Genomic DNA, 50,781 nt, shown 5'->3' with positions numbered 1-50,781 from the left:
GCGGCCATAGCGCCGTGGAACCACCTGATCCCATGCCGAACTCAGAAGTGAAACGCGGTAGCGCCGATGGTAGTGTGGCATTCGCCATGCGAGAGTAGGACACTGCCAGGCTTCAATTAAGCAATCACAGCGATGTGGTTGGTCGCGATACGACGTCAGGTTGTATTGGACAGAAGATTTAGATAACGCACGCAGTGCGGTCTTTACCGGTTAGTGTGCTGATATGGCTCAGTTGGTAGAGCGCATCCTTGGTAAGGATGAGGTCCCCAGTTCGACTCTGGGTATCAGCACCATGAAAACGAAAGCCTCCCTGAAAAGGGAGGCTTTTTTGTTTTTCCCATTCAGTTCATCGAGATCTGTCTGGCATCGAGATAGAAGCGGGCCCGCCCGGATGCCTCTATCTGAATGGCTGCGACCAGCTGTTCATTCCGCCTGTACTCCCACTTTTCGTCGAACGCTGTCAATGGGGGCTTGTTGATGCCCAGCGTCTGCAGATATTCGTGAAACAAGCCTGCGCTGCCGATCTCGGTCAATCCTGCTTTCATTCCTATCCACTCCCTTTATCGGTGCTGTTCTTCAATGATGTCAGCCTCATCTGCATTCTGTGTGAACGCTTTTCTATTAAATTGATCCGAGCTAAGTTGTGGATTGGCAAAGGCAACCAGCGTCTCGAAGGGGAAAGGAACATGTTGATAAAGAATGTGCGTCTGAGTGGCAGGGAGGGGTTGTGGCAGATCCTGTGTCAGGATGGCCTGATCAGGACCATAGCCCCCATGAGCCAGGTCCTCCTCTCCACCCGAGAACTGGATGGGGAGGAGGGGATGGCGATGGCCCCCTTTATCGAGCCCCATATTCACCTCGATACTACCCAGACCGCAGGGGAGCCGAGCTGGAACCTCTCCGGCACCCTGTTCGAGGGGATAGAGCGCTGGGCCGAACGCAAGGCGCTACTGAGCCATGAGGATGTGAAGCACCGGGCTATCCAGACGCTGAAGTGGCAGATCGCCAACGGCATCCAGTTTGTGCGCACTCACGTCGATGTCTCTGACCCCAACCTGGTGGCCCTGAAAGCCATGCTGGAGGTACGGGAGGAGATGAAGGCGTGGGTCGATCTGCAGATCGTCGCCTTCCCGCAGGAGGGGATCCTCTCCTATCCCAACGGCAAGGCTTTGCTGGAAGAGGCGATCAGGCTGGGAGCCGACGTGATAGGCGCCATCCCCCATTTCGAGTTCACCCGGGAATATGGGGTCGAAAGTCTGCATTACATCTTCGATCTTGCAGAGAAGTATCAGGTTCTGGTGGATGTGCACTGCGACGAGATCGATGATGAGCAGTCCCGCTTTATCGAGACCCTGGCGACCCTCGCCTACGAGCGCGGCATGGGCCATAGAGTCACCGCCAGCCACACCACCGCCATGCACTCTTATAACGGCGCTTATGCGTCCCGCCTGTTCCGTCTGCTCAAGATGGCGGACATCAACTTCGTCGCCAATCCGCTGGTGAACATTCACCTGCAGGGACGTTTCGATACCTACCCCAAGCGCCGTGGCATCACCCGGGTCAAGGAGATGCTGGAAGCGAACATCAACGTCTGCTTCGGTCACGACGATGTGTTCGATCCCTGGTATCCCATGGGAACGGCCAACATGTTGCAGGTGCTGCACATGGGGCTGCATGTCTGCCAGATCATGGGCTACGAGCAGATCAACGACGGCTTGAAGCTGATCAGCAGCCACAGTGCCCGCACCCTGAACGTGCAGGATCGCTATGGCGTCGAGGTGGGAAAACCGGCCAACCTGCTGATCCTGCCCGCCGAGAACGGCTTCGATGCGGTGCGTCGTCAGGTGCCGGTGCGCTATTCAATCCGTCACGGCAAGGTGATTGCCGAGACCCGGCCAGCGCAGACCTCCCTGCATCTGGATCAGATTGAGCCGGTGGATTTTCGTCGATGAGGCAACTCACCCCTGTAGATTAATTGCCCCGCTATCGCCGCTTGCCGGCATTTTGCATAATGTCGGCCTGACACTTATGGAGCCTCCCTATGCAAACCTGGTTATTTGTCGCGGCAGGCGGTGCCATCGGCGCCTGCCTTCGTTTTGGTATCGCCGAGTTGATGGCGCTGCTGCTGGGACGCCACTTCCCCTATGGCACTCTGGTGGTCAACGTGGTGGGTTCCTTCATCATGGGCATCGCCTTTGCCCTCATCAGCCATGGCCATGTGGTGGAACACCCCATGAAGCCGCTGCTGATGGTGGGTATCCTCGGTGCCCTGACCACCTTCTCCTCTTTCGCCCTGGATACAGTGGTGCTGGCACAGCAAGGTGCCTATCTGAAGGCACTGCTCAATATGGGTCTCAATCTGTTCCTCTGTCTGGCCATGGTCATGCTGGGGATGCAGTTGGTTGCCAGCCGGGTTTAAGGTGTCCGCAGGTCATAGGCTCTGGTAAACTGGCGGCCATTCTTTGCTCTATGGGTGTTTGAGGGATGTCGGAACAGACTAATACTACGCATTTTGGCTATAAAACCGTGGCGGCGACCGAGAAGGAAACTCTGGTGGCTGGCGTCTTTCACTCGGTGGCGGCCAAGTATGATCTGATGAACGATCTGATGTCATTCGGCATCCATCGCCTGTGGAAGCGCTTCACCATCGACTGCTCCGGTGTGCGCAAGGGTCAGAAGGTGCTGGATCTGGCCGGTGGCACCGGCGATTTGACCGCCAAGTTCTCCCGCATCGTCGGCGAGACAGGCCAGGTGGTGCTGGCGGACATCAACGACTCCATGCTCAAGGTGGGCCGCGACAAGCTGCGCAACCTGGGCGTGGCGAACAACGTCTCCTACGTGCAGGCCAATGCCGAGGCACTGCCCTTCCCGGATAACCACTTCGACGTCATCACCATAGGCTTCGGCCTGCGCAATGTGACCGACAAGGACAAGGCGCTGGCCTCCATGTTCCGGGTGCTCAAGCCGGGTGGTCGCCTGCTGGTGCTGGAGTTCTCCAAGCCTTCGACCGAGGTGATCGCCAAACTCTACGATCTCTACTCCTTCAAACTGCTGCCGAAAATGGGCGAACTTGTCGCGAACGACGGGGAAAGCTACAAGTACCTGGCGGAATCTATTCGTATGCACCCGGATCAGCAGACCCTGGCTGGCATGATGGAAAATGTCGGTTTCGAGCAGGTGGAGTTCTACAACCTGACCCAGGGTGTGGTCGCCCTGCACCGTGGTTACAAGTTTTAAGGTTGCCTATGCCAATCCCGATACAACTGGATGCCATGGTCACCGCGGTGATCGAAACCAGCCTCAACCAGTTGCTGGCACTGGACAAGCAGAGCCCGGCGCGGCTGCGCAAGCTCGTGGGCAAGGTGCTCAAGCTGGAGCTGCGTGAGCTCAAGCCGCTCTGGTTTGTCTTCTCCGAGCGTCGACTGGACGTGCTGGCCCGCTATGAAGGGGAACCCGACGCCGTGCTGAGCCTGTCGCTGACGGCGATCGGCCTGTTGAAGGATCCTTCCGCCCTGACTCGCTATATCCGCGAGGAGAAGCTGGACTTGAGCGGCGATCCCCAGCTGGTGCAGGCCTTCAGCGCCCTGCTGGGGGAGCTGGACATCGACTGGGAGGAGGAGCTGTCGCGCTATACCGGCGACGTGCTGGCTCATACCCTGTGTGGCGGCGCCCGTCAGGCCCGTCGCGTGGTGGGCCGCGAGCTGTGCCGCTCCCAACGCCAGCTGGTCGAGTACCTCACCGAGGAGGCCCGCCTCGCCCCCGGCCCCCTGGAAGTGGCGAGTTTCAACGACGACGTCGAGGTGCTGGCACAGCACATGAAAGCGGTCGAGTTGCGGCTGGCCCGCCTCGAGCAGCAGGTGAGCTGATGACCCCCAAGGAGTTCAAACGCCTCTATCGCATCGTCAGCATCCTGCTGGAGCAAGGTATCGACGAGCTGGTTCCCGCCCGCTATCAGCCCTGGCCCGGACGCCTGGTGCGCCGCAGCCTGTTCTGGCTCAAGAACAAGCAACCTGAGCTGTGCCGTGGCGCCCGCATTCGCCTCGCCTTCGAGGCCCTGGGCCCCATCTTCATCAAGTTTGGCCAGATGCTGTCGACCCGCCGGGATCTGTTGCCGCCGGACATCGCCGAAGAGCTGGCCCTGCTGCAAGACAGGGTGCCCCCCTTCTGCGGGCAGGAGGCCAGGCGCCAGATAGAGGCGAGCCTGGGTTGCCCCATCGAGACCCTGTTCGATGACTTCGACGAGACGCCGCTGGCGTCCGCCTCCATTGCCCAGGTCCATACCGCCCGCTTGAAGGAGAATGGCCGGGAGATCGTCATCAAGGTGATCCGTCCCGATATAGAACCCGTCATCGAGGCCGATCTGCGCCTGATGCAGGCGCTGGCTCGTCTGGTGGCCCGTTTCGTGCCCCAGAGCGCACGGCTGCGCCCTGTCGAGGTGGTGGAGGAGTACCGCAAGACCATACTCGACGAGCTTAACCTGATGCGGGAGGCAGCCAACGCCATCCAGCTGAGGCGCAACTTCACCGGCTCAGAGGCGCTCTATGTGCCCGAGGTCTACACGGATCACTGCCGCGAGCAGGTACTGGTGATGGAGCGCATCTACGGCATTCCCGTCTCCGACATAGCCGCGTTGGAGGCCAACGGCACCAACATGAAACTGCTGGCGGAGCGCGGGGTCGAGGTCTTCTTCACCCAGGTGTTCCGTGACAGCTTCTTCCATGCGGACATGCACCCGGGCAACATCTTCGTCTCCTACGAGCATCCGGAGAATCCGCTCTGGATTGGCATCGACTGCGGCATAGTCGGCACCCTGAACCGGGAAGACAAGCGCTACCTGGCGGAGAACTTCCTCGCCTTCTTCAACCGCGACTATCAACGGGTGGCGCAGCTGCACGTGGAGTCCGGCTGGGTACCGCCCGACACCAAGGTGGACGAGTTCGAGTTCGCCATCCGTACCGTGCTGGAGCCCATCTTCGAGAAGCCGCTCTCCGAGATCTCGTTCGGCCATGTGCTGCTCAACCTGTTCAACACCGCCCGTCGCTTCAACATGCAGGTGCAGCCCCAGCTAGTGTTGCTGCAGAAGACCCTGCTCTATGTGGAAGGGCTGGGGCGCCAGCTCTACCCGCAGCTGGACCTGTGGCAGACCGCCAAGCCTTACCTGGAAAGCTGGATGCACGAGCAGGTTGGTCCCAAGGCGGTGCTCAATGCGATCCGGGAGAAGGCCCCCTTCTGGGCGGAGAAGTTGCCGGAGCTGCCGGAGCTGGTCTACGAGACCCTGCGCCAGGCGCGGCATCAGCAGCACCACTTCGAGCAGATGTTCGCCGATTTTCGCCTGCACAGCCGTCGTCAGGGACAGGCCCGCTACCTCTTAGGGGTGGGAGCCAGCCTGCTGTTGGTGGGTGTATTCTTGCTGACCCAGAAACAACATATTGAGTGGGGACAAATCAGCCTCGCCGGCGCCGGATTATGCTGGCTGCTGGGCTGGTTGAAGACCCGCATTCATTAATTAAACTGCGCCATCAGGCGCCTATCCTGGAGAGAAAGTCATGGGTGGTATCAGTATTTGGCAATTGTTGATCATCGCAGTCATCGTCGTGCTGCTGTTTGGTACCAAGAAGCTGCGCGGTATCGGCGGCGATCTGGGTGCCGCCGTGAAGGGGTTCAAGAAGGCGCTGTCGGACGATCCGGCCGATGCCAAGCCTGAGCAGAAGGATGCTGAGTTTCCGGCCAAGCAGCTGAACGAGACGGCCAGCAGTGCCGAGACCGCCAAGCAGAAAGACAAAGATCAGGCCTAAGCCATGTTCGACATCGGTTTTTGGGAGCTGGTCGTCATCGGTGTCGTCGCCCTGGTGGTGCTGGGTCCCGAGCGGTTGCCGGTCGCCATCCGTACCGCCAGCCACTGGATCAGGCTGATCCGCAGTACCGCCAACTCGGTCAAGACCGAGCTGGAGCAGGAGCTCAAGTTGCAAGAGCTGCACAATGATCTGAAGAAGGCCGAGCAGCTGCAGATGAACAACCTGAGCCCAGAGCTGCAGGCGTCCATCGAGCAGTTGAAGGCGGCGGCCCAGTCGGTGAACCGTCCCTATCAGCCACAGCAGGAAGCGCAGAACGAGATCCGCCCGCCCGTCGCCCAGGCTGAACCTGCCACGCCGGTGGAGCCTGCGGTGCAGCTGGCCGAGGTACCGCCGGTCAACAGCCAGCGCGAGCCCGTCAGCGAGTCTGCCGGCAAAGGGGAGGTGAAGCCATGAGTCAGGCCGAACAACCCCTTATCAGCCACCTGGTGGAGCTGAGAACCCGTCTGTTGCGATCGATCTCTGCCATCCTGCTGGCGTTTGTCGCGCTCATCTATTTCTCCAACGATATCTACGATTTCGTGGCCCGGCCGCTGCTCAGCCAGCTGCCTGAAGGGACCAGTATGATAGCGACGGACGTGGCGACCCCCTTCATCACGCCCATCAAGCTGACCCTGGTGGTCTCCTTCTTCGTGGCCATCCCCTATCTGCTCTATCAGGCCTGGGCCTTCATCGCCCCTGGCCTGTACCAGCACGAGCGGCGCCTCATCATGCCGTTGGTGGCCTCCAGTGCCGTGCTCTTCTATGCCGGCATGGCGTTCGCCTACTACGTGGTGTTCCCCCTGGTGTTCGGCTTCTTCACCAGCACCGCCCCCGCCGGGGTGACGGTGGCGACCGACATCGCCAGCTATCTGGACTTCGTGCTGACCCTGTTCTTCGCGTTCGGGGTGGCGTTCGAAATTCCGGTGGCCACCATACTGCTCTGCTGGACCGGGGTCACCACCCCCAAGAACCTGAAGGAGAAGCGCCCCTACGTCGTCGTCGGGGTCTTCGTGGTCGGCATGCTGCTGACCCCGCCCGATGTCTTCTCCCAGACCCTGCTGGCGATCCCCATGTGGGCGCTGTGGGAGATAGGTCTCTTCTTCGCTCGCTTCTATGTGAAGAAAGAGGACGAGGAAGAGCAGGAACAACCGGATGTGGAGAGCTGAGGCTCTGTTCGTCATCTGTTTGCCGGACGGCGAGAGGATGACGAAGTCCGCAGGAATAGCAGAACGAGGGGAGCTGAGGCTCCCTTCCTCTTTTCATGCATCCGTTCGAGGCGTATGGTAAGGCCCCATCGAGTAGATGGTTTTCAAATACCTGATATGTATTCCTTTTGTTCGGAACCTCTGATCCCATGATCGACATTGGTCTCAACCTCACCAGCCCCCAGTTTGCCGGCGAACAGCCAGAGCTGGTGGCCCGCGCCCGCGCCGCCGGGGTGGAGGCGCTGATCCTCACCGGTACCGATCTGGCCGGCAGCCGCGAGAGTGCGGCACTGGCCGCCGAGTGGCCCGGTTACTGCTTCTCCACCGCCGGGGTGCATCCCCACGATGCCAAGAGCGTGGATGCGCAGACCCTGCCCGCCCTGCGCGCGCTGGCGGCCCTGCCCCAGGTGGTGGCCATCGGCGAGTGCGGGCTCGACTACAACCGCGACTTCTCTCCCCGTCCGGTGCAGGACGCGGTGTTCGACACCCAGCTGGCGCTGGCCGCCGAGCTCGGGATGCCGGTGTTTCTCCACTGCCGCGATGCCCACCCCCGCTTTGTCGAGATCCTGCGGCCCTGGTTGCCCAGATTGCCGGGGGCCGTGCTGCACTGCTTCACCGGCTCCGACGAGGAGCTGGATGAGTGTCTGGCCCTAGGGCTGCATATCGGGGTGACCGGCTGGCTGTGCGACGAGCGGCGCGGCCAGCTGCTGCGCGAGCAGGTGGCGCGCATCCCCGCAGGTCGCCTGATGATCGAGACCGATGCTCCCTATCTGGTACCGCGGGATCTGAAACCCAGGCCCAAACGCAACGAACCCGCTTTTTTGCCGCACATCGCCCAGGTGGTGGCGGCCTGCCGTGGTGAAGCGCCCGAGGCCTTGCTGGCCCATACCAGGGCCACCTCCGCCGCATTTTTCCAACTTCCTCTTTTGGAGTGATTCATGGCCATAACTCTTCCGGGCGCCTTTCCGGGTCGCCGCCTGCGCCGGGTGCGCAAACATGATTTCAGCCGTCGTCTGGTGCGCGAGAACCAGCTGACCGTCAACGATCTCATCTATCCGGTGTTCGTGCTGGAGGGGGAGGGTCAGCGTGAGGCCGTCGCCTCCATGCCGGGGGTGGACAGGCTCTCCATCGATCTGCTGCTGGCTGAAGCCGAAGAGCTGGTGGCCCTCGGCGTGCCCGCCATCGCCCTGTTCCCGGTGACGCCGCTGGCGCAGAAGAGCCTGCTGGCGGAAGAGGCCTATAACCCGGACGGGCTGGCCCAGCGTGCCACCCGTGCCCTCAAGGCCCGCTTCCCGGAGCTGGGTGTCATCACCGATGTGGCGCTGGATCCCTTCACCACCCATGGTCAGGACGGCATCATAGATGACGAAGGCTATGTGCAAAACGACATCACCACCGAGATCCTGGTGAAGCAGGCGCTCTCCCACGCCGCTGCCGGGGCCGACATAGTGGCGCCGTCCGACATGATGGATGGCCGCATCGGGGCGATCCGTGCCGCACTGGAAGAGAACGGCTTCGTCAACGTCCAGATCATGGCCTACTCCGCCAAGTACGCCTCCAGTTACTATGGTCCGTTCCGCGATGCGGTGGGTTCCGCCGCCAACCTCGGCAAGAGCAACAAGGCCACCTACCAGATGGATCCGGCCAACGGCAACGAGGCGCTGCACGAGGTGGCGCTGGACATCGCCGAAGGGGCCGACAGCGTCATGGTCAAGCCGGGCATGCCCTATCTGGATGTGATCCGTCAGGTGAAGGATCAGTTCGGGGTGCCGACCTTCGCCTATCAGGTGAGCGGCGAGTACGCCATGCACATGGCGGCGATCCAGAACGGCTGGCTGAAGGAGAAGGAGTGCATCATGGAGTCCCTGCTCTGCTTCAAGCGGGCCGGGGCTGACGGCATCCTCACCTACTTCGCCAAGCGGGTCGCGCAGTGGCTGAAGGAAGATGCCCGTTAAGCAGACATGATGGATAAGAAGAGGGGAGCCGATGGCTCCCCTCTTTCGTTACTGATAACTGATTACAGCCTGGTCCAGGCGTCGCTCCAGGCAGTGCCAGTACCCGGCGCGTAGTGGCTGGTCGAGCCGCCACACCAGCCGCTGTAGGGCCAGGGTTTGCACTGGTAGTTGCCACCGGCATTGCTGACCCGATCACCGGCCTGATAGCCGGAGTTGGGGACGTAGGCCGGGTAGTCGCCATCGCTGCCGCCGTTGTCGCCCTCTTCGGCCAGGGTGATAGGGAAGCGCTGCACCACCGGCTGCTGGCCGTCCGCCAGACCGGTGATGACCACTTCGTAGCTGCCATCGGTGACGTTGCTGCCCTGCAGTACCAGGGGGCTGGTGCCGTTCACCTTGCTGCTGGTGGTGCCGTGGCTGCTGCCGCTCTGCTCCAGGGTCGCGGTGATCTGCACCGGGTTGGCGGTGGTCACGTTGAAACGGATGCTGACCTGACCGTTGACTATGGTGTACTCGGATCCCATGGCGCTGACGGTGAAGTCGCTGCTGCCGATCACCGGCGGCTTGCTGCCACCGTCACAGTCGCTGTCGCCCTGCAGGCGCCAGACGCCCCAGTCACCCGTGGTGCCCGGCTCTTCGTTCTGGGTCCACCAGCCAGCCAGCCAGTTCTTGCCGTTGTGGCTGACGATGTCGCCGCCAACGTAGACCTTCTTGGCATCCCAGCTGTTTTCACAGATGGCGCCCTGCTCCTTGACGGTGACATTGCGCTGCTGGGTCACCAGCTGGCCTGCGCTGTCGCTCACCTGATAGGTGAGGATGTAGCGGCCGACCCTGTTGCTGTCGACACTGCCACTGACCTTGATCTGGGCGGTCAGGTCGCCATCTTCTTCGTCATGGGCGCTGACACCTGTCATCGGATCGAAGGGGGTGCCCAGCTCCAGCGTGGTGTCGGAGACGCCGCTGAAGACCGGCTTCATGCTGTAGACCTCGATGCTGCGCACCTGCTCGGTGACGTTGTTGCTGCTGTCGCTCACCTTGTAGGTGAGGGGGTAGAGACCGATGCGCTGGCTGTCTACCGAGCCTTCAACCAGGATCTGACCGGTCAGGTCGCCATCTTCCTTGTCGTTGGCCGTCACTCCGGCCAGGGGATCAAAGGGAGTGCCCTGCTTGATGCGGGTATCGCTCACGCCGCTGAACACCGGCTTGCCGTTATCGACCGGCGGGGTGATCTCCTGCTCGTGGATGAAGGGGCCGTAGCTCTTGATGAAGGATTCATTGTAGGACTGACCGGCGGCGCTGCGACCCATGTCCCAGTTGATGGACCAGGTCATCACGCCACGCAAGGGCTGGCCCTGGTTCTTCAGCTTGTTGAAGGCATCGAACAAATCCTGTGGATTCTTGACGTAGCCGGTGGCGGCGCCATCGATGTTGGCTGGGATGCCGAACACCAGTTTGTCGTGGGGGATCTTGTGGTAGCCACGGGTGCCGTTGCTCAGGGAGTCCGCCATGTAGTAGATGAAGTCTTGCTTCAGGGCATCATTGCTCTGGGCAATCCAGCCGATGTTATCTACCCAGATGCCATCGCCCCCCTGGTTGTAGAACTGCGGGTTGATCCAGTCGTAGTAGCCTTCCAGGGCGCGAATATAGGGGGTGTAGGCCCCGTTTTCCCTCAGGTAGGGGAACTCGGGTGCCATGGTGATGAGGAAGTTTTTCCCTTGGGCGCGGTAGTGATCCTTGACCAGACGCAGGGCGGCCGGGATCACGGTCTGGTTGTTGGCGGCGGTGACGGCAGCCTGCTCCAGATCGATATCCAGACCGTCGAAACCATAGGTCTCGACCAGACGGATGATCTCGTCTGCGAAGGCCTGCTCCTGACCGGTGCGCATTTCGATGTGCGCATCGGCACCACCCAGCGCCAGCAGCACGGCACGGCCCTGACGGTTCAGCTCGGCGATCTGCTCGATGAACTGGCTTTCGCTCATGCCGGTGGCGGGGTCAAGCTTGAAGGTCGGGATCGGGTCGTTACCATGGACCTTCATGAAGGAGACATCGACCACATTGTATTGCGGGTTGATCTGATCGAGCTTGACGCAGGGGGCGACACCGCCCTTGTAACCTGCGCCGTCGCACCAGTTGTGCCAGTAGCCGACCACGACGCCGGATTGCGGGTTGACCATGCTCTGGCCAGCGGTTGCTGCGTGCAGCATCGGGCTGGTGGCGCCGATCAGGCAGCCCAGCAGGGAGAGTTTGAACTTGCTCATTGTTGCTCCGTACGTTGCAAAAGGAGGCCCATCAAGGGATGGGCTTCGGGGGGCAGCCCCGCTGTCATAGGAAAATCCCTTAGACCGGTGGCTTTGCGTGGTGGTCTTTCGAGCCACTTTGCCTTTTTCACCCGACCTCTGTGTGGCACAGACAATCAAGTGGCCCCTAAATTAGTCGCATATGGTAGGAGGGGGAAGATAAATTAATCAACGCGCTATCCTGCGTGTCACATTTTGGAAAAAGTTAGTAATTCAACATGTTCCAGAATGTTTTTGCTTAAATAACGCGATACATGAAGGGCGCAAAAGCCAGATGGCCACAGGCTTGGCAAGGTTTTTACAGTGGTGAACCTGTGGGAGTGGATCGCCCCTTGTTGGCACGGGAAGCGGGGGGAATCCGTCCATCGGCCTGTGTCATTTGCTGACGCTGAGGCGTGCCTGAGGGACGGAGGTGAATTCGCCTGTGAGAAGGATGGCAAAAAGGGGGCTGGAGTGTGATTCCAGCTTGATTATTGCATGGGTTGCCCACATGTTAGAAAGCCACACAGAGCTGCTAAAGCGGTCTGTTCAAGACCAAACAAGAGGTAACCGGGATGAATAACCCTTTGCTGACAATGGACTCGCTGCCTCCCTTCAGCCAGATCCAGCCCGATCAGGTACAAGCTGCCGTGACGCAGGCCATCGCCGATTGCAAACAGAAGATTGAGGATGTGCTGGCTCAGCGGGAACCCCACACCTGGGACAGCCTGATAGCCCCGCTGGAGGAGGTCAATGACCGTTTGTCCCGAGTTTGGTCGCCGGTCAGCCACCTCAACGCCGTGCAGAACAGCGAGGCGCTGCGCGCGGCTCACGACGCCTGCCTGCCGCTGCTCTCCGAATTCCAGACCTATGTGGGCCAGCATGAAGGTCTCTATCAGGCCTATCTGGGCCTCTCCGAGAGCGACGACTTCCTCCTGCTGAGCGGTGCCCAGCGCAAGGAGATCCAGAATACCCTGCGCGACTTCCGCCTCTCCGGCATAGGTCTGCCTGCCGAGGCGCAACAGCGCTATGGCGAAATTCAGGCTCGCCTCTCCGAGCTGGCCTCCCGCTTCAGCAACAACGTGCTGGATGCGACTCAGGGCTGGAGCAAGCTGGTGACCGACGAGGCCGAACTGGCCGGTCTGCCAGAGAGCGCGCAGGCGGCCGCCCGCCAGATGGCCGAGCAGAAGGGCAAGGAGGGGTGGTTGTTCACCCTGGATATTCCTTCTTATCTGCCGGTGATGATGTACTCGGACAACCGTGCTCTGCGTGCCGAACTGTACGAGGCCTTCACCACCCGCGCCTCGGATCAGGGGCCCAATGCCGGCAAGTGGGACAACTCCGCCATCATGACCGAGCTGCTCACCCTGCGCCGCGAGCTGGCCCAGCTGCTGGGCTTTGCCAACTATGCCGAGCTCTCCCTTGCCACCAAGATGGCGGACAAGCCGGACCAGGTGGTGAGTTTTCTCACCGATCTGGCGGCCAAGTCCCTGCCGCAAGGCAAGGCCGAGCTGGAGGAGATCCGCGCCTTCGCCGCCGAGCAGCACGGTCAGCGCGAGCTGGCCGCCTGGGATCTCGCCTACTACGCCGAGAAGCTCAAGCAGCACAAGTTCTCCATCTCCGACGAGCAGCTGCGTCCCTACTTCCCCGCCAGCCGGGTGGTGAAGGGGTTGTTCGAGGTGGTCAAGCGGGTGTTCGGCATCAAGGTGTGCGAGCGCCTCGGCATCGACACCTGGCATCCCGACGTGCGCTTCTACGACATCTTCGATGCCGAAGACGAGCTGCGCGGCAGCTTCTACCTCGACCTCTACGCCCGGGAACACAAGCAGGGCGGTGCCTGGATGGATGTCTGCCTCGGCCGTCGCTACCGTCAGGATGGCTCACTGCAAAAGCCGGTGGCCTATCTCACCTGCAACTTCAACGGCCCGGTGGATGGCAAGCCGGCCCTGTTCACCCACAACGAAGTGGTCACCCTGTTCCACGAGTTCGGCCACGGCATTCACCACATGCTGACCCAGATCGACGTGGCCGGTGTGGCCGGCATCAACGGCGTGGCCTGGGATGCGGTGGAGCTGCCGAGCCAGTTCCTCGAGAACTGGTGCTGGGAGTCCGAGGCGCTGGCCTTTATCTCCGGCCATCATGAGACCGGCGAGCCGCTGCCTGCCGATCTGCTGGAGAAGATGCTGACGGCCCGCAACTTCCAGGCGGCGATGCAGATGCTGCGTCAGCTGGAGTTCGCCCTGTTCGACTTCCGCCTGCACCGGGAGTTTGACCCGGCCAATCCGGATCAGATCCCGACCCTGCTGAGTGAAGTGCGCAGCCAGGTGGCGGTGATGACGCCACCGGCGTTCAACCGCTTCCAGCACAGCTTCTCCCACATCTTCGCGGGCGGCTATGCGGCGGGCTACTACAGCTACAAGTGGGCCGAAGTGCTCTCCGCCGATGCCTTCTCCCGCTTCGAGGAGGAAGGGATCTTCAACCCGGCCACCGGCCAATCCTTCCTGAAGCACATTCTGGAGAAGGGGGGCTCGAAAGAGCCGATGGAGCTGTTCCGCGCCTTCCGCGGTCGCGAGCCCAAGGTGGATGCCCTGCTACGTCACAGCGGGATTGCCGCCTGAGGCCCAGCGCCCTTCGCCGCTGTGAGCTTCATGCAGGTACAGATTTGCGACATAGTGGGATCACAGCGTGATTTTTGAGATAAAAAGGGACCTTTTGGTCCCTTTTTCCAAGGCTTTTTAATATCTTGCGGAGTGCATGTTTGCACTGGCCCCGCCTCTTCAGTAGAGTCGGGTTCTACCTTCCAGGGAGAGAAAGAACCTTGCCATGAGGCGAGCACTCGAGTCTGTCTATCAAATCATCTCAAGCCTGTCTCATTCGAGTGGCCGAGGATATTTCGATACCTTTGTGAGTGAAATCGCCAACGCGGTCGGGGCTGACTTCGTCCTGATTTCAGGCAAGGAGCAGGCCGGGCTCTTCTTCACGGTGCATGCCGCCTATCCCGCCTCTCTCGACATCAATTCCTACAGCTTCCCCCTCGCGGATACCCCGGGCGAAATCGTCATGCAGCAGGGAGAAGCCTGGTTCAGCGATCGTACCCGGGAGCTGTTCCCCCATGCGGCCGTGCTGGAGCGCTGCCAGGTCAAGGGCTATGCCGGCGTCGCGTTGAAGAGTGCCGAAGGCGAGACCCTGGGGCTGTGCAGCGTCATGTTCAAACGGGCCACCCCCAGAATGGACAAGATCATGGGACTGCTGCGGCTGCTGGCACCGCTCGCCGGCCGCGAGCTGGCCCTGATGTATCAGCAACAGTTGCTGCTGCCGCCGTCGCCGGCCCAGACGGAATATCCCCATTTTCTGGACACCATGATGTCCCATGCGCCGGTCGGCATCGGCAAACTCGATCTGCACGGCACCATCCTCTGGGCCAATCCGGCCATCGAAAAGATGCTGGGTTACAGCCAGCAGGAGCTGCAGCGGCTCACGGTCGCCGAGATCAACCACCCCGACGACTGGCTGCTCAGCATCCCTCTCTACGACGCGCTCAAGCGAGGAGAGCGCCCCGCCTTCACCCAGGAGAAGCGCTACCTGCACCGGGATGGCTCAGTGCTGTGGGGCCGGGTGACTGTGACCCTGATCCGCAACGAGCAGATGCATCCCGACTACCTCATGGTGGTGCTGGAGAACATAGACCCCATGAAGCGCCATGCGGAGCAGCTCAAGCTCTCCCACCGGGTCTATGACAACCTCTCCGAGGCCATCCTGGTGTGCGATGCCGACAGCCGCATCATCTCGGTGAACCCGGCGTTCGAGAAGATCACCGGCTACAGCGAGGAAGAGGCCCGTGGCCAGCGGCCAAGCATGCTCAAGTCCGGGCTGCACGATCAGACCTTCTACGCCGACATGTATCACGCCCTGGAGCGGGTGGGGATCTGGCGCGGCGAGGTGTGGAACAAGCGCAAGAACGGCAAGCTCTATCCCCAGCAGCTGATGATCAGTGCCCTGCGGGAAGGGGGCCGGATCAGTCAGTACATCGCCATCTTCAGCGATCTATCCCAGACCAAGCTGGCGGAGCAGAAGATCGCGGCCCAGGCCAACTATGACAACCTCACCGGCCTGCCAAACCGCTGGCTGTTCGGCCGCTGCCTCGCCCGCTTCTGCGAGCGGGGGGAGCGCTTCGCGCTGATGGTGCTGGATCTCAACAACTTCAAGGCGGTCAACAACAGCATGGATCACCATGTGGGCGATGCCCTGCTGCGAGAGGTGTCGGATCGGCTGGTGAGCCGGGTGCGCACCGAGGATCTGGTGGCCCGCATCGGCGGCGACGAGTTCGCGTTTCTGGTGCCCGGCATAGTCAACCGGCGCCAGGCCGAGGTGTTCGCCAAGCAGGTGATCGGCGGCTTCGCCCGTCCCTTCATGCTGGCGAACCAGCACCTCTATGTGACGGCGACCATGGGCATCACCCTCTGCCCCTGTGACGGGGCCGACAGTGACGAGCTGCTGCGCAACGCCGAGCAGGCGCTGTTCGTCGCCAAGCGGCAGGGGCGCTCACTTGGTACCTACAGCGCCTCCATGCGCGAAGAGGTGAGTCAGCGCCACCAGATGCAGCAGGATCTGGCGGAGGCCATCAAGCTGGCGCAGCTGACCATGGCCTATCAGCCCATCTGGGACAATCGCAGTGGCCGGGTCGCCAAGCTGGAGGCCCTGGTGCGCTGGTATCACCCCCACTGGGGTCAGGTCTCGCCGGCAGACTTCATCCCGCTGGCGGAAGAGGCGGGGCTCATTCAGGGGTTGGGGGCCCTGGTGCTCTGGCAGTCGTGCCGGGATCTGGCCCGCTTGCAGCGATCCGGCTTCCCGGATCTGCAGATGTCCATCAACCGCTCCACCCTGGAGTTCCAGACCATAGATCCCGAGGCGAACGAGTGGCTCAGGGTGATCCGTCACTTCGGCCTGGACCCCAAGGACATCATCATAGAGATCACCGAGTCCCTGCTGATGGAGAGCAGCGATCAGCACAGGGTGCGGATCGATGCCCTGCGCGAGGCGGGCTGCAAGCTGGCCATCGACGATTTCGGCACCGGCTACTCGGCCCTCAACTACCTGCGCACCTTCCCGGTGGATCTGGTCAAGATAGACAGATCCTTCGTGCGCCACATCCCCTTCAACGAGCAGGACAGGCTGCTGCTGGACGGCATCATCAACATAGTGCACAACCTCGGCATGCAGGTGGTGATCGAGGGGGTGGAGACCCGTGAGCAGCTCAACTTCCTCTGCCAGAAGGGCTGTGCCTTCACCCAGGGCTATCTGCTCAGCCGCCCGCTGCCCTACGACGATCTGGTGGAATACCTGACCCTCAATCGCCAGGGGATGAACCTGGCCAATCTGACCACAGTGAGCTGATCTCCCGCTTCTGCTATCATGCCCGCTTCCGTGCCGCCATGAGTCTTCGTTATGCCCCATATCCAGGTTTTCAGTGAAGTGCCCGCCCGCGACGGCGAGCTGGACGCCCTGCGTCTGCGTCTGGCCGAGGTGGAGTTTCCAGCCCCCTTTGCGCTGGTGCTGACTGACACCAGGCTGGAGCTGCGCAAGCTGGACGAACCCAAGCTCGGCGGCGTCTATGTGGACTTCGTGGAAGGGGCCGTGGCACACAGACGCAAGTTCGGCGGCGGACGCGGCCAGTCCATCGCCAAGGCGGTGGGGCTGAAATCCGGGGCCATGCCGACAGTGGTGGATGCCACCGCCGGGCTGGGGCGCGACGCCTTCGTGCTGGCTTCCCTTGGCTGCAAGGTGACCCTGATCGAGCGCAGCCCCGTGGTGGCGGCCCTGTTGCAGGATGGGTTGGCGCGGGCGGCGCAGGATCCCGAGATAGGCTCCTGGGTCAGCGAACGCATGCATCTCCTGCAGGGGCCTGCGGTGGACAACCTGCTGGCGTTGCCGGAGCGGCCCGATGTCATCTACCTGGACCCCATGTTCCCCCACAAGCAGAAGTCGGCCCTGGTCAAAAAAGAGATGCGGGTGTTCCAGTCCCTGGTGGGGCCGGATCTCGACGCCGATGCCCTGCTGCCGGCGGCGCTCAAGATGGCGGACAAGCGGGTGGTGGTGAAGCGCCCGGACTACGCGGGCTGGCTCAATGAGCACAAACCCAGCATGGCCATCGAGACCAAGAGCAACCGCTTCGACGTCTATGTGATGGCGGCGCTGGCGGGTTAAGGATCAGCGGGGTACAAAAAGGAGGGCCAACATGATGTTGGCCCTCCTTTTTTGCCTTGGGGTCAGCGGGCGGGGGCGAAGCGGATATGCCGCGCTTCCCCCTGCCAGACGAGATCCAGGGTCGCGAGATCGGCGAGGCTGAAGCGCTCGCCGCTCTCCAGCAGCAGATACTCGACGCCGTCGCTGGCTGCTATGGTGCGGATCTTGTCATCCCACCGGCGACCGTCGCGGCTGGCAAGGGTCACCGGCAACTGCCAGCGGGCGGCTATCTCGAGCCAGTCGTAGAGGTCACAGCTGATGGGTTGGTAATCCGGCATGATCGACTCCCAGACAAGCAAGTTTCCGGTTCAGGCTTCCTGCACGCGGGTGGGCCAGCCCATCTTCTGCTGGCGCTCCACCTCGAGCCGCAGCTCGCTGGCGCGCAGGTAGTGTTCGTCCATCCACCCTTTGGGCAGGGTCAGGGTCAGGGACTCCTCCTCGGCCTGCAGGGTGAAGCTGGGCACTGTGCCCTGGGTGCGGCGCATGCAGAGGATCAGCGCGATGCGCAGGATGCGGGCCAGCCGGATCGCCTGGCGACCGGTGACGGCGCCCTGCTTCTCCAGGGTGTCCAGCTTGAATTCGTCCCGCTGGTTGAACAGCAGGGCTGACAACAGCTTCTTCTGCGCAGGGGTAAAGCCCGGCATGTCGATGTTGTCGATGATGTAGGCGGCGTGTTGTGGCGCCTTCTTGTACTCGATGCAGAGGCCGATCTCGTGCAGCAGAGCCGCATAACGCAGGATAGGGCGGCCGTAACGCTTGGAGAGACGCCAGGTCGGCTGCAACTGGTTGAAGGCGTCGACGGCGGTGTCGCGTACCCGCTCGGCGTGCTCTTTATCTAGCTGATAGCGGCTGATCAGGCTGTCGGCGGTTCTGTCCCGGGCATCACAGTCGTGATTGTTGCCCAGCAGACCGTAGATCAGGCCTTCCCGCAGGGCGCCGCCCGCGAGGGTCATGCTCTCTATGTTCAGGGTCTCGAAGATGGCGATCAGGATGGCGAGGCCGGAGGGGAACACGGTCAGCCGCTCGGCGGCCAGCCCCTCCAGCTGCAACCGATCCAGCTTGCCACAGGCGATGGCCTGACCCATCAGCTCCTGCAGCTTGGGCAGGGTGACTCGCTCGCTCTTCCCTTGCGCCAGCATGATCTCCTGCAGCGCCTGGACAGTGCCGGAGGCGCCGACGCAGGTGCGCCAGCCGAGGGCGCGGTAATCTTCCGCCACCTTCTCCAGCACTGCCTTGGCGGCGGCAATCGCCTGCTCGAAACGGGCTTCGCTCAGTTCGCCGTCACCGAAGTGGTTGTTGAGCCAGGTGACGCAGCCCATATGCAGGCTGTTGAGCAGCTTGGCTTCGCTGTGCTCGCCGATCACCAGTTCGGTGCTGGCGCCGCCTATGTCGATTACCAGGCGGTTGCCTTCCCCGGCGGAGGTCCAGGAGACCCCCTCGTAGATGGTCTTGGCCTCTTCCTCGCCCGAGATGATCTCGATGCTGTGGTTGAGCACCCGTTCCGCTTCGCTCAGGAACTCGTCGACGTTGGTGGCGAGGCGCAAGGTGGCGGTACCCACCACCCGGATGTTGTCGGACGGAATGTCCTGCAACTGCTCGGAGAACAGGCGCAGGCAGTCCCAGCCCCGCTCCATGGCGGCACGGCTGAGACGAAATTCCGGATCGAGACCAGCGGCGAGGCGAACCTTGCGCTTGACCTTGGTGACGGTGCGCAGGGCACCGGCGACCTCGCGCACCACCAGCATGTGAAAGCTGTTGGAGCCGAGGTCGATGGCGGCATAGAGCGGCGAGTTGTGCAACTGGGCCAGTCCCTTAGTTCTTGCGTGGCGGACGGCGGCGGTTGTTGCTGTTGCCACCACCCTGGCGATCCCGCATGTTGCGGTTCACCGGCTGACGGTTGCGGAACACCCGTTTCGGGGGGGTCACGTCATCCAGCAGGGAGTCGCGATCGTACTTGCTGACCGGGATGGGGTGATGGATGTACTCCTCGATGGCCGGCAGGTTGAAGGCATAGTCTTCACAGGCCAGGCTGATGGAGTGACCGCTCTTGCCGGCACGACCGGTACGACCGATACGGTGTACATAGTCTTCGGCGTCGTCGGGCAGGTCGTAGTTGAAGACGTGGGTCACGTCGGGGATGTGCAGACCACGGGCGGCCACGTCGGTGGCGACCAGGATGTCCAGCGTGCCCTTGGTGAAGTCTTCCAGGATCTTCATCCGCTTCTTCTGCGGCACGTCACCGGTCAGCAGGCCGACGCGGTGGCCGTCGTTCTCCAGCCACGCATGCACGTCTTCGCAGACATGCTTGGTGTTGGCGAAGACGATGGCTTTTTCCGGCCACTCTTCTTCCATCAGGGAGAGCAGCAGCAGCATCTTGTCTTCGTTGGAGGGGTAGAACAGCTCCTCCTTGATGCGCACGCCGGTCATCTGCTCCGGCTCTACTTGGACGTGTTCCGGGTGGTTCATGTGCTCGTAGGCCAGCTCCTGCACCCGCAGGGAGAGAGTGGCGGAGAACAGCATGCTCAGACGCTCGGTGGCGGGCGGCATGCGGCGGAACAGGAAGCGGATGTCCTTGATGAAGCCGAGATCGAACATGCGATCCGCTTCATCCAGCACCACGACCTGGATGTTGCCCAGATCGATCACGTTGGACTTGAAGTAGTCGATGATGCGGCCAGTGGTGCCGATCAGGATGTCGACGCCCTGTTCCAGCACGGCCAGCTGCTTGTCATAGCCTTCGCCACCATAGGCGAGACCGAGCTTGAGCCCGGTGGAGGCTGACATGCCTTCTGCATCGTTGTAGATCTGGACCGCCAGCTCCCGGGTCGGGGCCATGATGATGGCGCGGGGCTGATTGACGAGGCGCGGCCTGGTCAGCGGATGGGTCAATAAATAGTTGAAGGTCGCGGCCAGGAAGGCAAGGGTCTTGCCGGTCCCCGTCTGGGCCTGACCGGCGAGGTCATGGCCTTCAACCAGCAGGGGCAGAGACAGTGCCTGGATGGGCGTACAATAGTGAAATCCCTTTGATTCCAGACCAGCCAGAACTTCGGGTTCGAGGCCCATTTGGGCGAATTTTTCGGTCGTTAGATGTGTTTTGCTCATGGCGGTAGGTTATCAGGTTAGGCTTGCAATAATAAACAGGATCATTTCAAATAGGGCAACTATTGCCTTTGTTGAACCATCAATAAAGCCTTAATTACTGACTGGAGTTGGAGATGAGTGACAAGATTGTTCAGCTGAGCGATGCCAGCTTCGAGGCCGATGTAATCAAAGCCGACAGCCCCGTTCTGGTCGATTTCTGGGCTGAATGGTGCGGTCCGTGCAAGATGATTGCCCCGATCCTGAACGAAGTCGCCCAAGAATATGCCGGTCGCGTGACAGTGGCGAAATTGAACATCGATCATAACGCCGACACTCCGCCCAAGTATGGCATTCGCGGTATCCCGACCCTGCTGCTGTTCAAGAATGGCGAAGTGGCAGCGACCAAGGTCGGCGCCCTGTCCAAGACTCAGCTGAAAGAGTTCCTGGACGGTAACCTGTAATAATCAAGAAGGAGCGCATTGCAATAATGCGCTCCTTGTGTTTTATCACCTAGACGCTCATCCCGATTGGTGCTAGTTTATCGTTCGTTTGCTAACCTTTTTGCCTGACTCTTTGCTTAACAACAGCCTGGCAAGTCAAATCCGATCAGCATCAATCCAGCAGACTGTCTCCTCATTTCAATCCTTGCTTACAGACTCTCACCACTATGAATCTGACTGAACTAAAGAACACTCCTGTGTCTGAGCTGGTACAGCTTGGCGAATCCATGGGGTTGGAAAATCTGGCTCGGGCGCACAAGAAAGACATCATCTTCGCGATCCTCAAGGCGCACGCCAAGGGTGGCGAGGATATCTTTGGCGACGGTGTGCTGGAAATCCTGACCGACGGCTTTGGCTTCCTGCGCAGTGCAGATGGCTCCTATCTGGCCGGCCCGGACGATATCTACGTCTCCCCGAGCCAGATCCGCCGTTTCAACCTGCGAACCGGCGATACCGTTTCCGGCAAGATCCGGCCACCGAAAGAGGGCGAACGTTATTTCGCGCTGCTCAAGGTCAACGAGGTCAACTACGACCGCCCGGAAAACGTCCGCAACAAGATCCTGTTCGAGAACCTGACCCCGCTGCACGCCAACGAGCGTCTGCGCATGGAGCGCGGCAACGGCTCGACCGAAGACATCACAGCCCGCGTACTGGACCTGGCTGCCCCCATAGGTAAAGGCCAGCGTGGCCTGATCGTGGCGCCGCCCAAGGCCGGTAAGACAATGCTGCTGCAGAACATCGCCCAGAGCATCGCCTACAACCACCCGGACTGTGAACTGATCGTGCTGCTCATCGACGAGCGTCCCGAAGAAGTGACCGAGATGCAGCGCATGGTGAAGGGGGAAGTGATCGCCTCCACCTTCGACGAGCCTGCTTCGCGCCACGTTCAGGTTGCCGACATGGTGATCGAGAAGGCCAAGCGTCTGGTCGAGCACAAGAAGGATGTGGTCATACTGCTTGACTCCATTACCCGTCTGGCTCGCGCCTACAACACCGTCATCCCGTCATCCGGCAAGGTACTGACAGGTGGTGTGGATGCCAACGCCCTGCACAGACCCAAGCGCTTCTTCGGCGCCGCTCGCAATGTTGAGGAAGGCGGCAGCCTGACCATCATAGCGACCGCGCTGGTCGACACCGGCTCCAAGATGGACGAGGTGATCTACGAAGAGTTCAAGGGTACCGGCAACATGGAACTGCACCTCTCGCGCAAGATTGCCGAGAAGCGGGTCTATCCGGCCATCGACATCACCCGCTCCGGCACCCGCAAGGAAGAGCTGCTGACTGCGCCGGACGAGCTGCAGAAGATGTGGATACTGCGCAAGATCATTCACCCCATGGGCGAGATCGACAGCATAGAATTCCTGATCGACAAGCTGGCAGCCACCAAGACCAATGACGAGTTCTTCGACTCCATGAAGCGTCAGCAGAAATAACTGCATCTTGGAATGACAGAACCGCGGCCCAGGTCGCGGTTTTTGTTTATCTATTTCACGGCTGGCTTAGTAGTATGTGAGCCTGGATGTCACAAGGACAGGGACGTCATGAAGCTGGTATTTCTCATAGGGTTCTGCTTGATGCTGGCCGCCCCGGTGCAGGCCGACTCCCCCCCGCAGCTGCAGGCGCCGCTGGTGGCGGACGAGGGGGTGCAGGGTCACCGCGACTATCTGAACGGCCGGCTGGCCCTCGGCCAGTTTGATGCCATGGACTCGCTGCTGGAGACCCTGTCGGTGGGGCAGCGGGAGTATTTGCTGCATCAGCTGCTGAGCGGGCTCAAGTCATCGGACGCCCCCAGCCCCGCCCTGCTGGCCTGGGTACGGGAGCAGGCCGCCAAGGCACCGCAATGGCTGGTGGAGGGGGAGGTGGACGGTTTCCTGGTGCAGCTGCCCGCCTATGATTTTGCCGCCGAGGCCCGGCTGGTGCTCAACCACTGGCAACAGCTGGCCTGGCAGGACAACTACCGCCAACTGCTGGAGCAGAACAGCTTCGACTACAAGCAGCTCTACTACAGCCGCAACCCTGAGCTGGCCCGGCAGCAACAGGCGCTGCTGGCCGTGCTCGATGAGCAGCCCGCCTCAGTGCTGCGGCGCGAGGCCGACCGGCTCGCCTCACTCAACCTCTTCCTGCCTGACAACCAGTTGCTGCTGCACCTCATCGAGCGGACCGGCGATACCGCGCTCTATCTGAAGTTGTGGCGCCAACCCGTGGATCACGACAGCCTGGCTGCCCTGCACTCCATTTCTCGCTTCCATACCGGCCAGGAGGCGAGCGATCTGCTGATCGCCGCCAGCCGCAACGGGCGGCTGATGATCCCCGCCCTGCAGCAGCTCAGCCGGCTCTCGCCGCTGCCGGACGGTGCCCAGCAATACCTGCTGACCGAGCTCGGCAAGCACCAATATGGCGGCCTGGTGGCCGGTCTCTTGCTGCAGATGGACGAGCCCAGGCTGCTGGGCCAGCTGGCGGACAGGCTCACCCGACAGGAGCGGCGTCACGCCTCGTCCATCATGCTGCCCGATACGGGTACACCGGATGCGCGGCCAGGGTTATAATGCGGAACCTCCTGACCCCGCTAGGGTACCTGCATGAAATACAAGGACTTGCGTGATTTCATCGCGCAGCTGGAACAAACCGGACAGCTCAAGCGCATCAGCCGCGAGATAGACCCCTATCTGGAGATGACCGAGATCAGCGACCGCACCCTGCGTGCGGGCGGCCCGGCCCTGCTGTTCGAGAATCCCAAAGGCTATTCCATGCCGGTGCTGACCAACCTGTTCGGCACCCCGGATCGGGTCGCCATGGGCATGGGCCAGCCCAACGTCGGTGCCCTGCGCCAGGTTGGGGTCTGGCTCTCCTACCTGAAAGAGCCAGAGCCGCCCCGTGGTCTCAAGGAGCTGATGGAGAAGCTGCCCATCTTCAAGCAGGTGCTCAACATGCCGACCAAGCGGCTCTCCTCCGCCCCCTGCCAGCAGGTGGTGCTGGAGGGGGACGCGGTAGATCTGGACCAGATCCCCATCCAGCACTGCTGGCCCGGCGATGTGGCGCCCCTGGTGACCTGGGGGCTGACCATCACCCGTGGCCCCTACAAGAAGCGCCAGAACCTCGGCATCTACCGCCAGCAGAAGATCGGCAAGAACAAGCTCATCATGCGCTGGCTGGATCACCGCGGCGGCGCCATCGATTTTCGCGAGTGGCAGGAGGCCCACCCGGGTGAGCGTTTCCCGGTGGCGGTGGCGCTCGGCGCCGATCCTGCGACCATACTCGGCGCTGTGACGCCGGTGCCTGACAGTCTCTCCGAGTATGCCTTCGCCGGCCTGCTGCGGGGCAGCCGCACCGAGGTGGTGAAGGCCCTGAGCTGCGATCTGGAGGTGCCCGCCAGCGCCGAAATTGTGCTGGAAGGCTATCTGGAGCCGGGGGAGATGGCACCCGAGGGTCCCTACGGGGATCACACCGGCTACTACAACGAGGTAGACGAGTTCCCGGTGTTCACCATCACCCACATGACCATGCGCCGCGATGCCATCTATCACAGCACCTACACCGGCCGCCCGCCCGATGAGCCAGCTGTGCTCGGGGTGGCGCTCAACGAGGTGTTTGTGCCGCTGCTGCAGAAGCAGTTCCCCGAAATCGTGGACTTCTACCTGCCGCCGGAAGGTTGCTCCTACCGGATGGCGGTGGTGACCATCAAGAAGCGTTATCCCGGCCATGCCAAGCGGGTGATGCTGGGGGTCTGGTCCTTCCTGCGCCAGTTCATGTACACCAAGTTCGTGATCGTCTGCGACGACGACATCAACGCCCGGGACTGGAAGGACGTGATCTGGGCCATCACCACCCGGATGGACCCGGCGCGGGACACTACCCTGATCGAACACACCCCCATCGACTACCTCGACTTCGCCTCGCCGGTCTCGGGGCTCGGCTCCAAGATGGGGCTGGATGCCACCAACAAGTGGCCGGGGGAGAGCAACCGGGAGTGGGGTCAGCCCATAGTCCAGGACGAGGCGGTGAAGCAGAAGATCGACGGGATCTGGGACGAGTTGAAGATCCTCGACTGAGCGACCCGCCCGGGCTGGCGGCCATACCGACGCAAAAGTGCGGTATTGCCGTGCCGAATTGGGTATGCTCGACTGACTTGACCACGAGCTGGTCACCAGAAAACAGTGAAACCATGAGCGAAGCGGGCCGGGCAGGCCCCTCACAAGGACAAGAATGCAACGTATCAAGTGCCGCGTAGAGGAACTGCGCGAATATGTCGACACCATCTGGCACGTGGCCCTGACGCCGCAGCAAGCGGTGAGCTTCAAGCCTGGCCAGTATCTGCTGGTGGTGATGAGCGATTCGGACAAGCGCCCCTTCTCCATCGCCAACTCGCCGACCCGCTCCGGTGTGCTGGAGCTGCAGATCGGTGCCACCCCGGAAAACGCCTACGCCGGTCAGGTGCTGGCCCGCATGCGCGAGCAGGGGGAGATCGAGATCGAGCTGGCGGCGGGCAAAGCCTTCCTGCGCGACGAATCGCCGCGCCCCCTGATCCTGATGGCGGGCGGTACCGGCTTCTCCTACGCTCGCGCCATCCTGGAGTATCTGATCGACACCGGCAGCAAGCGCCCGGTGTTCCTCTACTGGGGCGTGCGCCAGGCGCACTGGCTCTATGAGCAGGGGCAGATGCAGCAGTGGGAGCGCGACTATGCGCCGCTCACCTTCATCCCCGTGGTGCAGGAGCCACAAGCGGACTGGACCGGCAAGACCGGCCTGGTGCACAAGGCCATCATGGATGACTTCGTCAGCCTGCATGACTACGACATCTATGTGGCCGGTCGCTTCGAGATGGCGGGGGCCGCCCGCGAGGAGTTCAAGGTGCTGGGTGCCGAGCCCGAGCGCATCTTCGGCGACGCCTACGAATTTATCTGATCCCTGTCCCCCCGAGGAACGCCTATCTGCTCCCTTCTCCCCTCGCGGGAGAAGGGGCGGGGATGAGGGGGTGAGCAACCTGGTTTGCCAGCCCGTATCAGCCCCCCTGGGCATCAGAAACAACAAACCCCAGCCTGGCTGGGGTTTGTCTTATGTGCCGACGGGACGTCGAGCAGGATTACTCGCCCTTGGCGGCGAGCTGTTGTTCCAGCTGGGCCAGCTTGGCTTCGAGGGCGGTCAGCTTCTCCCGGGTGCGCAGCAGCACCTTGGTCTGCACGTCAAACTCTTCGCGGCTCACCAGATCCAGTTTGTTCAGCTGGGCCTGCAGCACCTGACGGGTCTTCTTCTCCACCTCTTCACCCATGCTGCGAATGCCGGGCGGCAGGGCGTTGTGTATCTGTTTGGCGATCTCTTCCAGTTTTTTCGGGTCGATCATGGGGTTCTCCTTGAGCAATGGCGCCATTCTACCGACAAATCCCCCCCTTTGCCGAGATCGGGGTGGCTTTTTGCGCCACCGAACCGGACAGGCTCTGGTCGGGTCTGGTGATAAGGGGAAGACTGTTACCCTCTTTCGCCGGGGATCAATTCCAATTCCTTGATGTTGTACACAAAAAAATCAGATCAGATGACCGACCAGAGGCTTATTAATTGTTGCGTTGCTGTTAAGATGGCTCGGTCGGGTTTGGACCCTACCCCGTCAGGCTCATCATGGATAACAACATAAAAGAGATAAGGATATGAAAAAAAAGCTAATTTATGCGGCCGTCGTCAGTGCGCTGCTGAGCGGTTGTGGTGGCAGTGACGACAACACAGGCGATACCTCAAGCTATCTCGATTATCTGCTGAGCGGCACCAATGCGGTGCGTCCCAGCGCCCTGGCCGCCCGTGCCAGTGACGGCACCCTGAAGTTCTCGACCGAAACGGCCGATCTTTCCAATCCAGTCTCAGCCCTCTCCACTCTGGATGGCTGGTCCACTACCCAGGCGATCCAGATAGTGCCCGTGACTGCCTCTGGCATCACCGTCAAGGCACCGACCGCCGCAGAATTCAGTGCCTCGGTGGCCCCGCTCTACCTGCTGGAGCTGGAATTCGACAGCGCCGCCCTGCGCCCGAGTGGCGTGAAGAAGGTGCTGGCCTACGGGGTGGACTTCGTGGTCGCCGAGTCGGCGGGCAAGCTGAATCTGGTGCCGCTCAGGCCACTCAATCCCTCTTCCTACTACATGATAGTGGCGACCGATTCGCTGAAAGACAGCAGCGGCAACCCCCTGCGGGCTGGCAGCGACTATAGCAACTACAAGAGCACCACCGGCAGCAATGCCCAGGAGCAGGCCATCAGCGGCCTGATCGCGCTGCAGGAAGGGCTGTTCAAGGCGGCCACCAACATCACCAGCGACCACGTGATCTTCTCCGACTGGTTCGGTACCCAGTCCGGTGCCGACGTGCTGGTGGCGGTGAAAGGCGCGGCCGCTTCCGTGCTCAAGAGCCCGACCCTGGACGCTGCCGCCCTGTGGAAGCAAGATGCCCTGGGCAACACCAGCCTGCCCGGTACCTACACCCTTGCCGTGACCGGCAGCAACACCTTCCTGACCCAGCTGGACGCCGAGAACTTCCTGCCCCAGGAGCAGAAGGATGCCATCGCCGCCGCCTTTGGCCCCGGTGCTCCGCTCAACCCGATCGCTCAAGCGACCAAGGTCTATACCGGTACCGTCAAGCTGCCTTACTTCCTCTCCTCTCCGGCCACCGCTGGCTCCTGGGACAAGGCCAAGACCCAGTCCTGGCATGGCGCCATCCCCAGTCTCTATGCCATCGCCAATGCGCTGAAGGCACAGGATGCCGAGGTGATCGGCGGTCTGGTGGGTGCCGGTGTGGATCCGGCCCTGCTGGGCGAGCTCATCGCCGATCCGAGCCGTCAGGCCGAGCTGCTGGCGGAGGCGAGCAAGCTGATCGGGGTGACCCTCACCTCCGGCGGCAAGGCGCTGGATCCCGAGCAGAACATAGGCCGCTTCAACCCGCTGCCCAAGCTGGAAGAGGTGCAGTCGGTGCCGATGCGGGTCTTCGCCAAAGATGCCCTCAACACCATCACCGACGTGATCATCTATCAGCACGGCGTCACCTCGGTGAAGGAGAACGCCTACGCCCTGGCACTGGGCCAGATCTATGCCGGCATGCAGGCAGGCAAGAAGGTGGCGCTGGTGGTGATCGATCATCCGCTGCACGGTGAGCGTGGCTTCGCCCTGACCGGCAGCATGGACTCTGTCACCACGGACAAGAACCCGACCCCCTACCTGAACCTGAGCTACCTGACGGTGGCACGGGATAACCTGAAACAGAGCGTGGCGGATCTGCTGGGCCTGCGTCTGGCGGTCGGCCTGGCCAATGCCAAGGGTGCCATCGGCACCGCCGGCAGCCTCAAGGTGCACTTCCTGGGGCACTCCCTGGGCGCCATCGCGGGGGCCAACCTGCTGGCGGTGGCCAACCAGAAGATCGGCAATGCTCAGGCGGATGCCCTGTTCCAGTTCACTAGCGGCGGTCTGGCCATGCCGGGTGGCGGCATTGCCCCGCTGCTGCTGAACTCGCCGACCTTCGGCCCGACCATCCAGATGAGCGTGCTGACCGGTGGCAGTGCCGCCCTGAAGACGGCCTTCACCGCCTATGCGCCGAACTGCAAGACGGCGGCGCCGACCTGCTTCGTCAACGAGTTCCTGCCGAGCCTGGACGCAGCCACCCAGGCGAGCGCGGCCGGTACCCTGCAGAGCTACAGCTTTGCGGCCCAGTCGGTGCTGGATTCGGCGGATCCGATCAACCTGGGTCGCGGCATAGCGGCAGACTTCCCGCTGTTTGCCACTGAAATAGTCGGCGACGGCGCCCTGAGCCTGTCGGATCAGGTGATCCCGAACGGCATCGCCACCGCTCCCCTGGGTGGCACCGAGCCGCTGTTCAAGGTGCTGGCCCTGCAGCCGCTGACCGCCAGCGGGGCGGCCAACCACCATGCGGCCCGCTTCCTGGCCGGTGGTCACAGCTCGCTGCTGGCACCGGACGAGAACTTCGATCCGACCGGCGACGTCACCACAGAGATGCAGACCCAGTTCGGCAGCTTCTTCGCGAGCGGCGGCACCGCGGTCAAGGTGACCGACGCCAGCCTGCTCAAGCAGTAAGCAGGCCTGCCAATAACAACGCCGCCCCTCGGGGCGGCGTTTTCGTTTCTGCGACTCGGGTCGGGCCAACCATCTGGCTGGCTGCTGCCGAGCAGGTCGAAAGACTTGCCGACAACCAGGTCTCACGCCGGCCTGTGATGTCTGTCCAGCCAGCCTTGCGCCAGACCGACCAGCAGGCCGACCAGATGGGCCATGTTGGCGGTCGCTCTGGCTGCCGAGCAGATTGCAGCCGCCTCGATGACTACAACAACTCAGGCGGGCCTGTGGTGTCTGTCCAGCCAGCCTTGCAGCAGGCCGACCAGTAGACCGACCAGATGGGCCATGTTGGCGGTGGGGGTGCCGAGCATGTCGAAGAAGCCGAGCACCAGCCAGATCAGCATGAAGCCCATCAGGGCCGGTGGCATGGTGAGGCCGCAGGCCGGCTGCAGTCTGGCACGCAGCCAGCTGTAGCCGAGCAGGGCATAGACCACGCCGGAGAGGCCGCCAAAGCGCGGGCCGCTCACGAAGAACTCGGCGATATTGGGTAATGCTGCTCCAACGATGAGCAGGATAAACAGCTTGCCACTGCCGAGCCGCTGCTCGATCTGGCCGCCGAGATACCACCACCACAGCAGGTTGAACACCAGGTGCAGCACCGAGAAGTGGATAAAGGCCGGGGTGACGTAGCGCCAGGCCTGCCAGTCGGTGAACTGGGCCAGGGTCGGGTGGAACGCCAGCTCGTCGAAGATGGGCAGGCCGATGGCGTCGAGGGCATAGATGGCCAGGCAGGCGATGATGACCACCAGGGTCAGGGGGCCTGCCTGATGGAGGAAGTCGGTGACCGGATCCGTCATCCCCTTGCTGTAGTCGATGCGGGCATCCGCCCGGCCGGACTGCCAGGAGGCCTCCATGTAGCGGGGGTGATTGGGCTCGGCCAGGAAGCGCTTCACCTCCTGCTGGGCCTGGGCGAGGCGCCGCTCGTCCGCCAGCCAGACGGAGACGCCGAGCTCGGACTGGGTCAGCTCGCACGGGATGCCGAGGGTGGCGAGGTAATCCACCAGCGCCTGGGCCATGCGGGCGTCCCCCAGCACCAGCAGCTGGATCATGCCGGCCGGGGAGGAGTGGCCCGTCCCTGTCATGCGTCGCCTGCCTGGATCGGGAACTCCCTGCGCCAGGCCTCGAAGCCGCCGTCCAGGCTGTAGACGGCGTCATAACCCTGTTGCAGCAGATACTGGGCGGCGCCCTGGCTGCTGTTGCCGTGATAGCACATCACGATCACCGGGGTATCGAAGTCCACCTCGTTCATGAAGCGAACCAGGGAACCGTTGGTGAGGTGGAAGGCGCCGACCGCGTGGGCCGTCTCGAAGGATTGGGGATCGCGAATGTCCACGAGACGGGCCTCACCGGCCTCCAGCTTCTGGTGGGCATCCTGGGCGCTGATATGGGCAAACTGGTCCATTGAGATGTCCTGCAAATAGATGATTGAGGGCCAGTTTACCGCAAGCCGTGGCTTGCGCTAAGTCCGCAATGTGCCTTGCCATGTGCCGCCGGATCGCAATTTCCTTCAATATCGGCCCGGGCGGGCCGGATAGGCTGCTGGCTCAATCCTTTGTGTGAGCATCATCCATGGAAATCAGTCTGTTGTTGTCCATGTCCGGGTTTGCCCTGGCCATGTCCATCTCCCCGGGGCCAGTCAACCTGGTCGCCCTCGGCACCGGTGCCCGCTACGGCTTCCCGGCCAGCCTGCGCCACGTGGTGGGGGCGACCCTCGGCTTCATCCTGCTGCTCCTGCTGATGGGGCTGGGCCTCGGCGGCGCCCTCTCCCGGTGGCCGGTCGCGGCGGGTGCCATCCACTGGGGTGGCGTGCTCTTTCTCTGTTACATGGCCTGGCAACTGCTGGTGGACAGGGGGCAGCTGGAGCGGGTCGAGGGGGCGCCCCCCGCCTTCTGGTACGGGGCCCTGATGCAGTGGCTCAATCCCAAGGCCTGGCTGGCGGCCAGTATGGGCATGGGGGCCTATGGCGTCGCGGGCGGGGTGGGGCAGATGGCCCTGTTTACCGCTATTTATCTGGTGATTTGCCTCGGCTCCATCGCCTGCTGGGCCTATGCCGGCAGTTGCATGCAGGGGCTGCTGCTCGTGCCTCGCCGACTGCGCTGGTTCAACCGGGCCATGGCGCTCTTGTTGCTGCTCAGCGCCGCCTATCTGGTGCGTTCAGCCTGACGGGCGAGCTGGGTCCTGTACTGGCCCGGGGTGGCGGCGACCCGGCGCTTGAACTGGCGCTGGAAGTGCGCCTGATCCGCGAAGCCGCTGGCCAGGGCGACCTCGGCCAGGGGTTGCCCCTGTTTGAGCAGGGTGCGGGCGTGGCGGATGCGTTGATCGAGCAGGTAGGCGTGGGGGGTCATGCCGTAATGGTGGCTGAAGGCACGCACGAAGTGGGAGGAGGTGGGGCCGGCCACGGCGCTCAGCTGTGACAGGCTGAGGGGGCTGGCGCTGTCGTCCTGCATCAGCTCGGCGGCCCGTTGCAGGTGTTGGGGCGGGCGATCGTCCCAGCGGGCCGGGGTGAGCCTGGCCAGCAACTGGCGACTGAACAGGTGGCAGGCCACCTCGCGGGCCAGGGGATCGGGCGCCTCCACCAGTTGCCGGTGGAGTCGGCACAGCCCCTGATAGAGCAGGGGATCCCGGCTCGCCGTCATGTCGAAGGGCCTGAACTCGGTGCCGAGACCGGCCTCCTCCTGCTGGCTGCGCAGCCAGTCGGTATCGAGGTAGAACATCAGATAGGACCAGGGCTGGTCGGCGATGGGATTGCAGGCGTGCACCTCTTCCGGGTTCATCAGCACCAGGGAACCCGGGCCGACCTCCTGAAGGCTGCGCTGGTTGAGGTAGTGACTGTGGCCGCCGGTGATGGCGCCGATGGAGAAGTGGGCGTGGCTGTGCTTGTCGTAGCAGACGTGGCGGCCATCCTGCACCGCCCGCGCCTCGATGAAGGGCAGGGCAGGATCGTGCCAGAAGCTGTGTCTGTCCGGCCCTGCCTCTGTCCTGCTCATGATCAGCCGCCGAGATAGGCCTGGCGCACTGCCGGGTTGGCGAGCAGGGCCGCCCCCGTGTCTTGCAGCACCACCCGGCCGTTTTCCAGCACATAGCCCCGATCCGCCAGCTTGAGCGCCTGGTTGGCGTTTTGCTCCACCAGGAAGATGGTCATCCCCTTCTGGCGCAGCTGCTCTATGGTGTCGAAGATCTGCTGGATGATGATGGGGGCCAGCCCCAGGGAGGGTTCGTCCAGCAGCAGCAGGCGCGGCTTGCTCATCAGGGCCCGGCCTATGGCCAGCATCTGCTGTTCGCCGCCGGACATGGTGCCCGCTCGCTGCTCCAGCCGCTCGTGCAGCCGGGGGAACAGGGTGAACACCTGATCCAGCAGGGCCGGTTGCTCCGCCTTGTCGACGAAGAAGGCCCCCATCAGCAGGTTCTCCTGCACCGTCAGGCGGGCGAAGATGCGGCGCCCTTCCGGCACCACTGCGATGTCCTTGCGCATGATGCGGGCCGTGCTGAGGGAGTCTATCTGCTCCCCCTCGAACCAGATGCTGCCGCTGCTGGGCTTGGGCTCGCCGCACAGCGTCATCAGCAAGGTGGTCTTGCCGGCGCCGTTGGCGCCGATCAGGGTGACGATTTCCCCCTCTTTTATCTCGACGCTGACGTCGTGCAGCGCCTGGATCTTGCCGTAGTGGGTCGATACGTTGCGAAGTTCTAACATCTTGCTTCCCTAGGGTCTGTTGATGTTTCGGCGCAAGCCGCGTTGCCGCGTCAAATGACGCCAGGCTAGACGCGGGGCGCAGACAATGGCTATTCCCTTGGCAAGTCCCGCAACAACGCATGGCGTCATTTGCCGCGCAACCCGAAGGGACGGGTCCGTTTTTTCGCGTAACGTCGTTACTCGACGGCTCATATGGATCACCAAACTTCGCGCCTCGCGCCTAGTTTCGCGTCAAAACTGACTCCGTCGCGGTCGTGACGAAACGTCAACAGACCCTATGACTCGCCCAGATAGGCCTTGATCACGGCCGGGTTGTTGCGGATCTCATCCGGTTTGCCATGGGCCAGCGGGGTGCCCTGATTCACCACGAAGATGCGATTGGAGATCTCCATCACCAGCTTCATATCGTGCTCTATCAACAACACTGATACCCCAAACTCGTCCCTCAGGTTGGAGATGAGGTCGTTGAGCTCGTCGGTCTCGTGCGGGTTGAGGCCGGCGGCCGGCTCATCCAGCATCAGCAGCTCGGGCCGGGTCGCCATGCAGCGGGCGATCTCGAGGCGACGCTGCTGACCATAGGCCAGGTTGCCGGCGGGGCGGTTGGCGAGATCCTTGAGGCCCACCTTCTCCAGCCAGAAGGCGGACTGCTCCAGCCCCTCTTTCTCGGCGCGGCGGAAGGCCGGGGTCTTGAACAGGCCGGCGATGAAGCCGGTATTGAGATGCCTGTGCTGGGCCACCAGCAGGTTCTCCACCGCCGTCATCTCCTTGAACAGGCGCACGTGCTGGAAGGTGCGCACTATCCCCTTGCGGGCGATGAGGTGGCCGGGCAGTCCCTGGATCTCCTCGCCACGGTAGCGGATGGTGCCGCCGGTCGGACGGTAGAAACCGGTCAGGCAGTTGAAGATGGTGGTCTTGCCCGCCCCGTTGGGGCCTATGATGGAGATCACCTCGCCCTTGTCCACATCCAGCTTGACGCCGTTGACCGCCAGCAAGCCGCCGAAGCGCATAGACAGGTCAGAGACGTCGAGCAATTTGTTGTTGGTATTGTTCAGCTTGCTCATTTGCGCAGCTCCATATGGGGTCGGCTCATGGGCAGCAGTCCCTGCGGCCGCCAGATCATCATGAACACCATCAAGAGGCCGAACATCAGCATGCGGTACTCGTTGAACTCACGGGCCAGCTCCGGCAGTACCGTCATGACGATGGCCGCCAGCACCACCCCGATCTGGGAGCCCATGCCCCCCAGCACCACAATCGCAAGGACGATGGCCGACTCGATGAAGACGAAGGACTCCGGGCTGATGAAGCCCTGGCGCGAGGCGAAGAAGCTGCCGGCGAAGCCCGCGAAGCAGGCGCCTATGGTGAAGGCGGTCAGCTTGATGATGGTGGGGTTGAGCCCCAGCGACTTGCAGGCGATCTCGTCTTCCCGCAATGCCTCCCAGGCCCGGCCCAGCGGCATCCGCAGCAGACGGTTGATGACGAACAGGGTCGCCACCACCAGCACCAGCGCCATCAGGTAGAGGAAGATCACCTTGTGGTTGGCGTTGTAGGCGATGCCGAAGAAGTCGTGGAAGGTGCCAAAGCCCCCGTCCTTGACGGTGCGGTTGAACTCCAGGCCGCCCAGGGTCGGTTTGGGAATGCCGGAGATCCCGTTCGGGCCGCCGGTCAGGGTGGTCATGTTGTTGAGCAGGATGCGGATGATCTCGCCAAAGCCCAGGGTGACTATGGCCAGATAGTCCCCCCTCAGCCGCAACACCGGGAAGCCGAGCAGGAAGCCGAAGGTGGCCGCCATCAGGCCGGCGATGGGCAGACACTCCCAGAAGCTCAGGCCGAAGTAGGTGTTGAGCAGGGCGTAGCTGTAGGCGCCGACTGCGTAGAAGCCGACGTAACCGAGATCCAGCAGGCCGGCGAGGCCCACCACCACGTTCAGCCCCAGCCCCAGCATGATGTAGATGAGGGCCAGGGTGGCGAGATCGATGGCACCGCGGGACGCCATAAAGGGCCAGCTGACTGCAAACAACAGCACCAGGATGGCGGTGAGGTTATAGAGCTTGGGCGCCTCCTCCGGGCTCGGCAGCACCAGCTTGGTGAAGCCGACGGAGAAGCCGCTGATGGAGGCCTGGAACAGGCGACTGATCTGGCCGCGCAGCATCTGGAACCAGAAGACGATGGTGGCGCCCCCCAGCAACCAGGCCAGGGAGACATCGAGCCGGCTCACCACCAGTAGGCGGGAGCCATCGGTCTCCAGCTTGAAGCCGAGCAGCCAGAAGGAGAGCACCAGCAGCATCAGGCTGGCGATGCAGGCATGGATAAATTGTTTTTTCATACCTTCTCGACCTCCGGACGACCCAGGATGCCAGTGGGCATAAAGAGCAACACGAAGATGAGCAGGGCGAAGGCCATCACATCCTTGTACTCGGTGCTGAGGTAACCGGCGGTGAGCGCCTCGACCACGCCGAGCAGCAGGCCGCCGATCACGGCGCCAGGAATGCTGCCGATGCCGCCCAATACCGCTGCCGTAAACGCCTTGAGACCGGCCATAAAGCCGAGGTAGGGGTTGATGACGCCGTAATACATGCCGAGCAGCACGCCCGCGACGGCGGCCAGGGCGGCCCCCAGCACGAAGGTGATGGAGATGACTACATGGGTGTCTATGCCCAGCAGGTTGGCCATCTTGATGTCTTCCGAACAGGCGCGACAGGCGCGGCCCATGCGGGAGCGGTTGATGAACTGGGTCAGCGCCAGCATGGTGATGAAGGTCACCACGAAGATGATGAGCTGCATGTAGGAGAGGCTGGCCTGGAAGCCGTCCTCACCGCCCAGGGTCCAACCCCCGGAGATCAGGGTGGGCATGGCGATGTCGCGCGAGCCCTGTGCCATCCGCATCATGTTCTGCAAGAAGATCGACATGCCGATGGCGGAGATGAGGGGGATGAGGCGATTGCCGCCCCGCAGCGGACGATAGGCGACCCGCTCTATGGTCCAGCCATAGCTGCCCGTGATGAGGATGCTGATCAGAAAGGCGCCGCCCAATAGCAGCACTGTGCTGTCGATGCCCATCATCATGAGCCCGGCCATCACCATGAAGGCGACATAGGAGCCGATCATGTAGACCTCGCCGTGGGCGAAGTTGATCATGCCGATGATGCCGTAGACCATGGTGTAGCCGATGGCGATCAACGCATAGGTGCTGCCTATGGTTAACCCGTTCAGCAACTGCTGAACCAGATAAAGAAGGTGTTCGGACATACTGCGTTCCCTGTACTTGCCCGCAAAGAAAGGAGGGGTGACTCATGTCACCCCGACCGGCAGATTACTTGATTTGGCTGGAGGTACCGTCGGCGTGCCACTGGAAGACACCGAATTCGAAGCCTTTGAGGTCACCGTTCGGTGCCCAGGTCAGGGGGCCCATCACGGTGTCGATCGGTGCGGCCTTCATGGCCGCAGCCACGGCAGCGGGATCATCCTCGCCTGCCTTGGCGATACCGGCCGCCAGAGCCTGCATGGCCGCGTAGGTGGTCCAGACGAAGGGGCCTGAGGAGTCCTGACCCTTGGCCTTGAACGCTTCCACTATGGAGGCGTTGGCAGGCAGCAGATCGTACTTGTTCGGCAGGGTGACCAGCAGGCCTTCGGAGGCCGGGCCGCCGATGGCGGAGATGTCCTTGTTACCCACACCTTCCGGACCCATGAACTTGGCCTTCAGGCCCTTCTCGCCCGCCTGGCGCAGGATCAGGCCCAGCTCCGGGTGGTAGCCGCCGTAGTAGACGAAGTCCACGTTCTCTTTCTGCAGCTTGGCGATCAGGGCGGAGAAGTCCTTGTCTCCGGCGGTGATGCCTTCAAAGGCCACTACCTTGACGCCGGCCTTGTCCAGGGCTGCCTTGACGCTGGAGGCGATGCCTTCACCGTACTGCTTCTTGTCGTGGATGACGGCCACGCGCTGGGGTTTGACCTGCTCGATGATGTACTTGGCGGCGGTCGGGCCCTGATCGCTGTCCAGGCCAATGGTGCGCATGGTCAGCTGGTAGCCACGCTCGGTGATCTTGGGGTTGGTGGAGGCAGGGGTCACCATCAGCACGCCTTCATCTTCATAGATGTCGGAGGCGGGCAGGGTGTTGTCTGAGCAGAGGTGGCCGACCACGAACTTGACGCCGTCGTTGATCACCTTGTTGGCGATGGCCACGGCCTGTTTGGGATCGCAGGCGTCGTCATAGATGACGGCTTCGATCTGTTTGCCCTTGATGCCGCCCGCCTTGTTGATCTGCTCGACCGCCATCTTGCCGCCGGTGAACTGCATGTCACCGTACTGGGCGACCGGGCCGGTCAGGGGACCGGCGATGCCGATCTTGATGGTATCGGCCGCATTGGCCATGGAGACTGATCCAAACAGAGCCAAAGAAACCGCTGCCCTGACTGCCATTTTGCTCAAGTTATTCATTGATTCGTCCCTTAATCAGTGGATTGTTTCATTTTCCGTGTGTCATTCCGAGCCTGTGTCCCGCCAGCCCGGCAATAGATAAGGTTCTATCATTCCTCACCGTGCAATAACAAGATGTTAAAGATACTAACCGGAACGGGTTGGGTAGGGCTTTTATGAAACGAATGCCCTGCTTAAGTTTGAATTTTGGAGTTTAATATCGTAGATGTTGATTAACATACTGACAACAAATTGTCACGGTGACAATTTTCAGAGTAAAAAACTGACGATATTTCATTCTGCGTCCGCTCTCATTTTGACCAAATTCCGTTTGCGCAAAAAGAAATGACCGCCTAGATTAGCCAAGATTGACAATTCGCTGGCAGCTCTCGTTAAAACCAAGCCTTTATTCGGGAAATCTGCTACTGTTCCGCCTTTGTTATTCAGGAGACAGAGATGGCCACTATCAAGGATGTCGCCTCCAGGGCAGGCGTATCCATCTCCACCGTCTCACATGTACTCAATCACACCCGTCGGGTCAGCGAAGATGCAACCCAGAAAGTGCTTGAGGCGGTGGCAGAACTCAACTACGCGCCCAATTCGGTAGCGCGCAGCCTCAAGATCAACTCGACCAAGACCATCGGCATGCTGGTCACCACCAGTGCCAACCCCTTCTTCGCGGAAGTGGTGCAAGGGGTGGAAGCCTACTGCTTCGAACAGGGTTACAGCCTGATCCTGTGCAACACCGAGAACCAGCCCCCCCGTCAGCAGCACTATCTGCGCATGCTGATGGAGAAGCGGGTCGACGGCTTGCTGGTGCTGGGGACCGATATCGACACCCCGCTGCGGGACATGCTGCGCATCCACAAGAACGTGCCTCAGGTGGTGCTGGACTGGGGAACCGAGTGTGACTTTGCCAACGTGATCAACGACAACGCCCGCATAGGTGCGCGCATGGCCGTGCGTCATCTGCTGGAGCAGGGTCACACCGAGATCGTCTGCATCACCGGTCAGATCGACAAGCCGACCACCCAGCAGCGACTGGACGGGGTGCGTGACGCCCTGGCCGAGCAGGGCCTGACCCTGAAGGACGAGCAGATCTTCGAAGGGGACTACGAGAGCCAGAGCGGCTTCGATGCCATGCAGCGGATCCTGGCCCTGACGCCGCGGCCGACCGCTGTCTTCGCCTTCGACGATCCCATGGCGATCGGCGCCATCTGCGCCGCCTGGGAAGCCGGGGTCAAGGTGCCGGACGACATCTCCATGATCGGCTATGACGACGTGGAGATGGCGCGCTTCTCCAGCCCGCCGCTCACCACCATACGCCACCCCAAGGCCGAACTGGGCCTGCTGGCGGTGCAGCAACTGGTGAGCCGGATCCGCAACAAGGAGCTGGAAGTCGAGTCCATGACGGTCCAGCCTGAGCTGATCGTCCGTCGCTCGGTCAAGTCCCTGCGCTGATCGCCACTTCGGTTGTCCCCAAACCCCCTCCCTCGCGAGGGGGTTTTTGTTTTTGGGGCTCGGCGTCGTCCCTCAGGGCTTGAGGCCGAGCCGTCTGGCGAGCCGGTGCAGGTTGCCGCCGTCCAGCGCCAGCGCCCGGGCGGTGGCGGCCCAGTTGCCCTGATGGGCGGCCAGGGCCTGCTCTATCAGCTGGAGCTGGAAGGCGTCGGTGGCGGCGCGCAGGCCGAGGCCGGTGGCGATGGGCGGGGCAGGGGTGGCCGTGCTGGCGGCAGGCAGCGATACCGCCGCCCCCAGATTGAAGTGATGGGCGTCCAGGGCCGGGGACTGGCTGCCCTGCTCGGCCCGGGCCAGCACGGCGGCTCTGTGGATGGCGTGCTCCAGTTCCCGCACGTTGCCCGGCCAGTCGTGACCCTCGAGCAGTGCCAGTGCCCCGGGCAGGATGCGCAGCCGCTCCAGCCCCAGGTTGACCCGGCAGCGTTCGCAAAAATAACCGGCCAGCAGGGGAATGTCGCCGGGGCGTTCCCGCAGTGCCGGGGTCTGGATCGGGAAGACGCTCAGCCGGTGGTAGAGATCGGCCCTGAACTGCCCCTCGACCACCGCCTGCTTCAGATCCCGGTTGGTGGCCGCCAGGATGCGCACGTTCACCTTGAGCGGGGTGTCGTCGCCGATCCGCTGCAGATCTCCGTATTGCAGCACCCGCAGCAGCTTGGCCTGTAGCGGCAGGGAGAGCTCGCCAATCTCGTCGAGAAAGAGGGTGCCCCTGTCGGCCAGCTCGAATTTGCCCGCCCGGTTGTGGATGGCGCCGGTGAAGGCCCCCTTCACGTGGCCGAACAGCTCGCTCTCGGCCACGGATTCCGGCAGGGCGGCGCAGTTGAGATAGACCAGGGGGGCGCTGGCGCGGGGTGAACCCTGATGCACCGCCTTGGCGATCAGCTCCTTGCCGACCCCCGTCTCACCCAAAATCAGCACGTTCAGCTCCGAGTTGGCGACCACCTCTATCTCGTGGCGCAGCCGGGCCATGGCGGGGGAGTGGCCTATCATCTCCGGCTGGCCCTCGGCATGGGGGACTGAGGCGAGCGGCTCGCTGCTCTGGCGGGCGAGCCGCTCCAGCAGCAGGGCGTTGCTGAGGGCGGCGGCGGCCAGGGCCCCCACCAGCCGCAGCTCCTCGTCGCTGATGCCGTCGAACTGGGTCGGGTTCATACCGTCTATGGTCAGCGCGCCGATCAGGGTCTGATCCGAGAAGAGCGGCAGGCCGACGCAGGCGTGCACCTTGAAGTCGTCGTGATCCGGGATCAGGCCGTCATAGGGGTCGGGCAGCTGGCTGTCGGCGGGGAAGCGCACCACGTCGCCGGCCCGGGCTATGGCCTCCATGCGCGGATGATCCTTGAGGGCGAAGCGGCGCCCCAGCACGTCCTGCATCAGGCCGTCGATGGCGAGCGGGATGAACTGGCCCCCCTCGTAGCGCAGCAGGGCAGAAGCGTCCGAGTGCAGCAGGCTGCGCACGCTCTGGATCAGGCGGTGGAACCTGTCCTGGTGGGAGATGCCGAGTTGCAGGTCGAGGGCGATGCGCGCCAGGCTGTCGGTCGAGATCACGAGAATTGTCCAAATGACAGTGTGTTTGTGATTTTGACTATAAAGAGGGGTTGTCTAAATGACAATGATAGATATGCGTATCCATTAAAAACAACAAGTTACACATTGGCACGTCCGCTGCAATAGCTGGTTCAGTCGAACATCCACTATTGCATTCGAGGAACTGCCTGATGAGCATTCACGTCAAGAACAACATCCACTGGGTCGGCCAACGGGACTGGGAGGTACGCGACTTCCACGGCACCGAGTACAAGACTCACAAGGGCACCAGCTATAACAGCTACCTCATCCGAGAAGGGAAGAACGTGCTGATCGATACCGTCGATCACAAGTTCAGCCGGGAGTTCGTGCAGAACCTGGCGGCCGAGATCGATCTCGCCGCCATCGACTATGTGGTGATCAACCACGCCGAGGAGGATCACGCCGGCGCCCTGACCGAGCTGATGGCCCGCATCCCGGGCACCCCCATCTACTGCACCCACAACGCCATCGACTCCATCACCGGCCATCATCACCACCCGGAGTGGAACTTCCACCCGGTCAAGACCGGTGACAGCCTGGACATCGGCAACGGCAAGCAGCTGGTATTTATCGAGACCCCCATGCTGCACTGGCCCGACAGCATGATGACCTATATGACAGAGGATGCGGTGCTCTTCTCCAACGACGCCTTCGGCCAGCACTACTGCGACGAGCACCTGTTCAACGACGAGGTGGATCAGACCGAGCTGATGGAGCAGTGCCAGCGCTACTACGCCAACATACTGACCCCCTTCAGCCCGCTGGTGACCGCCAAGATCAAGGAGGTGCTGGGCTTCAACCTGCCGGTGAGCATGGTGGCTACCTCCCACGGCATCGTCTGGCGCGAGGACCCCACCCGGATCATCCTGAAATACCTGGAGTGGGCCGACCACTATCAGGAAGACCGCATCACCCTCTTCTATGACTCCATGTCCAACAACACCCGCATGATGGCGGACGCCATCGCCCAGGGCATCCACGAGGTGGACTCCGGGGTGGCGGTGAAGATCTACAACGTGGCGCGCCACGACAAGAACGAGATCCTGACCCAGGTGTTCCGCTCCAAGGGAGTGCTGGTGGGCTCCTCCACCATGAACAACGTCATGATGCCCAAGGTGGCGGGCATGCTCGAAGAGATCACCGGCCTGCGCTTTCGCAACAAGCGCGCCTCGGCCTTCGGCAGCTACGGCTGGACTGGCGGCGCCGTTGACCGGATCCAGACCCGGCTGATGGATGCGGGTTTCGACATCAGCATCTCCCTCAAGGCCAAGTGGCGGCCGGATGGCTCGGCGCTGGCCCTGTGCCGCGAGCACGGCCGCCAGCTTGCCCGCCAGTGGGCGCTGCACCCGCTTGAGGCGGCCCGTCCGATCATCACAACTAGCGCCGCAGCGGCTCCGGTAGTTGAGGCAGGAGTTGTGGTTGAGGTGGGTGTCCCCGCTTTTTCTGGTGCGATGGAGATCCCGGCATCTCGCGGCGTGGCCCCGACCACCTGCGAGCAGGACGATGATCAGCCCATGCTCTGCACCGTCTGCCAGTGGGTCTATGACCCGGCCCAGGGCGAGCCGGATCAGCTGGTGGCGCCGGGCACCCCCTGGGCACAGGTACCTGAAAGCTTCCTCTGTCCCGGCTGCGGCATCGGCAAGGAGGTATTCGAGCCCTGCGCGGTGGAGGCCTGTGTATGAAGGCTGCAACTCTGAGTGAGGCCGGCATCAGCCGGGAAATCGTGGTGATCGGCAGCGGCTTCGCCGCCCAGCAACTGGTCAAGAGCCTGCGCAAGCTGGACGCCGAGCAGCCCATCCGCCTCATCACCGCCGACAGCGGCGACGAGTACAACAAGCCGGATCTCAGCCACGTGGTGAGTCGAGGTTGCACCGCAGCGGCCATGACCCGGCTGAGCGGCAGCGACTTTGCCGAGCAGCAGCACATCGCGTTGGTGCCCCATTGCCCCGTGCTTGGCATCGATCCCGCTCGTCGTATTGTGATGACCGGGCAGGGGGAGTTTGCCTATGGTCAGCTGGTGCTGGCCACCGGCGCCAGCGCGGCCCGCCCCGACCTGCCTGGCAGTGAGCAGCTGGTGACCCTCAACAGCCAGCAGGAGTACGCCGCTGCCGAGGGGCCAATCCAGCAGGCCCGCCGCATCATGGTGCTGGGGGCAGGACTGATTGGCTGCGAGCTGGCGATGGACATGGCGAGCGCAGGAAAAGAGGTGACGCTGGTGGATCTGGCGGAGAGCCCCTTAAGCGCCCTGCTGCCCGCCGCCCTGACCCAGCCGCTGCAACAAGCGCTGCGCTGCCAGGGCGTCAGCCTGCAATTCGGGACAGGTCTCGCCAGGATAGACGCCCAGCCGGGCGATGGCTGGCGGGTGACACTGACCGACTGCCGCGTCAGCGAACAGGATCTGGTGATCGCCGCCATTGGCCTCACGCCGAATCTGGCCCTGGCCCGGGGGGCCGGGCTCGCGGTGGGGCGCGGCATCCTGGTCGACGACATGTTGCAGACCAGCGATCCCCATATCTTCGCACTGGGTGATTGCGCCCAGTGGCGGGGCCAGCTGCTCCCCTTTCTGCAACCCATAGTGCTGGGAGCCAATGCGCTGGCGCGCACCCTGCTTGGCACGCCAACCCCGCTGACCCAGCCGCCCATGCTGGTGAAGGTGAAGACGCCGCGTTATCCCTTGCAGCTGGCGGGCCGCACCAAGGGCGAGGATCTCGCCTGGCAGTGCCGCTGGAACAGCCAGGGCATGGTGGCCGAGGCTAGGGGGGAAGATGGTGCGCTGTGCGGCTTCGTGGTGGGGGGCGATCAGATGAGCGCCGCCTTCCCGCTGCTGCGCCAGCTGCCCCGTTGATTCATTGATAACGTCAGGCCGGGTTGACCCGGCCACGCGAGGAGAATTGATATGTCCATGCAACCGATACCGTCTCACTGGGTGGTGCGTCGCTCCACCCCCTTCTTCACTCGTGACAACGTGCCCCAGGCTCTGCTCAGCCATCACAACACAGCAGCCGGGGTGTTCGGCCAGCTCTGCGTGATGGAGGGCACCGTTACCTACCACGGCTTTGCCGACGAACAGGCCGAGGAGCCGGAGCTGAGTCTGGTGATCCGGGCCGGGGAGTTTGCCACCAGCCCGCCCCAGTACTGGCACAGGGTCGAGCTGTCGGAGGATGCCCGCTTCAACATCCACTTCTGGGCCGAGCAGGCAGAGTCCGATCAGCCGCTGTTCAACAGCCGCAAGGCATAAGGTTCAACCATGGAGAGGGGCATTGGGCGCAAATGTCCCCCTCTGCCCATGCAGATCAAAATAATCAACTCAGATGTTCGTTATCCTGCCCCCTTATCCGCATGAGTGCTATGAGGGAGATGCATGAGCCTGATCGAAGCCGTGACCATGGCCGCCGGCCTGGCCTATCTGGTGCTGCTGGCGTGGCAGGCGCGATCGGGCTGGCAGTGGCGCCTCGCCCTCGGCCTGCTGCTCATGCTCTGGTTGCTGGCGGCGGACAGCCTGCTCTGGCTCGGCGAGGGGCTGGTGGCTGCCATGCTCGCCTTCTGGCACCACCGGTGGCCGCTGCCCGCCCTCGAGGCGCTCGACAGCCAGTGGCTGCGTGCACGCACGCGCCAGCTTCTGCTGCTCTGCTGGGGACTGGTGACGCTGCAGTACGGCCTGCATGTCTGGCAGCTGGGGCAGGGGGAGACCCCCTGGCTGGTGCGTCCTGACGTGGTGGACGGCTTCCTGCCCATCGCAGGCGGCCTCGGGCTGCGGGCCTGGCTCGGGCAGGGGCTGGTGGATCCGCACCATCCGGCGGCCACCGTCACCGTGCTGGTGCTCTCCCTGTCTGCCCTGCTGCTGGGGCGGGCGTTCTGTGCCTGGTTCTGCCCGCTAGGGCTGGTGGGGGAGTGGCTGCACCGACTGCGTACTCGCCTGTTGCCGGGGGAGTGGGTGCCGCCCCGCTGGCTGGATTGGCTGCTGCGGGCCCAGAAGTTTCTGGTGCTCGGTTTCCTGCTCTTCATCATATTGCTGGCGGTGCCCGCCGCCGCCCTGCCCGGCTACCTCGCCAGCCCCTACCATCAGGCGGCGGACATGAAGATGGGGGCCTTCTTCTTCAACCTGACCCTGATCTCCGGCCTCTGCCTTGGCTGGGTGCTGCTGCTCACCGCCAGCTTCCGGCAGGGGTTCTGCCGCTATCTCTGTCCCTATGGTGCCTGGCTGGCCCTGCTCGGCCTGCTGACCCCATGGCGCATTCGCCGTGACCCGGCCCGTTGCCTGCGAAGCGCGGGCCACGACTGCGACAAGTGCAGCCGGGCCTGCCCGTCCCGCATCCAGGTGCACCAGCTGATCGCGGTGCAGAGCCTCGAGTGCACCAGCTGCCTGAGCTGCGTGGCCGCCTGCCCCAAGCGGGCCGATTCGTTGCACTTTGGCAGCAAGGCGCGGAGGATCACTCCTCGCTGGCTGCTGGGTATGCTCTGCCTGCTGTTGTTGATACTGCCGCTGCTCTCCTACGGCCTGCTGGATATCTGGGTCAGCCAGACACCGCTGGCGGATCGCTACGAGTTGCTGCAACGGCTGCCCTGGTTGAGCCATTGAGTCGCCGTGTGCGTCGGGGTGGGACAGTGTCCACCCCGTTGCGACGGCGACCTGTATAATTTTCCCCCGGCAAATTGTTAGCGCCATCCCACTTTGCTCATATTGGAATTGATCATATGCAAGGGCCCACCATAATGGACCCTGTTAATTGGCGTTGTTAATTCCAACCAGATGAGCAACAACATGAATATCAAGGTCAGCTATCCCAAGTGGTTTACCCTGGACCATAAAATCGCGTTCTTCTTCCCGCTGTAATTCCCCGCGGCGGCGCGGCATGTCTGCTATGCCATTAGCCCGCCTCCATTCCTGAACTGAAATAGCTGCACCCGTCTTCGCCTGTTTATTCCGGCGAGGCGATGTCGTGCACCCATTCTCAATATTTCCCACCTGCCGGATATTCTATTTTCGGCGGGGGAAGAGACACATTCTGAATATTTAAATCTGGGGTGTTTATATTATGGAAAACTTCAAGCATCTTCCCGAACCGTTCCGCATTCGTGTCATCGAGCCGGTCAAGCGCACCACCCGCGCCTACCGGGAGGAGGCCATCATAAGGGCGGGTATGAACCCCTTCCTGCTGGACAGCGAAGACGTCTTCATCGACCTGCTGACCGACAGCGGCACCGGCGCCATCACTCAGGACATGCAGGCCGCCATGCTGCGCGGCGACGAGGCCTACAGCGGCAGCCGCAGCTACTACGCCTTGCAGAAGGCGGTGCAGGAGATCTTCGGCTATTCGCTGACCATCCCCACCCACCAGGGGCGCGGTGCCGAGCAGATCTACATCCCTGTGCTCATCAAGAAGCGGGAACAGGAGAAGGGGCTGGATCGCAAGAAGATGGTGGCGCTCTCCAACTACTTCTTCGACACCACCCAGGGTCACACCCAGATCAACTGCTGCGTGGCGAAGAACGTCTACACCAAGGAGGCGTTCGACACCTCTGTCACCGCCGACTTCAAGGGCAACTTCGATCTGGCCAAGCTGGAGGAGGCCATCCTGGAGGCGGGCCCGGCCAACGTGCCCTACATCGTCAGCACCATCACCTGCAACTCCGCCGGGGGTCAGCCGGTCTCCATCGCGAACCTGAAGGCGGTCTACGAGATCGCCAGGAAATACGACATCCCCGTCATCATGGATTCGGCCCGCTTCGCCGAGAACGCCTACTTCATTCAGCAGCGCGAGCCCGGCTACGCGAACTGGTCCATAGAGGCGATCACCAAGGAGTCCTACAAGTACGCCGACGGCCTCGCCATGTCGGCGAAGAAGGATGCCATGGTGCAGATGGGGGGCCTGCTCTGCTTCAAGGACGACAGCATGCTGGACGTCTACACAGAGTGCCGCACCCTCTGCGTGGTGCAGGAGGGCTTCCCGACCTACGGCGGCCTGGAGGGGGGCGCCATGGAGCGGCTCGCGGTGGGGCTGCGGGACGGCATGCGCCAGGACTGGCTGGCCTATCGCATCGGCCAGGTGCAGTACCTGGTGGACGGCCTGGAGGCCATAGGCGTGGTGTGCCAGCAGGCGGGGGGCCACGCGGCCTTCGTGGATGCGGGCAAGCTGCTGCCCCACATCCCGGCGGATCAGTTCCCGGCCCACGCCCTGGCGTGCGAGCTCTACAAGGTGGCCGGCATTCGGGCGGTGGAGATAGGCTCATTGCTGCTGGGGCGGGATCCCGCCACCGGCAAGCAGCACCCCTGCCCGGCGGAGCTGCTGCGCCTCACCATACCGCGCGCCACTTATACCCAGACCCACATGGACTTTGTCATCGAGGCCTTCGGCGAGGTGAAGAAGAACGCCAGGAACGTGAAGGGGCTCGACTTTATCTATGAGCCGGCGGTGCTGCGCCACTTCACCGCCAGATTGAAGGAGGTCGAGCCTCAGGGTCAGGCGGTCAGCAAGAAGAGTGAAAAATTAATAGAAGCATAACGAGTCAGGGGCACTTAATCAGGTGCCCCTTTTTTTCACAGCTCTGTGAAATTTCGGGAGTGACAACACATGACATCGAAACCATCCGTGACGGGAGGGGCCTGCATCATTGCCAGCGTCTGTGTCGGCGCCGGCATGTTGGGGTTGCCGAGTGCGGGGGCGGGCGCCTGGACCAGCTGGTCCTCGCTGGCCATTATTCTCACCATGGTCGTCATGACGGTCTCCGGCTGGATGTTGCTGGAAGCCTTCAAACCCTATGAATTGACCGCCTCCTTTAATTCGGTGACCAAGGATCTGCTCGGTCACAAGATAAATGTCTTCAACAACCTGACCGTCTATTTCGTCGGCGGCATTCTGTTGTACGCCTATATCACCTCCTCGGGTCTGATCCTGAGCAGCCTGCTCGGCATCAATAGCCAGCTGGCCTCGGTGCTGTTCGTGCTGGTGTTCTCCTGCTTCGTCTGGCATTCGACCCGGGCGGTGGATCGGATTTCGGTCGTCTTGATCGCCTTTATGGTGCTGAGCTTCGTGTTCGGGGTATCTGGCCTTGCCGCCAACATAGACGCGACCATGTTGTTCCACTCCCTCACCGAGGAGCTGGGTCAGGCACCCTATGCCCTGGCCATGCTGCCGGTGGCGCTCACCTCCTTCGGCTACCATCACTCGGTGGCGTCGATGCGGGCCTATTACGGCGAGGAGCAGAAGGCCAAGCAGGCGATCCTGGGGGGCACCCTGATCGCGCTGGCGCTCTACCTGCTGTGGCTGCTGAGCATCTTCGGCAACCTGCCTCGCAGCGCCTTCGGCCCCGTCATCGCCAAGGGGGGCGACGTCGATGTGCTGCTCGGGGCGCTGGCCTCGGTGATCGAGTCCAAGCGGGTATCCAACGCCATCAACCTCTTCTCCATGGCGGCCATCCTCTCCTCCTTCATCGGGGTCGGGCTCGGGGTGTTCGACTATCTGGCGGATCTGTTCAAGTTCGACAACAGCCGCCAGGGCCGTGCCAAGTCCTGGGGCGTCACCTTCCTGCCGCCCCTGGTGTTCTCCTTGTTGTTCCCCTTCGGCTTCGTGGTGGCCATCGGCTATGCCGGGGCGGCTGCGACCGTCTGGGCCTGCATCATCCCCGCCCTGCTGGCGAAAAAATCCCGGGAGCTGGCGCCACAAGGGGGCGGCTTCAAGGCCCCCGGCGGCCAGCCCATGGTGGTGGCCGTCATCCTGTTCGGGGTGCTGACGGCGGCCTTTCACCTGATGGCCATGGCGGGCATGCTGCCCATCTATACCGGATAACCTCAACCCTCCTGCAAGCCGACATGGGGCGCCTGCGGGCGCCCCATCTGGTGTCTGGCGCCTGAACAGCCCAAAACTTGGTGCTAACGGCCGGATATCACCCCATTTTCCCTCCGGATTTGATACCTGAAGGCATGCAGGGTAAAGTCACACCCCCAACATGGCTGCCCTGCTGCCATTTTGGGATCGGTAGCTAGCCTCAGCCACGTCTTGCCTCGCTGACGCAGAAGCAAGCGGTCAAGGCGCCGATAGCACAGCTTCTGCCGTCGATGCAGCAGCAAGCGGCCAGGGCGTCGATAGCACAGCTTCTGCCGCCGATGCAGCAGCAAGCGGCCAAGGCGCCGATAGCACAGCTTCTGCCGCCGATGCAGCAGCAAGCGGCTGGGCACCGATAGCACAGATGAGCGCGATCTTACGATGACAACCGGCGTAGCAGATGCAACGGTCCGCGGTCGCGACCAGATCAACAATCGTCTTTGGGGAAGTAAATGGAACATAAACCATCGTTGGTGGGCGGGGCATGCATCATTGCCGGCGTCTGTGTGGGAGCCGGTATGTTGGGACTGCCGAGTGCGGGCGCGGGTGCTTGGAGCCTCTGGTCCATGCTCGCGGTGGCGCTGACCATGGTGGTGATGACGGTCTCCGGCTGGATGCTGCTGGAATCCTACAAGGGTTACCCGCTGCGTGTCTCCTTCGATACCGTGACCCGGGATCTGCTGGGGGAGAAGGTCAATGCCCTCAACAACCTGAGCGTCTACTTCGTCGGCGGCATTTTGCTCTACGCCTACATCACCTCGGCCGGTCTCATCATAGACGGCATGACGGGGATGGGTAGCCAGCTGAGCTCTATCCTGTTTACCCTGGCCTTCTCCCTGCTGGTGTGGCACTCCACCCGGGCGGTGGACCGCATCTCCGTGCTGCTGGTGATCCTGATGGGGCTGAGCTTTGTCTTCGGCATCTCTGGCCTGTCGATGAACATTCGCCTTGACCTGCTGCTCGATCGGGTCGGCAGCGAGACCCACTATGCCCCCTATGCCCTGGTGATGCTGCCGGTGGCGCTCACCTCCTTCGGCTATCACCACTCGGTGTCGTCCATGCGGGCCTACTACGGCGAGGAGCGCCGCGCCAGCCGTGCCATCCTGGGGGGGACCGTCATCGCCCTCACCTTCTACCTCATCTGGCTGGCGAGCGTGTTCGGCAACCTGCCCCGCAGCGAGTTCGGCCCGGTGATCGAGCAAGGGGGCAACGTGGATGCCCTGCTCAAGGCCCTGGGCTCGGTGATCGAATCCAAGGCGGTGGCCAATGCCCTCAACGCCTTCTCCATGGCGGCCATTCTCTCCTCCTTCATCGGGGTGGGTCTGGGGGTGTTCGACTATCTGGCGGATCTGTTCAAGTTCGACAACTGCCGGGGCGGTCGTGCCAAGTCCTGGGGCGTCACCTTCCTGCCGCCTCTGGTGCTCTCCCTGCTGTTCCCGTTCGGCTTCCTGATGGCCATCGGTTATGCGGGCGCAGTGGCCACCCTGTGGACCTGCATCATACCGCCGCTGCTGGCCTGGAAGGTGCGCAAGGCGGCGCCCGATGGCAGCGCGGGCTTCCGCGCTCCCGGCGGTATCCTGATGATAGGGCTGGTGATCCTGTTCGGGGTGCTGACCGCCGCCTTCCACCTGCTCAACATGGCGGGGCTGCTGCCTGCCTATACCGGCTGATCGGTATCCCTTGCGATCCGATGCAGAAAAAGCGGCGCCTTCGGGCGCCGTTTTGCCGTGGTCAGCATGGGCAGCTGAGGTCTGACACTTCGCCCGCCGTTTTGCCGAGACTAGCATGGGCAGCTGAGGGCCGACACTTCGCCCGCCATCGAAGCATTGCCCTGTAGTGGTCAACTAAATCCGGACACTTGGTTAGGCCGATCCTCGGCTTTTGCTGGCGGCATCCCGTCATTGTGTTGATGTGGACGCCGCCAGTTGTAGTAATCCATCAGGTAGTAACTGATATCCCGTTTTGCTTCCCGCAGGTTCATGTACCCCGTGGCCGGTAGCCACTCCGTCTTCAAGCTCCTGAACAACCGCTCCATCGGGGCGTTATCCCAGCAGTTACCACGACGACTCATGCTCTGGGTCATGCGATAGCGCCACAGCCGTTGCCGAAATGCCCGGCTGCCGTATTGGCTACCCTGGTCAGAGTGAAACAGCACGCCAGATGGGCAACCTCGTTGCTGATAGGCCATCTCGAGCGCTTTGATTGCCAATTCTGCATCAGGTTTGTCAGACATCGCCCAGCCCACGCGCCCAGCCCACGACTCGGCGAGTATGGAGGTCGAGCACTGCAGCCAGGTAATGCCAACGGCCACCTACCCAGACGTAGGTGATATCGCCACACCACACCTGATTGGGTTGCGGAACATCAAATTCGCGGGCCAGCAGATTGGGAATGTCCGGTCGTTCAGACTGCGCCACCTTATAACGGTGTGCGCCCGGCTGTTTGGATGCCAGCCCGGCTTCCTTCATCAGGTTACACACCAGGGCGAGATCGCGAACGTTTATTGAGCACATTTACATGATTTGACCGATGTCGCGGGTTATGATCTTATGCTCCCTTTTCGGGAACCATTTCATGTCCATCGACGCTTT

At 62.4% G+C, this 50,781-nt stretch carries 44 protein-coding genes, 1 tRNA gene, 1 rRNA gene, 1 pseudogene and 1 riboswitch; of the genes and pseudogenes, 31 read left to right on the top strand and 16 right to left on the bottom strand.

Features of this window, described 5'->3' with window-relative positions:
• Both rrf and ACB030_RS17500 read left to right on the top strand, forming a co-directional pair.
• Positions 1-111: ribosomal RNA gene (gene rrf / locus ACB030_RS17505) — 5S ribosomal RNA — on the top strand; the annotation flags it as partial.
• 106 nt (positions 112-217) lie between these two features.
• Positions 218-293: transfer RNA gene (locus ACB030_RS17500), tRNA-Thr, on the top strand.
• 48 nt (positions 294-341) lie between these two features.
• On the opposite strand, the gene ACB030_RS17495 is transcribed toward ACB030_RS17500, so the two are convergent.
• Positions 342-545 (bottom strand): hypothetical protein, encoded by a 204-nt coding sequence (locus ACB030_RS17495; RefSeq protein WP_371161548.1) that lies wholly within the window; start codon positions 543-545, stop codon positions 342-344.
• Positions 546-686: 141 nt separating this feature from the next.
• Here ACB030_RS17495 and ACB030_RS17490 point away from each other — a divergent pair, with 141 nt between their 5' ends.
• The 10 genes from ACB030_RS17490 to hemB all read left to right on the top strand — a co-directional run bounded on the left by ACB030_RS17490 (position 687) and on the right by hemB (position 8,994).
• Complete coding sequence (locus ACB030_RS17490) at positions 687-1,952, top strand: cytosine deaminase (protein WP_371161546.1); 1,266 nt, start codon at positions 687-689, stop codon at positions 1,950-1,952.
• An 89-nt stretch (positions 1,953-2,041) separates the two neighbouring features.
• Entirely contained in the window at positions 2,042-2,419 is a 378-nt protein-coding gene (gene crcB / locus ACB030_RS17485) for a fluoride efflux transporter CrcB (RefSeq protein WP_205642812.1), read from the top strand.
• Between the two features lie 65 nt (positions 2,420-2,484).
• A complete protein-coding gene (gene ubiE, locus ACB030_RS17480; RefSeq protein ID WP_025328844.1) occupies positions 2,485-3,237 on the top strand; it encodes a bifunctional demethylmenaquinone methyltransferase/2-methoxy-6-polyprenyl-1,4-benzoquinol methylase UbiE in 753 nt (250 codons plus the stop codon).
• Positions 3,238-3,257: 20 nt separating this feature from the next.
• Entirely contained in the window at positions 3,258-3,866 is a 609-nt protein-coding gene (locus tag ACB030_RS17475; RefSeq protein ID WP_371161553.1) for an SCP2 domain-containing protein, read from the top strand.
• Positions 3,866-5,506 (top strand): ubiquinone biosynthesis regulatory protein kinase UbiB, encoded by a 1,641-nt coding sequence (ubiB, locus tag ACB030_RS17470; protein WP_139438510.1) that lies wholly within the window; start codon positions 3,866-3,868, stop codon positions 5,504-5,506. Before ACB030_RS17475 ends, ubiB begins: the two co-directional genes overlap by 1 nt.
• 40 nt (positions 5,507-5,546) lie before the next feature.
• On the top strand, positions 5,547-5,795 hold the full coding sequence (gene tatA / locus ACB030_RS17465) for a Sec-independent protein translocase subunit TatA (protein ID WP_025328841.1): 249 nt from the start codon (positions 5,547-5,549) through the stop codon (positions 5,793-5,795).
• Positions 5,796-5,798: 3 nt separating this feature from the next.
• Positions 5,799-6,248: a Sec-independent protein translocase protein TatB gene (gene tatB / locus ACB030_RS17460; protein ID WP_371161543.1), complete on the top strand. Its 450-nt coding sequence runs from the start codon at positions 5,799-5,801 to the stop codon at positions 6,246-6,248.
• Positions 6,245-7,000: a twin-arginine translocase subunit TatC gene (tatC, locus tag ACB030_RS17455; RefSeq protein ID WP_371161541.1), complete on the top strand. Its 756-nt coding sequence runs from the start codon at positions 6,245-6,247 to the stop codon at positions 6,998-7,000. The genes tatB and tatC overlap by 4 nt, the downstream gene beginning before the upstream one ends.
• Positions 7,001-7,188: 188 nt before the next feature.
• Complete coding sequence (locus ACB030_RS17450; protein WP_371161539.1) at positions 7,189-7,974, top strand: TatD family hydrolase; 786 nt, start codon at positions 7,189-7,191, stop codon at positions 7,972-7,974.
• Positions 7,975-7,977: 3 nt separating this feature from the next.
• Positions 7,978-8,994 (top strand): porphobilinogen synthase, encoded by a 1,017-nt coding sequence (gene hemB, locus ACB030_RS17445; RefSeq protein WP_371161537.1) that lies wholly within the window; start codon positions 7,978-7,980, stop codon positions 8,992-8,994.
• 62 nt (positions 8,995-9,056) lie between these two features.
• On the opposite strand, the gene ACB030_RS17440 is transcribed toward hemB, so the two are convergent.
• The gene (locus ACB030_RS17440; RefSeq protein ID WP_371161535.1) at positions 9,057-11,252 is read right to left on the bottom strand and encodes an immunoglobulin-like domain-containing protein; all 2,196 of its coding nucleotides are present in this window, start codon (positions 11,250-11,252) and stop codon (positions 9,057-9,059) included.
• 48 nt (positions 11,253-11,300) lie between these two features.
• A riboswitch (cyclic di-GMP riboswitch) is annotated at positions 11,301-11,385 on the bottom strand.
• 460 nt (positions 11,386-11,845) lie between these two features.
• Here ACB030_RS17440 and prlC point away from each other — a divergent pair.
• From prlC to ACB030_RS17425, 3 genes are all read left to right on the top strand, one after another.
• Positions 11,846-13,888 carry an oligopeptidase A gene (prlC, locus tag ACB030_RS17435; RefSeq protein WP_371161533.1) on the top strand — a complete coding sequence of 681 codons (2,043 nt, stop codon included), beginning with the start codon at positions 11,846-11,848 and terminating at the stop codon, positions 13,886-13,888.
• A gap of 205 nt (positions 13,889-14,093) precedes the next feature.
• Positions 14,094-16,664 (top strand): putative bifunctional diguanylate cyclase/phosphodiesterase, encoded by a 2,571-nt coding sequence (locus ACB030_RS17430; protein ID WP_371161531.1) that lies wholly within the window; start codon positions 14,094-14,096, stop codon positions 16,662-16,664.
• A gap of 51 nt (positions 16,665-16,715) precedes the next feature.
• On the top strand, positions 16,716-17,474 hold the full coding sequence (locus ACB030_RS17425; protein ID WP_371161529.1) for a class I SAM-dependent methyltransferase: 759 nt from the start codon (positions 16,716-16,718) through the stop codon (positions 17,472-17,474).
• 62 nt (positions 17,475-17,536) lie between these two features.
• On the opposite strand, the gene ACB030_RS17420 is transcribed toward ACB030_RS17425, so the two are convergent.
• Genes ACB030_RS17420 through rhlB form a run of 3 tightly spaced genes read right to left on the bottom strand, consistent with a single transcriptional unit; the run spans position 17,537 to position 20,615 of the window.
• Complete coding sequence (locus ACB030_RS17420) at positions 17,537-17,791, bottom strand: Rho-binding antiterminator (RefSeq protein WP_371161527.1); 255 nt, start codon at positions 17,789-17,791, stop codon at positions 17,537-17,539.
• A gap of 30 nt (positions 17,792-17,821) precedes the next feature.
• Positions 17,822-19,312 (bottom strand): guanosine-5'-triphosphate,3'-diphosphate diphosphatase, encoded by a 1,491-nt coding sequence (gene gppA / locus ACB030_RS17415; protein WP_371161551.1) that lies wholly within the window; start codon positions 19,310-19,312, stop codon positions 17,822-17,824.
• 13 nt (positions 19,313-19,325) lie between these two features.
• A complete protein-coding gene (rhlB, locus tag ACB030_RS17410) occupies positions 19,326-20,615 on the bottom strand; it encodes an ATP-dependent RNA helicase RhlB (RefSeq protein WP_205642802.1) in 1,290 nt (429 codons plus the stop codon).
• Between the two features lie 113 nt (positions 20,616-20,728).
• Here rhlB and trxA point away from each other — a divergent pair, with 113 nt between their 5' ends.
• From trxA to fre, 5 genes are all read left to right on the top strand, one after another.
• Positions 20,729-21,055 carry a thioredoxin TrxA gene (gene trxA, locus ACB030_RS17405; protein WP_025328829.1) on the top strand — a complete coding sequence of 109 codons (327 nt, stop codon included), beginning with the start codon at positions 20,729-20,731 and terminating at the stop codon, positions 21,053-21,055.
• A gap of 206 nt (positions 21,056-21,261) precedes the next feature.
• Positions 21,262-22,527: a transcription termination factor Rho gene (gene rho / locus ACB030_RS17400; protein WP_041206691.1), complete on the top strand. Its 1,266-nt coding sequence runs from the start codon at positions 21,262-21,264 to the stop codon at positions 22,525-22,527.
• 108 nt (positions 22,528-22,635) lie between these two features.
• Positions 22,636-23,640, top strand: a complete 1,005-nt coding sequence (locus ACB030_RS17395) for a hypothetical protein (RefSeq protein WP_371161524.1) — start codon at positions 22,636-22,638, stop codon at positions 23,638-23,640.
• Between the two features lie 33 nt (positions 23,641-23,673).
• Positions 23,674-25,143: a 4-hydroxy-3-polyprenylbenzoate decarboxylase gene (ubiD, locus tag ACB030_RS17390; protein ID WP_025328827.1), complete on the top strand. Its 1,470-nt coding sequence runs from the start codon at positions 23,674-23,676 to the stop codon at positions 25,141-25,143.
• Between the two features lie 154 nt (positions 25,144-25,297).
• The gene (gene fre, locus ACB030_RS17385) at positions 25,298-25,996 is read left to right on the top strand and encodes an NAD(P)H-flavin reductase (protein ID WP_042648685.1); all 699 of its coding nucleotides are present in this window, start codon (positions 25,298-25,300) and stop codon (positions 25,994-25,996) included.
• Positions 25,997-26,174: 178 nt separating this feature from the next.
• On the opposite strand, the gene ACB030_RS17380 is transcribed toward fre, so the two are convergent.
• Complete coding sequence (locus ACB030_RS17380; RefSeq protein WP_010672374.1) at positions 26,175-26,432, bottom strand: accessory factor UbiK family protein; 258 nt, start codon at positions 26,430-26,432, stop codon at positions 26,175-26,177.
• A gap of 301 nt (positions 26,433-26,733) precedes the next feature.
• Here ACB030_RS17380 and ACB030_RS17375 point away from each other — a divergent pair, with 301 nt between their 5' ends.
• Positions 26,734-29,151, top strand: coding sequence for a VolA/Pla-1 family phospholipase (locus tag ACB030_RS17375; protein ID WP_371161521.1), 2,418 nt, complete (start codon positions 26,734-26,736; stop codon positions 29,149-29,151).
• Between the two features lie 251 nt (positions 29,152-29,402).
• Here ACB030_RS17375 and glpG read toward each other — a convergent pair whose 3' ends face one another.
• On the bottom strand, positions 29,403-30,236 hold the full coding sequence (gene glpG / locus ACB030_RS17370; RefSeq protein ID WP_042649290.1) for a rhomboid family intramembrane serine protease GlpG: 834 nt from the start codon (positions 30,234-30,236) through the stop codon (positions 29,403-29,405).
• A gap of 29 nt (positions 30,237-30,265) precedes the next feature.
• Positions 30,266-30,589, bottom strand: a complete 324-nt coding sequence (gene glpE / locus ACB030_RS17365; RefSeq protein WP_025328822.1) for a thiosulfate sulfurtransferase GlpE — start codon at positions 30,587-30,589, stop codon at positions 30,266-30,268.
• A gap of 167 nt (positions 30,590-30,756) precedes the next feature.
• Between glpE and ACB030_RS17360 the strand changes: the two genes are divergently transcribed.
• On the top strand, positions 30,757-31,350 hold the full coding sequence (locus ACB030_RS17360; RefSeq protein ID WP_371161519.1) for a LysE family translocator: 594 nt from the start codon (positions 30,757-30,759) through the stop codon (positions 31,348-31,350).
• Here ACB030_RS17360 and ACB030_RS17355 read toward each other — a convergent pair.
• From ACB030_RS17355 to ACB030_RS17330, 6 genes are all read right to left on the bottom strand, one after another.
• Positions 31,329-32,174, bottom strand: a complete 846-nt coding sequence (locus tag ACB030_RS17355) for a helix-turn-helix domain-containing protein (RefSeq protein WP_371161517.1) — start codon at positions 32,172-32,174, stop codon at positions 31,329-31,331. The genes ACB030_RS17360 and ACB030_RS17355 overlap by 22 nt on opposite strands.
• Before the next feature lie 2 nt (positions 32,175-32,176).
• Positions 32,177-32,878: an ABC transporter ATP-binding protein gene (locus tag ACB030_RS17350; protein ID WP_025328819.1), complete on the bottom strand. Its 702-nt coding sequence runs from the start codon at positions 32,876-32,878 to the stop codon at positions 32,177-32,179.
• A 275-nt stretch (positions 32,879-33,153) separates the two neighbouring features.
• Positions 33,154-33,939 (bottom strand): high-affinity branched-chain amino acid ABC transporter ATP-binding protein LivG, encoded by a 786-nt coding sequence (livG, locus tag ACB030_RS17345; RefSeq protein WP_111913035.1) that lies wholly within the window; start codon positions 33,937-33,939, stop codon positions 33,154-33,156.
• Positions 33,936-35,204: a high-affinity branched-chain amino acid ABC transporter permease LivM gene (locus ACB030_RS17340; protein ID WP_163135442.1), complete on the bottom strand. Its 1,269-nt coding sequence runs from the start codon at positions 35,202-35,204 to the stop codon at positions 33,936-33,938. The genes livG and ACB030_RS17340 overlap by 4 nt, the downstream gene beginning before the upstream one ends.
• Complete coding sequence (livH, locus tag ACB030_RS17335; protein WP_289987523.1) at positions 35,201-36,127, bottom strand: high-affinity branched-chain amino acid ABC transporter permease LivH; 927 nt, start codon at positions 36,125-36,127, stop codon at positions 35,201-35,203. Before livH ends, ACB030_RS17340 begins: the two co-directional genes overlap by 4 nt.
• A 64-nt stretch (positions 36,128-36,191) precedes the next feature.
• The gene (locus tag ACB030_RS17330) at positions 36,192-37,313 is read right to left on the bottom strand and encodes a branched-chain amino acid ABC transporter substrate-binding protein (RefSeq protein ID WP_205642798.1); all 1,122 of its coding nucleotides are present in this window, start codon (positions 37,311-37,313) and stop codon (positions 36,192-36,194) included.
• Positions 37,314-37,748: 435 nt separating this feature from the next.
• On the opposite strand from ACB030_RS17330, the gene ACB030_RS17325 reads away from it, so the two are divergent.
• Positions 37,749-38,753, top strand: coding sequence for a substrate-binding domain-containing protein (locus tag ACB030_RS17325; RefSeq protein WP_205642797.1), 1,005 nt, complete (start codon positions 37,749-37,751; stop codon positions 38,751-38,753).
• A gap of 72 nt (positions 38,754-38,825) precedes the next feature.
• Here ACB030_RS17325 and norR read toward each other — a convergent pair whose 3' ends face one another.
• The gene (norR, locus tag ACB030_RS17320) at positions 38,826-40,346 is read right to left on the bottom strand and encodes a nitric oxide reductase transcriptional regulator NorR (RefSeq protein WP_371161513.1); all 1,521 of its coding nucleotides are present in this window, start codon (positions 40,344-40,346) and stop codon (positions 38,826-38,828) included.
• 170 nt (positions 40,347-40,516) lie between these two features.
• On the opposite strand from norR, the gene norV reads away from it, so the two are divergent.
• From norV to ACB030_RS17280, 8 genes are all read left to right on the top strand, one after another.
• Complete coding sequence (gene norV, locus ACB030_RS17315; RefSeq protein WP_371161511.1) at positions 40,517-42,049, top strand: anaerobic nitric oxide reductase flavorubredoxin; 1,533 nt, start codon at positions 40,517-40,519, stop codon at positions 42,047-42,049.
• Positions 42,046-43,212, top strand: a complete 1,167-nt coding sequence (gene norW / locus ACB030_RS17310) for an NADH:flavorubredoxin reductase NorW (protein ID WP_371161509.1) — start codon at positions 42,046-42,048, stop codon at positions 43,210-43,212. The genes norV and norW overlap by 4 nt, the downstream gene beginning before the upstream one ends.
• Before the next feature lie 51 nt (positions 43,213-43,263).
• Complete coding sequence (locus tag ACB030_RS17305) at positions 43,264-43,605, top strand: DUF1971 domain-containing protein (RefSeq protein ID WP_371161507.1); 342 nt, start codon at positions 43,264-43,266, stop codon at positions 43,603-43,605.
• Positions 43,606-43,728: 123 nt separating this feature from the next.
• Entirely contained in the window at positions 43,729-44,946 is a 1,218-nt protein-coding gene (locus tag ACB030_RS17300) for a 4Fe-4S binding protein (RefSeq protein WP_371161505.1), read from the top strand.
• A 171-nt stretch (positions 44,947-45,117) separates the two neighbouring features.
• Positions 45,118-45,201: a tryptophanase leader peptide gene (tnaC, locus tag ACB030_RS17295; RefSeq protein WP_069652909.1), complete on the top strand. Its 84-nt coding sequence runs from the start codon at positions 45,118-45,120 to the stop codon at positions 45,199-45,201.
• A gap of 202 nt (positions 45,202-45,403) precedes the next feature.
• A complete protein-coding gene (gene tnaA / locus ACB030_RS17290; protein WP_371161503.1) occupies positions 45,404-46,870 on the top strand; it encodes a tryptophanase in 1,467 nt (488 codons plus the stop codon).
• Between the two features lie 69 nt (positions 46,871-46,939).
• Positions 46,940-48,154, top strand: coding sequence for an aromatic amino acid transporter (locus ACB030_RS17285; protein ID WP_371161501.1), 1,215 nt, complete (start codon positions 46,940-46,942; stop codon positions 48,152-48,154).
• Positions 48,155-48,642: 488 nt separating this feature from the next.
• Positions 48,643-49,860, top strand: a complete 1,218-nt coding sequence (locus ACB030_RS17280) for an aromatic amino acid transporter (RefSeq protein ID WP_371161499.1) — start codon at positions 48,643-48,645, stop codon at positions 49,858-49,860.
• Between the two features lie 170 nt (positions 49,861-50,030).
• Here the strand turns inward: ACB030_RS17280 and ACB030_RS17275 are convergent.
• A pseudogene (locus ACB030_RS17275) lies at positions 50,031-50,670 on the bottom strand (IS3 family transposase); the annotation flags it as partial.
• Positions 50,671-50,781: the final 111 nt, after the last annotated feature.

It is taken from the genome of Aeromonas sp. S16(2024) (assembly GCF_041403065.1).
Taxonomy (GTDB): Bacteria; Pseudomonadota; Gammaproteobacteria; order Enterobacterales; family Aeromonadaceae; genus Aeromonas.
Note: the sequence above shows the minus strand (reverse complement) of the source record. Positions and strands in the feature narration are given on the sequence as shown.

Excerpts from the sequence above, each read along its gene's own strand:
- ACB030_RS17425 (WP_371161529.1), top strand. The coding sequence starts at position 16,716 with ATGCCCCATATCCAGGTTTTCAGTGAAGTGCCCGCCCGCGACGGCGAG.
- ACB030_RS17430 (WP_371161531.1), top strand. The coding sequence starts at position 14,094 with ATGAGGCGAGCACTCGAGTCTGTCTATCAAATCATCTCAAGCCTGTCT.
- ACB030_RS17490 (WP_371161546.1), top strand. The coding sequence starts at position 687 with ATGTTGATAAAGAATGTGCGTCTGAGTGGCAGGGAGGGGTTGTGGCAG.
- ACB030_RS17300 (WP_371161505.1), top strand. The coding sequence starts at position 43,729 with ATGAGCCTGATCGAAGCCGTGACCATGGCCGCCGGCCTGGCCTATCTG.
- ACB030_RS17285 (WP_371161501.1), top strand. The coding sequence starts at position 46,940 with ATGACATCGAAACCATCCGTGACGGGAGGGGCCTGCATCATTGCCAGC.
- ACB030_RS17340 (WP_163135442.1), bottom strand. The coding sequence starts at position 35,204 with ATGAAAAAACAATTTATCCATGCCTGCATCGCCAGCCTGATGCTGCTG.
- tatB (WP_371161543.1), top strand. The coding sequence starts at position 5,799 with ATGTTCGACATCGGTTTTTGGGAGCTGGTCGTCATCGGTGTCGTCGCC.
- ACB030_RS17305 (WP_371161507.1), top strand. The coding sequence starts at position 43,264 with ATGTCCATGCAACCGATACCGTCTCACTGGGTGGTGCGTCGCTCCACC.
- ACB030_RS17360 (WP_371161519.1), top strand. The coding sequence starts at position 30,757 with ATGGAAATCAGTCTGTTGTTGTCCATGTCCGGGTTTGCCCTGGCCATG.
- livH (WP_289987523.1), bottom strand. The coding sequence starts at position 36,127 with ATGTCCGAACACCTTCTTTATCTGGTTCAGCAGTTGCTGAACGGGTTA.
- ACB030_RS17350 (WP_025328819.1), bottom strand. The coding sequence starts at position 32,878 with ATGTTAGAACTTCGCAACGTATCGACCCACTACGGCAAGATCCAGGCG.
- ACB030_RS17330 (WP_205642798.1), bottom strand. The coding sequence starts at position 37,313 with ATGAATAACTTGAGCAAAATGGCAGTCAGGGCAGCGGTTTCTTTGGCT.
- ubiE (WP_025328844.1), top strand. The coding sequence starts at position 2,485 with ATGTCGGAACAGACTAATACTACGCATTTTGGCTATAAAACCGTGGCG.
- hemB (WP_371161537.1), top strand. The coding sequence starts at position 7,978 with ATGGCCATAACTCTTCCGGGCGCCTTTCCGGGTCGCCGCCTGCGCCGG.
- ACB030_RS17325 (WP_205642797.1), top strand. The coding sequence starts at position 37,749 with ATGGCCACTATCAAGGATGTCGCCTCCAGGGCAGGCGTATCCATCTCC.
- ACB030_RS17420 (WP_371161527.1), bottom strand. The coding sequence starts at position 17,791 with ATGCCGGATTACCAACCCATCAGCTGTGACCTCTACGACTGGCTCGAG.
- norW (WP_371161509.1), top strand. The coding sequence starts at position 42,046 with ATGAAGGCTGCAACTCTGAGTGAGGCCGGCATCAGCCGGGAAATCGTG.
- ACB030_RS17355 (WP_371161517.1), bottom strand. The coding sequence starts at position 32,174 with ATGAGCAGGACAGAGGCAGGGCCGGACAGACACAGCTTCTGGCACGAT.
- tatC (WP_371161541.1), top strand. The coding sequence starts at position 6,245 with ATGAGTCAGGCCGAACAACCCCTTATCAGCCACCTGGTGGAGCTGAGA.
- ubiD (WP_025328827.1), top strand. The coding sequence starts at position 23,674 with ATGAAATACAAGGACTTGCGTGATTTCATCGCGCAGCTGGAACAAACC.
- ubiB (WP_139438510.1), top strand. The coding sequence starts at position 3,866 with ATGACCCCCAAGGAGTTCAAACGCCTCTATCGCATCGTCAGCATCCTG.
- norV (WP_371161511.1), top strand. The coding sequence starts at position 40,517 with ATGAGCATTCACGTCAAGAACAACATCCACTGGGTCGGCCAACGGGAC.
- trxA (WP_025328829.1), top strand. The coding sequence starts at position 20,729 with ATGAGTGACAAGATTGTTCAGCTGAGCGATGCCAGCTTCGAGGCCGAT.
- fre (WP_042648685.1), top strand. The coding sequence starts at position 25,298 with ATGCAACGTATCAAGTGCCGCGTAGAGGAACTGCGCGAATATGTCGAC.
- ACB030_RS17375 (WP_371161521.1), top strand. The coding sequence starts at position 26,734 with ATGAAAAAAAAGCTAATTTATGCGGCCGTCGTCAGTGCGCTGCTGAGC.
- glpG (WP_042649290.1), bottom strand. The coding sequence starts at position 30,236 with ATGATCCAGCTGCTGGTGCTGGGGGACGCCCGCATGGCCCAGGCGCTG.
- ACB030_RS17280 (WP_371161499.1), top strand. The coding sequence starts at position 48,643 with ATGGAACATAAACCATCGTTGGTGGGCGGGGCATGCATCATTGCCGGC.
- ACB030_RS17440 (WP_371161535.1), bottom strand. The coding sequence starts at position 11,252 with ATGAGCAAGTTCAAACTCTCCCTGCTGGGCTGCCTGATCGGCGCCACC.
- prlC (WP_371161533.1), top strand. The coding sequence starts at position 11,846 with ATGAATAACCCTTTGCTGACAATGGACTCGCTGCCTCCCTTCAGCCAG.
- ACB030_RS17395 (WP_371161524.1), top strand. The coding sequence starts at position 22,636 with ATGAAGCTGGTATTTCTCATAGGGTTCTGCTTGATGCTGGCCGCCCCG.
- rhlB (WP_205642802.1), bottom strand. The coding sequence starts at position 20,615 with ATGAGCAAAACACATCTAACGACCGAAAAATTCGCCCAAATGGGCCTC.
- ACB030_RS17380 (WP_010672374.1), bottom strand. The coding sequence starts at position 26,432 with ATGATCGACCCGAAAAAACTGGAAGAGATCGCCAAACAGATACACAAC.
- crcB (WP_205642812.1), top strand. The coding sequence starts at position 2,042 with ATGCAAACCTGGTTATTTGTCGCGGCAGGCGGTGCCATCGGCGCCTGC.
- tnaA (WP_371161503.1), top strand. The coding sequence starts at position 45,404 with ATGGAAAACTTCAAGCATCTTCCCGAACCGTTCCGCATTCGTGTCATC.
- tatA (WP_025328841.1), top strand. The coding sequence starts at position 5,547 with ATGGGTGGTATCAGTATTTGGCAATTGTTGATCATCGCAGTCATCGTC.
- ACB030_RS17450 (WP_371161539.1), top strand. The coding sequence starts at position 7,189 with ATGATCGACATTGGTCTCAACCTCACCAGCCCCCAGTTTGCCGGCGAA.
- ACB030_RS17495 (WP_371161548.1), bottom strand. The coding sequence starts at position 545 with ATGAAAGCAGGATTGACCGAGATCGGCAGCGCAGGCTTGTTTCACGAA.
- livG (WP_111913035.1), bottom strand. The coding sequence starts at position 33,939 with ATGAGCAAGCTGAACAATACCAACAACAAATTGCTCGACGTCTCTGAC.
- rho (WP_041206691.1), top strand. The coding sequence starts at position 21,262 with ATGAATCTGACTGAACTAAAGAACACTCCTGTGTCTGAGCTGGTACAG.
- glpE (WP_025328822.1), bottom strand. The coding sequence starts at position 30,589 with ATGGACCAGTTTGCCCATATCAGCGCCCAGGATGCCCACCAGAAGCTG.
- tnaC (WP_069652909.1), top strand. The coding sequence starts at position 45,118 with ATGAGCAACAACATGAATATCAAGGTCAGCTATCCCAAGTGGTTTACC.